Consider the following 57,671-nt stretch of genomic DNA (forward strand, 5'->3'; position numbering starts at 1 on the left):
GTCCGGCGAAGTCATCCGTGCAAAGTTGGTTTTCCGGGTCCTGTCCAGACTAAATTGTCGTTTGTTAACTGATTGAAATACAGTAGAATATGTTCATATTGTATTGTCTTTGTGTTGTTGTGGCTATTAAATGAAGTACAAAATTCTAATTTATGAGCAGACTTTTAATAAATAAAAAGTTAATGGATAAATGTAGTGGTAGTCTAAGATGAGAAATGGACTAATCTGAAAAAATGAATATTTTTCCTCTCTCTCTTTTCATTTATCCATGTAATTTCTTTTATGACATAAAAACTAGCAGCATTTTAAGATATTAAAAATCAAATAGATTGAATAATTACTCTTGTTGAATGAATTCGACGTAAATAAAGCTTTCTGGAATGATTTATCTATCTTTTTATGCTATTTTGCAGAGAAATGTTATTGTGTGATAGCTTAAGGTAATAAGGAAAGTAGATGTTAGAACTCCATTCAGGAGTCCATAGTGTGGTTTATTTTAAACCAATAAGTAGTTTCTTTTAAAGGTAGGAGATGTTCCTTTTAAACCAACGACATGTTTCATTATATCAAAACTTGTTTTCGATAGTAGGAAAAAATACATGTTTATAAAGAATTATGCTATATATATTCAATAAAAGGAATATATATAATGTAAATGTGACTTTCTTTTTTCTATTTAGCAATTCAATAGAATCTTAATTCTTCTGCATATATGAAAAATAGAACATAATTTGAAATAACTAAGATGAAATATTTCAATCTTTACCTGGCAAGTTTAGCTCGAAGTTCTTTTAGTCTTTTTGCAGCCTGTAGATTATCAACCTTTATATATCTCATAAATGCAGATGGACTCTTATGCCCGGATATGCGCATAAGTTCTCCGGCAGGAAAGCCGGATAAGTACATATTTGTGCAAAACGATCGTCGGCAAGTATGAGAAGAGATCATCTCCCATTTTTCATAGACTCTCTTTTCCCGTTCTTTCCCTTTCTTGCGAACAACTTCGATCTTCTGTTTTAGTTTTGCCCTTCGCCCTAATTCTTTAACCCTTTCGTTGAATATATATCTAGGAATTTTAGGTAAATCATAGTTGTACTTCTTGAGTATTTCCGGTACATAATCGATCATAGGAATTATGACAGCTTTATGCACTTTTCTCTGTTTGAGATTTATAATCTCATTATCTAAGTCAATATGTTCGGGACTTAATGTTGAGAGATCACTATATCGTAGTCCTGTAAAACACCCAGTAATAAAAACATCTCTAATCTCTTCCAATTGCTTATCATCTGACAAGTCTAACTCGTGTATTGTTGAAAGTTCCTTTTCACTTAAATAAATAGCATCAGTTTCTTCTTCTACGACCTTAAAATGCTTCAAGTCAATTGGAGGAATAACTCCTTTATCTATTTGATAATTAACAAATCCCTTTAACAAACGTATAATTTTTCCTGCAGAATTAGTGAGCAAGCCAACACTCCCATCGGGCTTTATAACCTTATAAAATAAATAGTCCATGAATTCATTATAAAATATAAGATTCAAGTTATGAAAAGTAATTGGTTGCGATGAATGTTCTTTGAAAGCGATCAGATGTTTGCGAAGTGTTCGGTAGTCCTTTATTTGATCTGCAGAAACAACTGGAGCTTTTTCTGTAATATATCTTTCTAATGCGTCAAAGATATCTACCCGATTAGGACGTAACTCATATTCTCTATTCTTTTTTAGTTCAAGTAAAACAAAATCTACGGTTGGACTTATTCCGTTTATCTTAGCATATGTAAGAATTTCTCCAAGCTTGGATGTTATTCTAATCAGGCAGGCATCAATTTCATCATAGTTTGGACAAGCGCGCTTAATCCATCTCTTTTTAGAATCCCAGTGTTCCGGTTTAATACTGTATCCAGTAGAGATAAGCGTACGCTTAGTTCGATTGTAGTTATATCGAACATAAAGGACAGTAGTCCCCTCTCGAGTGACGTACCTAGGTTTAATATATGGAGTATATTTTGCGATAGTAAAATCTGTATTGCTTTCGTATTGCAAAGTTACAAAAGCTATCCGAAATGAGCAATATCTCATCGTTAAAAGCTAGAACCTCCAAAAACATTGTACTATCTTAATAAAAGTGGATAAATATTGCTCAAAAAGGAAAAAAACTACTCAAAGCACACTGTAAGAGACTTATTTTGCACTTTAAAAACACTCAAAATATGAAAAAAGAATAGATTTTGTCCTTTCTTGAACACAGATTTTCCTAATATTTAGCATTAATTCCATTATTTTGTAGTGTTGCAAATAAAATGCTATGGAAAAACAAATGGATTTGTATGACTCCTGGGTCCTACCTGAAACACACAATTCTATATAAACTTTTCCTCTAGCATTTATAAATATTCGACAGTACTGATTTTAATATATTATTTAGGTATAGCGATAAGAAAGGTAAGATTGCATTTAAAAGGTAATAGTAAGAAGGTAAAAAGAGAAATAAAAGAAAACGTAGGGTTTGTTTTTCTTTATAGGTAAACAAGATTGTAGATGGGTAACCTTAAAATTGTAGATTAATTAGAAAATATTTATGAAGAAACTACTAACAGTAATGGCCTTTTCGGTCGGTTTATTCGCAAATGCTCAAACCGGCAACTTATTTAAACCAGTAAAAGAGATAGCGCTACGTACTCCATCGGTACCTATCGTTGTTTCAGATCCTCACTTCTCTATCTGGTCTCCTTATGATAAATTAATGGAAGGAAGTACAGAACACTGGACTACAGCTAAGAAGCCATTAGTAGGGGCTTTACGCGTAGATGGTAAAGTGTATCGTTTCCTAGGTAAAGATCAAGTAGCTCTAATACCTATTGCTCCCATGACAAATGTGGAACGTTGGGAGGCTGCATATACTAATAGTCAACCAGCAAATGGATGGCAAGAATTCCAGTTTGATGATAGTAGTTGGAAAAAAGGTAAAGCAGCTTTCGGTAGCCGTGATATGCCACGTGTTCGCACAGAATGGAAAGGAGATAATACAGATATTTATATCCGCCGTACATTTGAAATAAATGATTTGGATTTAACAGAGAATATTTTTCTTATTTATTCTCATGACGATGTATTCGAATTATATTTAAATGGAGAAAAACTGGTTGCTACAGATCTCGTATGGAAGAATAATGTAAACCTAAAACTTTCAGATGAAGCCAAGAAAAAACTTCGTAATGGCAAAAATGTGATTGCAGCGCATTGTCATAACACAACTGGAGGATCTTATGTGGATTTTGGTTTATATCGTGAAAAGAAAAATGCAGTAACATTTGAAAATGAGGCTGTACAGAAATCGGTAGATGTACTAGCCACTTCCAGTTACTATACATTCACCTGCGGACCTGTCGAATTAGATGTTGTATTTACAGCGCCTCAATTGATAGATGACTTGGATTTGTTGTCAACTCCGATTAACTACATCTCCTATCGCGTGCGTCCTCTTGATAAAAAAGAGCATGATGTACAATTCTATATAGAAACGACTCCGGTATTAGCAGTGAATGAGACTACTCAGCCTACTATTGCACGTACATTATCGAAAAATGGTATTAGTTATGTAGAAGCTGGCACCATCAACCAGCCGATATGTGATCGTAAAGGTGATTTGATTTGTGCTGACTGGGGATATGTATATCTTGGTAGTGTAAATGGAGCAGGAAAATCTATAAGTTTGGGTGACTATAGCGGAATGAAGGAAGCTTTTGTTAAAAATGGGACTTTAGCTTCAAGTAAGACCAAATGGATTACTCGTCGGGAAGAAAATACTCCTGCAATGGCTTATGTACATAATTTTGGAACTGTTACCAAAGATGGTAAAGATGGTTTCTTGATGATCGGTTATGATGACATTTATTCCATTGAATATATGTATGAGAAACGTATGGGATATTGGAAGCATGATGGTAAAGTAACGATTTTTGATGCTTTCGAAAAACTAAGAGACAACTATCAATCCATCATGGAGCGTTGTCGTGCACTTGATGAGCTTATTTATAGCGATGCAGAAAAAGCAGGTGGTAAAAAATATGCAGAAATATGCTCTGCAGCCTATCGTCAAGTTATTTCTGCTCACAAACTATTTACAGACAAAGAGGGCAATCTGATGTGGTTCTCTAAAGAGAATAACAGTAATGGTTGTATCAATACAGTCGACCTGACCTATCCGTCTGCTCCCCTGTTTTTGGTCTATAATCCTGATTTACAAAAGGCAATGATGACTAGTATCTTTGAATATAGTGCTAGCGGTCGCTGGGATAAACCTTTCGCAGCACATGACCTTGGCACTTATCCAATAGCTAATGGACAAGTTTATGGTGGTGACATGCCGATTGAAGAAAGTGGTAATATGGTGATTCTAACTGCAGCTATTTCGAAAATTGAAGGTAATGCAGATTATGCTAAGAAATATTGGGACATTCTAACGACATGGACTAATTATTTAGTAGAGTATGGACAGGACCCGGAAAACCAACTTTGCACGGATGACTTCGCCGGACATTGGGCTCATAATGCCAATCTTTCAGTGAAAGCCATCATGGGAGTGGCCGGATACAGCGAAATGGCTCGGATGCTCGGATTAAATGATGTAGCAGACAAATATGCGGCTATAGCCAAGAAAATGGCGGTGAAATGGGAAGAAATGGCAAATGAAGGTAGTCATTATCGCCTGGCTTTTGACCGTAAAGATACTTGGAGCCAAAAATACAATATGGTTTGGGATAAGTTGTGGAATCTGAATTTATTTCCTAATAATGTAATCGGAAAAGAAATAAACTATTACTTGACCAAGCAGAATCCTTACGGGCTTCCTCTGGACTCTCGTAAAGAATACACAAAATCCGACTGGATCATGTGGACAGCAGCTATGTCATCAGATAAGGAAACTTTCCAGAAATTCTCTGATCCTGTCTATAAATATATCAATGAAACAGTCTCTCGTGTACCTATCAGTGACTGGCACCATACAGACAGCGGACGATGGGTTGGCTTTAGAGCTCGTTCGGTGATTGGAGGATACTGGATGAAGGTATTAATGGATAAAGTTCAGAATAATCAATAATTTAAATCTAGTGTATTATGAAATGTAAAACTATGAAACATGGGAGCATAGGGTTACAGTGTATGATGTTGGCATTCGTTTTTGCAGTCTGTTTTACTGGCTGCAAAGATAGCAAAGACGAGACATCAGCACCTTATGATCCGAATCAGCCAGTAGAGGTAACTGATTTCACACCCAAGTCGGGAGGTGGAAAGAAAAAGATGATTATCTATGGCAGTAATTTTGGCACAGATCCTTCTCTTGTTTCCGTTAAGGTAGGTGGAAAGGATGCGATTGTTATCAGTGCTAAAGGTACTAGCATTTATTGTTCTACACCGGAGAGTTGTTTTGAAGGAACTGTAGAAGTGAAAGTTGGTGAGCAAGTTGTGATATTGCCTGAAAAATACCAGTATGAACCACAATTGGTGGTGACAGACTTATGTGGTGATGTAGATGAATTGGGTCAGGGCGATATTGTAGAGACTGGACCGTTTGATAATTGCGGAAAGATTGATTATCCTTTTTGGTTTTCTTTCGATCCTCAACATACTAATATCCTATACTTGTCTCAAAATGATAATGAAAGACCTTTAAGGATACTGGATTTGGAAAAGAAAATGATCTACTCTAAAAAATTGAATGACATTAAACGTGCAACTACTATTACATGGACTAATGATGGTGATATGGTATTGGCTACTCCTCAGACTGGTAATTCTAAGAATAGAAACAACATTATCTTAAAGCGTGGAAGTAGTGTGGACGGACTAGATTTCAAAGAGTCTAGTTGGGTAGCTTTGACGCGTGGTAATGCTTGCAATGGCTCTATGGTCCTTCCGCAAACGGGAGAACTTTACTTCAATTATCGTGCAGAGGGTAAAGTGTACAGATATAATTTTGAAGAGAACGGTTATAATAACAATCCGGAAGTTCCTAAAGGAGAAGGGCTGGATGATCTTTTGGCATTTAGCGTACCTAACCAAACCGTTGACTTTAGTATGGTTCCTCATCCAACAGGTAAATATGTGTATATCATAATGCATGAATCGCATTATATACTTCGCTCCAATTATGATGATGAAACAAAAAAATTAGTGACGCCGTACATTGTGTGTGGACAATCCGGTCAGGCGGATTATAAAGATCTTGTTGGTATCAATGCACGTATCAATAGGCCCGGTCAAGGTGTTTTTGTTCTTAATGAGGAGTACAAGGCTGCCAATAAAGCTGATTGGTATGACTTTTATTTTGCAGATAGAGAGAATCATTGTATCCGAGTGTTGACTCCGGATGGAGTGGTTTCTACATTTGCCGGACGTGGTTCCGCTTCCTCAACCAGTTATAAATGGGGTAAGCAAAATGGGGAGGTGCGTGAAAGAGCACGTTTTAATCAACCGACAGCTTTAGCCTACGATGAGGCTACAAAGACTTTCTATGTAGGTGATTGGGGAAATCATAAGATTCGGAAGATTGCTAGGGAACAAGCCTCTGACGATTTAAGCATAGAAGCATCCGATGATAATCAGAACCAAGGAAATCAATAAAAAGAAGAACGCATGAGAATAAAAGAATTTATTACGATTTGTTTGTTGTTAGTCTCAGTTTCTCTCTTTGCACAAGAAAAAACGATTGAGGTGACAGGAGTCGTGACAGACATGAATAAAGAACCATTGGTAGGTGTTAATGTGACAGTGAAGGACAAACCGGGTTTAGGTGCAATAACAGATATCAACGGACGCTACAAGATTAAAACTGAGGAATTTTCTCGTTTGGTATTCTCGTATATTGGTTTCGATACGCAAGAGGTATTGGTGAAACGTCAGAATCTGGTTAATATATCAATGAAAGAATCGGAAGCTAAGGAAATCGATGAGGTTGTAATCACGGGAACTGGTGCACAGAAAAAGTTGACCGTGACTGGTGCCGTGACGAATGTAGATGTCGAGGTTTTGAAATCTAACCCTACAGCCAATCTTTCTAACGCACTGGCGGGAAATGTGTCGGGTGTGCTTGCTATGCAGACTTCCGGACAACCGGGTGTGAACACTTCTGAATTCTGGATTCGAGGTATCTCCACTTTTGGTGCCAATAGTGCTGCATTGGTGCTGGTTGATGGTTTTGAACGTGATTTGGATGAAATTAACATTGAAGATATTGAGTCTTTTACTGTATTGAAAGATGCTTCTACCACAGCAATTTACGGTTCTCGCGGTGCAAATGGTGTGGTTTTGATTACTACTAAACGTGGTAAGGAAGGTAAGATCAAAATCAATGCTAAGGTGGAAAGTTCTTATAATTCGCGCACCATCACACCCGAATTTGCGGATGGCTATAGTTATGCTATGCTGATGAATGAAGCGCGGATTACGCGTAATCAGGAGAGAATGTATCAGGATGATGAAATGGAAATCTTGCGATTGGGGCTTGATCAGGATTTGTATCCGAATGTGGACTGGATGGATGTGCTGATGAAGGATGGAGCCATGACTTATCGTGCCAATCTGAATATGAGTGGTGGTGGTAGCACGGCACGTTACTTCGTATCTCTCAGTTATATTAATGAGGAAGGTATGTATAAGACGGATGAGGCTATGCGCAAGGATTATAATACCAATCCCAGTAGCCAGCGTTGGAACTATCGTCTGAATACAGATATAGACATTACTAAAAGTACACTTGTTAAAGTGGGAGTATCTGGTTCTTTGAAAAAACGTAATGCACCGGGACAAGGTGCTAACGTATGGACTTCCTTAATGGGACAGAGCCCGATCAGTATTCCCGTCATGTACTCTAACGGTTATATTCCCTCACACGGAACGGACGATAATCGCAATAATCCTTGGGTGCTTGCTACACAGAGTGGTTATAAGGAAATCTGGAACAATAAAATTCAAACCAATATTTCTTTGGAGCAAAAGTTGGATTTCATCACGAAAGGTCTACGTTTTGAGGGACGTTTCGGGTTTGATACGAGTAACCAGAGCGAAATAAACCGCATCAGAATGCCGGAAACTTGGCGTGCTCAAAGGGACCGTGATGATGACGGGAATCTGGTTTTTAAGCAACAAAATGCTGAGAAACCTATGGAACAGACTAGTTCTTCGAGTGGTGAGCGTCGTGAATTCTTAGAAGCATTTTTACAATATAATCGGGCGTTCAAAGCACATCATGTGGGTGCAATATTGAAATATACTCAGGACGCTTACCGGACTACAGTTGATATTGGTACAGATGTAAAAAATGGTGTTGCCAAACGACACATGGGATTGGCGGGACGTGTCAACTACAACTGGAACTATCGTTATTTCGTAGATTTCAATTTCGGCTACAACGGTTCGGAGAATTTTGCAGACGGACATCGCTTTGGCTTTTTCCCGGCCTTTTCTTTGGCTTGGAACATAGCGGAAGAGAAATTGATAAAAAAACATCTGAAATGGATGAATATGTTTAAGTTGCGTTATTCATATGGTAAGGTTGGTAGTGATAAACTTAAAATAGGCGATACTGTACATCGTTTCCCCTATTTATATACTATCAAAGATGATGGAAATGGCTGGACTTGGAGTGATTATGGCTCTCCGGACAATGTCTATACAGGAATGCACTATACGCAATTAGCCTCCAACAATGTTACTTGGGAAATTGCAACCAAGCACGATGCCGGTGTGGACCTTTCTCTATTTAATGATAAGTTAACAGCTACTGTAGATTATTTCCATGAACAGCGCGACGGAATCTATATGGAACGTCAATATTTACCTGGTATTGTGGGCGTGAATAGTAATCCGAAAGCTAATGTAGGAAGTGTTCTGTCGAAAGGCTTTGACGGTAACTTTGCTTACAAACAGAAGATAGGAAAGGTTAATCTGACTGTTCGCGGTAATTTCACTTACAGCAAAAACGAAATTTTGGAGAAAGATGAAATGAATGCGGTTTACCCTTATCAAAAGGAGGCAGGTTACCGGGTGAATCAGGCAAAGGGACTAATTGCTTTGGGACTGTTCAAAGATTACGATGATATACGCAATAGTCCTCAGCAGACAGCATGGGGAAAAGTACAACCGGGTGACATCAAATATAAAGATGTCAATGGAGATGGCGTTGTTAATGACGGAGACAAAGTGGCTATTGGTGCGACAACCAAACCAAATTTAATTTATGGATTTGGTGTCTCTGCACAATGGAAAGGGTTCGATTTCAATGCACACTTCCAAGGGGCAGGCAAGTCTTCGTTTTTCATTAATGGTCCTACAGTATACGCTTTTAGTGGCAGTCAATGGGGAAATGTTCTGACAAATTTGGTGAAAAACCGCTATGTTGATGCGGAGACGGCAGCTACATTGGGCATTCCTGCTAATGAGAATCCAAATGCTTCGTATCCTCGGCTTAGTTATGGAGGGAACGATAATAACTATAGAGCTTCTACTTTCTGGCTCAGAGATGGCTCTTATTTACGTTTGAAGACATTGGAGGTAGGTTATACATTGCCTAAATCAATCGTGAACAAAATACGGTTTAATAAAATACGCGTATTTTTTATCGGTACAAACCTCTTGACGTTTGCTAAATTTAAAGAATGGGATCCGGAAATGGGAAGTACTAATGGAGAGAAGTATCCACTTGCCAAGACATTTACTTTGGGATTGACTGTGAATATCTAATTAAATACATGAAAAATGAGAAAGATATATAAACTGTGTATTGGTATTGCGTTGAGTGCGATTATTGTTGCTTGTGCGGATAAACTCGACTCTGATAAATATTTTAAAGACCGTCGTTCTTTGGAGGATGTATTTACTGATAAAGAAAATACAGAAGAATGGTTGGCGCATGCTTACTCCTTTTTAAATGGTTACAATTTGGAAGTATCTATGATGTTGAATACCATCACTAATTTTGCCGATGATATCTATTTTGGAGGTAATAGTCTTGCTGTGTATAAGGAGTTCAAGACTGGTACTTACGATGAAAGCTATCGGCATTCGTGGAGTGAAAGTTATAAAGGTATTCGTCAAGCATCTATCTTTATCCAGCATATTGATATGAACACGAAATTTACCGAAGAGGAGAGGGCCGATCTGAAGGCGCAGGCACGTTTTGTGCGTGCTTACTATTATTGGTTATTGTTGCGTAAATATGGTCCTGTGCCTTTGTTACCTGATGAAGGACTGGATTATACTGCCAGTTATGATGATTTGGCCATCCAACGTAGTTCGTATGATGAATGCGTAGAGTATATCGAATCGGAGATGCTCTTGGCTGCCAAAGATTTGCCTCTGAACCGAGCTCTTAATCAGGGCGCGCGTCCTACACGCGGAGCGGCATTGGCGGCTCGTGCCAGAGCGTTGTTGTATTCGGCAAGCCCTATTAATAACCCACGTCCGGGGGAGGCAGATAAGTTTTCGGATATGGTAGACTATGATGGAAATTGTCTGATGTCTCAAGAATATAATGAATATAAGTGGGCAAAGGCAGCAGCTGCGGCCAGAGATGTAATGGAACTTCCCGGGGAAAATAACGGACGTCGTTATGAGCTTTATCATAAGAAGGCTACTGACATTGCCGAACCTGGATATCCTGCTACCATTGCTCCTTATCAGGATGGTGATTTCTCGACAAAAACATGGAATGAAGGTGGTTATAGTGATATATATCCTTACGAATCTTACCGGTCGGTTTTCAACGGTGCGTTAGCGATGTATCAGAATCCGGAGCTGATTTTCAGCCGTGGACGTAACCAAGGGGGGAACAGTTTGGTTGAAATGGTGAAACTTCAAATGCCGAGAACATTAGGTAATGGAAGCAATGCTTATGGTATGACAATAAAGATGTGTGATGCTTACTATATGTATGATGGCTCGGAGTTTAACCGCCAAACCTTTTTGGATACCTGTCAGGTTGGAAATCGTTTTGTGACTAAAAAGGAAGGAGAAGCAGGAACATATCCTCATTTAAAGAAGGGGGTGTGGAAAGAGTATGCATGGCGTGAACCGCGTTTCTATGCTTCCGTTTCGTTCAATGGTTGCGTGTGGCCTTTACTAAAAAATGCAGAGACAGTTGATTATAAAAATGACGTTGAGAAACAAGTTAACTATTATTACGGTATCAATACGGACGGTTTCTCCGGTACTGGTGTCTATTTACGATCCGGGATTGGTATCATGAAATATGTGCATCCGGATGATACGAATCGTAAGGAAATCAAAGCGAAAGCGGAGCCTGCTATTCGTTTTGCCGAAATCCTGTTGATTTATGCTGAAGCACTGAATGAATTGGAAGACGGCTCTTCATACGACATTTCGTCATGGGATGGATCTACTACTTATTCTGTCAGCCGTGATATTAATGAAATGAAAAAAGGTATCAGACAAGTACGTCGCCGTGCAGGTGTGCCTGATTATACAATGGTAGAATACCAAGACCGGGATGTATTCCGTAAGAAATTGAAACGTGAACGTCAGATTGAACTTATGGCCGAGGGGCAGCGCTATTTTGATTTACGTAGATGGAAAGATGCAGAAGTGGAAGAGTCCAAGAAAAATTACGGATGTAATTTCTATATGTCGGACACAGAGGAGCAGAGAGAACAATTTTATACTCCGATTGAAATTGCAGACTTACCTACTGCTTTCTCGCGTAAACTCTATTTCTGGCCTATCAGCCATGATGAGTTGAAACGTAATAAACGGTTGACGCAGAATCCGGGATGGACGTACAATGATTAATCTCCTAATAAGAATATGATATGAAAAAAATATATATATGCTTAAGTTTATTGGCTGTCATCGTCTTGGGAACCGCTTGCAATAATGAGTGGGAAGATGAACAGTATGAACAATATGTGTCTTTCAAAGCGCCTATTGCTTCAGGAGGTGATGGTGTTACTACCATTTATGTAAGATATAAGGACAATGGAAAGGTGACTTATCAGCTACCTATCATTGTCAGTGGCTCTACAGTGAATGGACAAGATAGAGATATACGTATAGCAGTGGATAAGGATACGCTGGAAACACTGAATATTGAGCGTTTTAGTCTTTATCGTCCGGAATTGTGGTATACGGAAATGGAGGAAGATAAATACGAATTCCCCGAAACAGTACATATTCCTGCCGGTTCGTGTGTAGAGCAATTGAATATAGATTTTAGTTTACAAGGTATTGATATGTTGGAGAAATGGGTTTTACCATTGACCATTGTTGATGATGGAGCCTCTGATTATCAGAGTCATCCGCGTAAGAACTATGCAAAAGCTTTGTTGAAAGTGGTTCCTTTTAACGATTATTCCGGTTCGTACACGGCTTCTTCCATGAAAGTGTACACCTATATAAATGGCAAGCCTGACAACAACGCGAGAACGACGAACAAGCGTACAGGATATGTGATAGATAACAATTCCGTATTCTTTTATGCAGGCCTGATTAATGAGGATATGGATAAAGACATACGTAAGAAGTATAAAATTAATGTACATTTTAAAGAGGATGGAACATTGGATATGGAGCCGGACGATCCAACAAACGAGATGGAATTCAAACTGATAGGAACACCTATCTACAGTAGTACATCGATTATGGACGCTACCCGTCCTTACTTGGAACGCCGTTATGTTCAAATTATGTTTGAATACGATTTTCAAGATTTTACCTATGGTGGAAGTGGTACGGAAGTTATTCCTATCAAGTATAGAGTAGAAGGAAGCATGACGCTTCAACGGAATATCAATACGCAGATTCCGGATGAAGATCAACAGATTGAATGGTAATCTTATAAATGAGTAGAGGTAGGGAAGATATTAGGAATAGTGTCTTCCCTATTTTGTTTATATATGGGGTTAGATTAGCTGTTCCTCATCTCTGTTTACCTGTTTTTTTCCTTTATTGATTTGTATTTTTCCCTTTCTCTTAAAAAACTTCTCTACTTTTGCTACATAAGTCAGTCACACGAAACCGACAAAAAGCATAGTTAATTAAATCAGAATAATTATGAACATCAAAAAACATTTGCCTTGGTTGGGAGCTTTATTACCCGTGGCCAGTATGCAGGCAGAGACAAAACCCAATGTGGTCGTCATCTATGTAGATGATATGGGAATCGGAGATATCGGTTGTTATGGAGGTAAGTTTGTTTCTACTCCGAATATTGATAAGATAGCGCAGGACGGATTGTTATTCAATCAGTATTATTCATCCGCACCGGTCAGCTCACCTTCACGTTGCGGATTGACAACAGGCAAATTCCCGATTGAAGTAGGAATTAATACCTTTTTAAATAATAAAGCCAGCAACAAGAATTGTGAACAGCGTAACTTTTTGAGTGACAAGAATCCTTCCATGGCACGTGCTTTCCAAAGTGCAGGTTATGCCACCGGACACATAGGTAAATGGCACATGGGAGGCGGGCGCGACGTACACAATGCACCTTCTATTAAAAATTATGGTTTTGACGAATATATATCGACGTATGAAAGTCCGGACCCGGAACCGGCAATCACTGCTACGAACTGGATATGGTCGGCCAAAGACAGTGTAAAACGCTGGAGACGTACCGAGTACTTTGTAAATAAGAGCATCGACTTTGTCAAACGTCATAAAGACCAGCCTTTCTTTTTGAATCTCTGGCCGGATGATATGCATACCCCTTGGGTACCGGAATTTAAGCAAAAGGATAATAAAAGCTGGAATACGGAAGAAGCCTTCATCCCTGTTCTTGCTGAAATGGACAAACAGATCGGACGTTTTATCAAAGCATTGGATGAGTTGGGATTGTCGGAAAATACAATCGTGATTTTCACTAGTGACAACGGACCGGCACCCAGTTTCCAATCCGCTCGTGCTGCCTATTTAAGAGGAACGAAGAACAGCCTTTATGAAGGTGGAATTCGTATGCCGTTCCTTATAAAATACCCCAAGAAAATAAAGGCTGGACAAGTGAATAATGAGAGCGTACTGTGTGCAGTCGATTTATATCCCTCTTTATGTGCGATAGCCGGAATTGAAACAGAGAAAGGTTATCAGGGAGACGGACAAAATTATGATAAAGTTCTTTTGGGCAAATCGAAAGCTAAACGTAAAACGGATTTGATGTGGGATTTCGGTAGAAACCAATTCTTTAAGAAACCGGGAAATGCAAACGACAGAAGTCCTCATCTGGCTATACGCAGTGGCAACTGGAAGCTATTGATAAATAGCGATGGAAGCGATGCACAGCTGTACGATATTGAAAAAGACAAATTCGAGAAGAACGATGTGGCGCAGTCGCATCCGGAAGTCGTAGCTAAGTTGAGCAAAAAAGTATGTAAATGGTTTGAGGAAAACAAAGACAAAGGAAAAGAGTAATACAGTGAAAAACAAATTATAAACCAATATTAAACTTATGAATTCTAAATTATTACTATTACCGACCGCCTTGATGGTTGCTGGCCATTCTGCAGCAGAGGCGAAAGGCAAGAAATCGGACAAACGTCCTAATATCTTGGTAATTCTTGCAGATGACCTTGGCTATTCCGATCTGGGATGCTATGGTAGCGAGATTCATACTCCTAATTTGGATAAACTGGCACAAGAAGGAGTACGCTTTAATCATTTCTATAATGCAAGTCGTAGTTGCCCGACTCGTGCTTCCCTGTTGACGGGACTTTACCAGCACCAAGCCGGAATCGGACGAATGACCTTTGATGCTCACTTGCCGGGCTATCGCGGAACACTCTCACGCAATGCCGTTACCATTGCCGAGGTGTTGAAAGAAGCAGGATATACCACCAGTATGGTTGGAAAATGGCATGTTGCAGAGACTCCACTCCGTAAAGACCAACGCGAATGGTTGGCACACCGTGTCTTCCATGATACATTCTCTGATTTATGTCATTATCCCGTCAATCGTGGGTTTGATTCTCACTATGGAGTAATTTATGGAGTGGTGGATTACTTTGATCCGTTCAGTCTGGTAGAAGGTGAAGTGCCTATAAAGGAAGTACCCAAAGGATATTATATAACCCAAGCTCTTTCTGACCGCGCTGTGCAGGAAGTGGAAGAATATGCAAAGGATGACAAACCATTTTTTATGTACTTGGCTTATACTGCACCGCATTGGCCGCTGCATGCACTTCCTGAAGATATTGAGAAATATAAGGATACTTATAAAGTAGGTTGGGAAGCTATCCGTAATGCCCGCTACGAACGTCAGAAGCAGTTGGGTATTTTCCCGGGAATGGATAACTTTTTGTCCGAACGTCAGTTTCATGACAAATGGGAAGACAATCCACATGCAGAATGGGATGCCCGTGCGATGGCCGTTCACGCTGCAATGATCGACCGTGTAGATCAGGGTATTGGACAAATTATCGAGGCTTTGAAAAAGACCGGACAGCTTGATAATACACTGATTCTTTTCTTGTCTGATAATGGTTGCAGTAACGAAGACTGCCAGAACATGTCTGGTGGAGAGAACGACCGTCCGGATATGACTCGTGATGGAAAGAAAATCATTTACCCGCGTAATAAACAAGTATTGCCTGGACCACAGACTACATACGCTTCATTGGGAGCCCGTTGGTCTAATGTAGCGAATACTCCATTCCGCTTTTGGAAAGCTAAATCTTATGAGGGAGGTATTTGTACTCCGATGATTGCTCACTGGCCGAAAGGAATTAAAAAGAACGTGGGTGGCATGACATCTGAAATAGGGCACGTGATGGACATCATGGCTACTTGTGTCGATTTAGCGGATGCTGAATATCCAACTACCTATAAAGGACATGATATTCTTCCAATGGAAGGAAAGAGCTTACTTCCTATCTTCAAAACCGGACATCGCAAGGGACACGACTATCTGGGCTTTGAACACTTCAACGAACGTGCTTTCCTTTCCAATGATGGCTGGAAATTGGTTCGCCCGAAAAATAACTCTCAATGGGAATTGTACAATCTGAATGAAGACCGGAGCGAGCAACACGATTTGGCTGCTAAATATCCGGAGAAAGTGGCAGAAATGTCAAAAGCCTACGAAGCATGGGCTAAGCGTTGCATGGTAGAACCTTACCCGGGACAGAAAAAGAAATAACTGTCATTCCATTTAAAACGGAATGAATAGAACATTGAATGAATAATGGGGATGAGGTTGTTCTTGATTAAGAATCATTCATCCTCATTGATATATCTAAAGATCTTATTCTTTTGGGAATAAAAATAAGTACAAATGAAAGTTCCATATAATAATTTGGATATGCAGATGCAGAAGAGTTTCTTAATAGTGTTTATTTTAATAGTGACAAATACAGCAAATCTTGCAGCAAAAAGTTCACCTTGGGATATAGCGGACAAAATAGTAGCAGAACTTAATCCGGTGACTTTTCCTGATAAGACATACAACATTGCTGATTTTGGTGCTGTAGCAGATGGGAGAATGCCTTGCAAAGGTGCTTTTGATAAGGCTATAACACAATGTAGTGATCAAGGCGGCGGTAGAATAATTGTACCTGCAGGAACTTATTATATGAATGGACCGCTGGTATTTAAGAGTAATGTCAATATCCATTTGGAAGATGGTGCTATATTGAATTTTAGTAGTAACCAGGAAGATTATTTGCCCGCGGTAATTACACGATGGGAAGGTACGGAATTGTTTAATTATTCTCCGCTGATTTACGCTTATCATGTACAGAATATCGCTTTGACTGGAAAAGGCACGATAAATGGCAATGGTTCCAAGAAATTTTCTGCCTGGGCTGATAATCAGAATATAGACAAGGAAATACTAAGACGAATGGGACGTGAAAACCTGCCTATTTACAGGCGTATATTTGGAGAGGGTTTCAGATTACGTCCAGGGTTTATCGAACCGTATGGTTGTGTAAATGTGCGTATTGAAGGTATCACAATCAAAGATTCACCGTTCTGGGTGATCCATCCGATATTTTGCAATAATGTTATTGTTCGTGATGTAACGGTTGACAGTCATAATCGGAATAACGATGGTTGTGATCCTGAATCATGCAGCAACGTTTTGATTGAAGGTTGTACTTTCTCCACGGGCGATGATGCTATTGCTATTAAGTCGGGACGGGATAATGATGCTTGGCGTATTGGACAGCCTACTGAAAATGTCGTCATTCGCAATTGCACCTTTTGGTCAAAAATAAACGGGGTATGTATCGGAAGCGAAATATCGGGAGGTGTACGTAATGTATTTATAGAAAATATTAGTATCCTTAAATCATCGAATGCCATCTATTTCAAATCGAATCTTGACAGAGGGGGATATATCGAAAATATTTATGTTCGCAACATACAGGCTGACTCGGTGCGCACAGCTTTGGTTCGCGTAGAACCGAATTATAAGGGAGAGCGATCGGGATTTCATCCTACCTTGTTCAACAAGATTACGGTCGAAAACGTAACTTGTGGGCAAACGAATGAGTGTGCTATATCCATGGCTGGATTCCCGGAACTACCTATAAGAAACATTACGTTGAAGAATATCACCGTAGATAAGGCTGTGTCGGACTATCGCTTGGAGCATGGTGAGAATATTATTTTCGAGAATGTGAGAGTAAATGGTGAAAAATTACCGGAAAAACCAGAAGCGAAAAAGATTAAGAAACTTCGTGTTTTATAAGATATACTGTCATTATTAAGTGCCAAACATACTTGTAATGGGATATTCTTTGAATTAAAAAAATATATAAGGCAACTGACTCGCAATGAGCTAGTTGCCTTTTTGAAAGTAAAAATTACTCTTGTTAGGATAGAAAAGTGAAAATTTTCAGAATGTTCTTGTTCGTATACTTACTCTTTTGTAGTAAGGAATATTATTCTATTTGTCCAATGGTAGAATACCTCATACTTCCTATCTGTCCATCTTTTCCCAGCGTTTCCGCTTGAATAATCAATGGAGTGGAATATTGATTATTATAGCATTCAATCACCGCTTTTCCATTTTCATCAGCTTGTACGGATGGATTCCAGTATAACGTCCGTCTTTTATCAACTTTGTCCATATACAGTTCCTTGGTCGGGTAGGCAGGAGAATAATATTCCAAAGGACGGGTATATCCCTGGATAACGGTTTGTCGGGTACCAAGTACGGCACTCTGACTTTTATTCAACACATCGCGTCTGGGTAGGGGAATCAGGTAGAAAACACTATATTTATCCAGTTTGCTTATATCGACTCCCGTGCTATCGGTCACCTCGGACATCTTTGTATTTTGGATAATGTCGTCATCGATACCTCCAGTGCCTTTGCTAATAATGATAGAGGCCAATCCATCCACCTCGGTCAACATCATTTGAGTTTCTGTTTCGGACAAAATGTGATTATCCATAATATAGCAGATCGGTTTCTGCCGATAAGTAAGCTTGTCATTGCTACGATCCCAATCGAATTGCGGACTCAACTTTTCCATTAATTCCGGAATAGTTGTGACAATCTTCCCATTGTCACGTAATAAATCTACAGAACGGCGTACGTCGTAATAAGCGTCGATGCTTTTCTCATTGATTTTAGTAGCCATATTACTTCCTTGCCGGCGTTTACTTTTTATTTCCACCTCATCCAATACATAAAGTCCTTCTACCTTTCGGATAGAATCCATGTATAGAGAATCAAAACTCTCGGCTTTCTGTTGCCAGTAGGCCAAGTCTTTCCATTCTGGATGAAGCTCCTTGTAGCCGTAAGCCCGCGGAGCGGGGGAGAAATTACGGTCGATCAGGATAGAAGCATCCTTATTACGTTCTTTACCGACTTTCCGGGTTTGGATCACTGCCTCCGTCGTTCCTTCAAAATCTTCCACCGGAATGCTGAAACGGCCGTTTTCATCGGTCACGGTTCCTCCGGTTATGAATTGATCGTCCTTCTTTACGATCACGCTAAGCGCAATATCTTTCAGTTTATTTTTGAGAATGGTTGATTTCACCTGCCCGTTCAGTGCTAATTGTGTTTCCGGCAATTGAAGCGGAGTGAAAGGAGCGGTAGAGATGGCCTGGCTCATGTCGTATTTACGCCATCCGTGCACCATCAATAAAACATCCAGTTCGGTTTGCTTCCGCGGAGACGGAGACGCAAAGTAATAACCGGGTTGATGGATATATCCTTTTAAATCGGAGGTTAATAGCAGGTCAGTGAAAATATTGTTGTCATACTCCAAATAATCCGACCGGACACCATCCCGGATGCTGACCGACAATTCTCCGGACACAGGTTCCCCCTTAGCATTCTTTATTTGCAATTCACAACGGATGGGAGCGTAGGGAGCATACACCTCTTTCAATTTTTTTGTCGATATTTGCAGGGGAGCACGCGGATTGGCAAAGACAAAACGTTCGCACAATGTATTGCCTGCCCGGTTGATGAGGCTGACTTGCAGTACGCCTGCCGGTAGCTTACGGGTGGGTAGAATAAACTCCTGCGGAGCATCCGACCGGCAACTAATCAATTGATGAACATACGGGCGTCCCTGATGACTGATAAATACAGCCAGTGTATCTTGAGGAGTAGCGGCATTACAGAAAACTCTCACCAAAAGGGCACCGGCATTACTGACAGTGCTCAAAACATACCCGTTAGGCAATGCCTGTGGAAGGGTAAATTCATATTTCTTTCCTTGAAAATCGACTTTAGCAATCGCAGGTTGAGCTGAAGGCGTATATTCAAAACGCCCCATTCCATCGTGCAAAGTCTCGAAAGAAGTGATTTCTGCCCCTTCTTTGGTATAGATCGTTCCCGATAATTCGATATTCCCTTCATTTTTACTCTCCGCCTTGAAAGCCACTTGCGAAGTCACCCCCTCCACTAATTGTCCTCCTTCAGGGAAAAAGCGTACATTTAACTTCTCCTCTGTTTCCGACGGACGGTTCTCCATCGACGAACTAAGTTCGTAAGTCGTGATACTACGTTCCAGCTTATCACTATTTGTCAGTTGATAAATAGGAAAAGTGCGCGAAAAGTACTGTGGTTCATTAAAAGCAAGCATCCAGCGGGTATAGGCACGTACCTCGTAATAGCCGGATAACATGGAAGGGGGAAGAATGAATTGTCCGTTTCCTTCTCCCTGTGTCAGTTTGATGATTTGTTTATCTGCTATATGCCCTGTCTGGTCTACCAACTCTACATATAGAGGACGACTGATCTGACTGAAAGTCTGTTGTTCAGCAAGAGTGACATAAGCCTTGAACCAGATCGTATCTCCGACGTAATAACTCGTATTGTCAAAATGCAAATACGCCTTCTCCCGTGGAAAGTTGTTGGCAAATGTTTGTGCCTGGTTCATGTATTGTTGGAATACAACCTTGGCGGGAGGTACTTCTCCTGACACATACGCGGTCAGGAGATTACATACAATGAGTATCAGTATGAATAGTTTGTTCTTCATGATAGCTTACTATTTTATCTTTTTCGGTCTGCTTGGAATCTTTTCGAAGATAGTCTTAATACGCTGCATATCCAGCTTGGGACGTCGGTCATAATAATAAATTCCATTTTTCTCTAAATCAATGTCGGTCAATTGCGTGTAGCAAAATCCTGTAACGTCCGGTGAGGAAGCTATTGTCTGTATCAACCCTTCCAGCCGTTCGTAGAATCCTTCTTCGTTGGTGAGCATACCTCCATACCCCCATGAGTTATCCCGTTTGGTAGATTCTGTCCAAAGTATACCTCCGAATTCTCCGATGAAAAAAGGCTGGTTGTTGTAAAATGCCATTCTGTTGTTAGGCTTCAAGTGCTGTGCAAAACGCATGGCATCAGATTCGTAGTTTCGGATGCTCCATATATCACTCATGAAATGCACATCTCCTGCAATACCGTTCACAGGACGTGAAGGGTCTATGGCTTTGGTCAGTTGATAGGTACCGATGCACAGGCGCATCATTGTACCCGTCAGGAGGGTTAATGCGTCTTCAAGCGGCTGATTGAAGGGAACCCAGGTGATGATTGACGGGTGGTTGCGATCCCGTGTGATAACTTCTGCCCATTCGCTAAGGAAGTTGCGTGATGCTACTTCGTTCTTGATATTCATCCCCCAGTTGGGAGATTCTCCCCAAGTTATAAATCCCAATTTGTCGGCCCAGTAATGGAATCTTTCTTCAAATACCTTCTGATGAAGACGTGCTCCGTTGAATCCGGCAGCTTTGCTTAATAGAATATCATTTTTCAGAGCTTCGTCGTTTGGAGCAGTCCAGAGTCCATCCGGATAATATCCCTGATTTAAGACGAGGCGTTGAAAGTAAGGTTCATTGTTTAAATAGATCATTCCATCTGCCGTATGCACCTTACGCATACCTATATAAGATTTTACCTCATCTACGGTTTCTCCGGTCGGACTTTTGATACTGTAGACAATATCATAAAGGTGTGGATCTTCGGGACTCCAGAGTTTCATGTTTTTAATGGGAAGGATGACAGGAGTTCCGTTGTTACATTTTACAGTTTTTTGAACCACCTTTTTCTGATTGTCATACAAGGTGATTTGAAGCGTCCTATCATTGGATGCCTGATAAAATTCGGGTGTGATGATTAACTGCTCTTCATCAATATCCGGAGTGGTTACGGCTGATTTCAGACCATAGTGAGAAACAGCTTCCATCCATACGGTTTGCCAAATACCTGTGACACGGGAGTAGAAACATCCATAAGGAGATATCCGGGTAGATTGCTTACCGATAGTTTGAAGCCCTGAACGGGCATCATCCGTGACATAAACAACTAGGTTGTGCTTTTGTCCCGCTTTGACGGCAGGAGTTACATCCATTGAAAAAGAAGAACTTCCTCCATAATGACTGCCTACATAATGCCCGTCAATGAAGACTTCTGCATAATAATCGACCGCTCCGAAGTGCAGTATGATTTTCTTTCCCTCCCAGTCGGAAGGTATGGATATGGGACGTTGGTACCACATCTGATTGATAAAATCGGTATAATTCACTCCTGACAGTTTACTTTCAGGACAGAAAGGGACGGTAATCGTATTACTGAATTGCTTGGCTGTTGTTAACCGCCGGCTTTTCCCCGAATTGGAGAAATCGAACTCGTATGACCATTCACCGTTGAGATTAATCCATTCGGATCTTTCAAATTGAGGTCTTGGATATTCCGGACGAGGAATATCATTGGCTGCGTTTAATGTAAAGGATAACAATAAGCCGGCCAAAATCAGATGTGCCTTTTTCATTATTTATTTTTTTTGTTTTGCGTTTTGTGCGCAAAGTGTATTAGTTTATACAAAGATAGGACATTTGACATACAAAAGAGGAAACATATTGTTCAATAAAAGAAAAAAGCTGTTCATTCTAAAAAACATTGGTGGTAACATTGAATCAAATGTTGAAAATAGAAGGGAACTATTGTCTTTTAAATAGGGAATTTTCTTTTCGGGTATCACATATACCTGATTTTGTTCTTTATTGATTAGCATTTTTCCTTCCTTTTCCTTAAACTTCTCTACTTTTGTTTTCCAGATAATTGATAATACTATGGTAAAGAAGAATTTCTTAATGACTGCCCCCTTACTGATGGCATCGTTTTGTTCGGCACAAGAGAAGCCGAATGTCGTACTGATTATGGTAGATGATATGGGTTATTCCGATATCGGCTGCTACGGTGGAGAAATACTGACCCCTAATATTGATGCGTTGGCATCCAAAGGAGTACGTTTCACACAATTCTACAACACTTCACGTTCTTGCCCCGCCCGGGCCAGTTTAATGACAGGACTATATCAACATCAGGCAGGTATCGGTCAGATGTCCGAAGACCCGTTTAAAAATCCCGGCCAGAAGAGTCCGAATGATTGGGGTGTACCCGGATACAAAGGATTCCTCAACCGCAATTGTGTCACAATAGCCGAAGTTCTGAAAGAAGGCGGCTACCATACCTATATGGCAGGTAAATGGCATTTGGGAATGCATGGAGAAGAAAAGTGGCCCTTACAACGGGGATTTGAACGCTTCTACGGAATTTTGGCAGGAGCTTGCAGCTATCTCCGTCCATCGGGAGGACGCGGCTTAACCCTTGACAATACAAAACTTCCGGAGCCGGAAGCACCTTATTATACAACAGATGCATTTACCGATTACGCGATCCGCTTTGTTGATGAGCAGAAAGACGACAAACCTTTCTTCCTATATCTGGCATTCAACGCTCCTCACTGGCCGTTGCAGGCAAAAGAAGAAGATATTCAAAAGTTCACGAAGATCTATCGTGAGAAAGGATGGGATGAAATTCGTGAAGCAAGACGGAAGCGGATGGCTAAGTTGGGAATTATCGACTCGAATACAGAGTTTGCCGAATGGGAAAATCGGAAATGGGACGAACTGACAGAGAAGGAAAAAGATGAAGTAGCCTACCGGATGGCCGTTTATGCAGCGCAGGTGCATTGTGTAGATTATAATGTAGGAAAACTGCTGGACTACCTGAAGAAGAACCGTAAGTTGGATAATACGCTTGTCATGTTCTTGTCCGATAACGGTGCTTGTGCCGAGCCATACGCTGAATTGGGAGGCGGGAAAGTGTCTGAAATCAACAATCCGGCTTGTAGCGTGTTCCCTTCTTACGGAAGAGCATGGGCACAGGTTTCCAATACTCCGTTCCGTAAATACAAATGCCGTTCTTATGAAGGAGGTATTTCTACCCCTCTCATCGTGTCGTGGAAAAGCAATCTGAAGAATAAGAAAGGTGAATGGTGCCGTGTTCCCGGTTATCTGCCGGACATTATGCCGACCATCCTGGAAGCAACAGGAGCCGCCTATCCGGAAACTTATCACGGCGGAAACAAAATATATCCATTGGTAGGCAGTAGCCTTTTTCCTGCTATTCAAAAGAAAGCAGATTCTATACATGAATATATGTATTGGGAACATCAGAACAATAGAGCGATCCGCTGGGGAAACTGGAAAGCAATCCGCGACGAAAAAGGAAAAGAGTGGGAATTGTACGATGTGGTTAAAGACCGTACCGAACGTAACAATCTGGCAGAACAGCACCCTGAAGTGCTTACCAAGTTAGTTGCCGAATGGGAGAAATGGGCGAATGCAAACTTTGTATTACCGAAACATCCGAAGAAATAAATAAAGGAGGAACACAAAATGAATAAATTACTAGTAAGTGCATCCGTAGCTTTGGGAGCTACCAGCCTGTCTTTCGCCCAGCAAACGGAAAAACCGAACTTCCTATTGTTCATAGCCGACGATTGTTCTCATTATGATTTGGGCTGTTATGGCAGTGTTGATTCGAAGACTCCGAATATCGACCACTTTGCCACACAGGGAGTACGCTTCACACAAGCCTATCAGGCCGTTCCGATGTCGTCGCCTACCCGGCACAATCTATATACCGGTTTGTGGCCTGTACGCAGCGGAGCTTACCCCAATCATACTTGTGCCAATGAAGGAACATTGAGCGTTGTACATCATCTGCAACCGTTGGGTTATAAAGTCGCATTGATCGGAAAATCGCATATTGCCCCGAAATCAGTATTTCCTTTCGACCTTTATGTACCTCCTTTGAAAGGTGGGGACTTGAATTTTGAAGCAATTCAGAAATTTATTTCCGATTGCAAGGCGAAAGGCGAACCTTTCTGTCTGTTTGTAGCCTCCAATCAACCGCATACTCCCTGGAATAAAGGCGATGCCTCTCAATTTAATGCGGACAAACTGACACTGCCTCCTATGTATGTAGATATTCCCCAGACTCGCGAGTTGTTTACCCATTATCTGGCAGAGATCAATTATATGGATCAGGAATTTGGCAACGTCCTTTCTATTTTAGATAAGGAAAAAATGACGGATAAATCTGTTGTCGTATATTTGAGTGAACAAGGCAACAGCCTGCCTTTTGCCAAATGGACTTGTTATGATGCGGGGGTACACTCTGCCTGTATCGTTCGTTGGCCGGGAGTGGTTAAGCCGGGAAGCGTAAGTGACGCATTGGTGGAATATGTAGATATTGTCCCAACTTTTGTCGACATAATAGGAGGAAAGCCGCAGGCAAAAGTAGATGGCGAAAGCTTTAAACCGGTATTGACAGGCAAGAAGAAAGCACACAAGAAATATTCTTTCTCCCTTCAGACCACGAGAGGCATCAATGCCGGATCGCCTTATTATGGCATCCGTTCGGTATACGACGGCCGATACAGATATATTGTCAATCTCACCCCGGAAGCTACTTTCCAGAATGTTGAAACAAAATCTCCTTTGTTTAAAGAGTGGAAAAGTCTGGCGGAAACGGATAGTCATGCAAAAGCGATGACGACTAAATACCAGCATCGTCCGGCTATCGAATTGTATGATGTGAAGAACGACCCGTATTGTATGAAAAATCTGGCGGAGGACGCGAAACAAGCTTCTACCATCAGCCGCTTGGATAAAGAGTTGAAACGCTGGATGAAGGATTGTGGAGACGAAGGACAACCTACCGAGATGCGTGCCTTCGAACACATGCCGGGAAAGAGAAAATAAGCCGTCACACATCAAAACGAATAAAACACAGAATGTAATTTATAAATCGTATATCATGAAAAAAGAATTTTTTGGTTTGCTTTGTGGATGTACTCTGCTTCCGGCATTTCTTCATGCGCAGACAGAGCGTCCTAATATTGTGATTGTATTGGCCGACGATTTGGGTTGGGGAGATGTAGGGTTTCATGGTAGTGAAATCAAGACTCCCTGTTTGGATGCTCTGGTGGGCGAAGGAGTGGAACTCGAACGCTTTTACACTTCTCCCATCAGTACGCCTACCCGTGCGGGGCTGATGACGGGACGTTACCCGAACCGGTTTGGTGTCCGTTCGGCTGTTATTCCGCCCTGGCGTGAGGACGGACTGGATGAGAATGAAGAAACGATGGCCGATATGCTGGCACGTAACGGATATAAGAACAGAGCCATTATTGGTAAGTGGCATCTGGGGCATACCAAGAAAGTGCACTATCCGATGAATAGGGGCTTTTCGCATTTCTATGGTCATCTGAACGGTGCGATAGATTATTTCGACCTGACGCGTGAAGGTGAACTGGACTGGCACAACGACTGGGAAACCTGCCACGACAAAGGATATTCTACCGAATTGATAACCAAAGAAGCCATCCGCTGTATCGATGCATACGAGAAAGAAGGTCCGTTTATGTTGTATGTGGCCTATAATGCACCTCATACACCTTTGCAGGCACAGGAAAAAGATATAAAACTCTATACTGACAATTTCGACAGCCTGACACCGAAAGAACAGAAGAAAGTGACTTATAGTGCAATGGTTTCCTGTATGGACAGGGGAATCGGTGCTATTGTAGATGCCTTGAAGAAGAAAGGAATTATGGACAACACTTTCTTTATCTTCTTTAGTGATAACGGCACTGCCGGTGTTCCGGGATCTTCATCAGGACCTTTGCGTGGACATAAATTCGACGAGTGGGATGGAGGGGTACATGCACCTGCTGTTCTTTATTGGAAGAAAGCAGAGAAACAATATAAGAACTTGAGCTCACAAGTGACAGGTTTTGTTGATCTTGTTCCCACATTGAAAGATTTGGTAGGAGATCACAGCCGTCCGAAACGTGAATATGACGGCATCAGCATCCTCCCTGTATTAAACGGTAAAAAGACCTGTATCGACCGCGATTTTTATCTGGGACACGGAGCAGTAGTCAATAAAGACTATAAACTGATAAGAAAAGGTATGAAACCGGGACTGGATTTGAAACAGGACTTTCTGGTTGATTATAAAACGGATCCTTACGAAAAGAAAAATGCCAGCGCAGGAAACGAGAAAATTGTGAAAGCTTTGTATGAGGTTGCCCTGAAATATGACACGATCACTCCTTGTATACCGGAAGTACCTTACGGTAAAGGTCGTGACGGATTCAAAGCTCCTAAAGAATGGAAAGTAGTACGTTGAATCTGTTAACCCTATGAATTGAAAATAATACAAGATGGAAAAATCAATGATTAGTTTATGCCTCTTAGGCGGATTGGCGATAGGGAATGGGTTTGCCCAAACTCCTTCAAAGCCTAATATATTATTAATCATAGCCGATGACTGCTCCTATTACGATATAGGCTGTTTCGGAGCGGTTAACAACAAGACTCCCCATATAGACGCATTGGCTCGACAGGGGATAAAGTTCAACAGTGCGTATAATTCTGTTTCGATGAGTACGCCTACCCGGCATTGTGTTTATACAGGTATGTATCCGATGCATCATGGCGGTTACGCCAACCATAGCTCGGTCAATGCCGATGTAAAATCTCTTCCCACTTATCTGGGAAATTTGGGTTATCGGGTTGGATTGGCCGGGAAGTGGCATATCAAACCTTTGGCTAACTTCCCATTCGAAGATGTACTGGGATTCCCCAAAGGATGTACAAGCCCAAACACTGACTATCATACCAAAGGTATCGAGAAGTTTATGGAACGTGATGCTTCCCAACCTTTTTGCCTTGTCTTGGCTTCTATTAATTCGCATGCTCCCTGGACAGGTGGTGACGCTTCCGTTTTCGACCGGAAGAAACTTCAGTTGCCGCCACAGTTTATCGACACGGAAGTAACACGTGAATACTATGCCAGATATTTGGCGGAAGTCGGCTTGCTCGATCAGCAGGTGGGTGACGCTATGCAGATTCTGAAAGAAAAGAATCTGCTGCAGAACACTCTTGTCATTTTCATATCCGAGCAGGGTACGCAATTTGCCGGAGCCAAATGGACCAATTGGAGTGCCGGTGTCAAGTCGGCGATGGTGGCTTCCTGGCCAGGTGTCATTAAACCCGGTACGGAGACTTCCGCTATTGTGCAATATGAAGACCTTCTTCCTACATTTATCGATGTTGCAGGCGGAAAGGTGCCTGACGTAATAGATGGAAAGAGTCTGGTAGATGTATTTCAAGGGAAAACAAAGACACACCATAAGTATGCTTATCATGTTCACAACAATGTTCCGGAAGGTCCGGCATATCCAATCCGTTCTATTTCAGACGGACGCTATCGTCTAATCTGGAACTTGACTCCGGAGGAAACATACGTAGAAAAGCATATTGAAAAGGCAGAATGGTATCTCTCGTGGAAAGCACAGGACACGGATCAGGCACATAAAATCATGAACCGCTATAAGAATCGTCCCGAGTTCGAACTATATGATATCAAGAAAGATCCGTTTGAAATGAATAATCTGGCGGATGTGAAGAAATATAGTAAGAAGAAGGCAGAACTGACGATGGAACTGCAAAAATGGATGAAACAGCAAAATGATACTGGAGCTGATAAAGACCGGCCGCGTGCTCCTAAGAATAGGCAGAAGAAAGCAGCCAATGTATAATATTCGTAATGCTACCGCTTGTTGCTTTCTGAAAGAGATTGGTTCTTAATCAAATTCCGTGCTACTTATTTATGTTCAATTACCTTATTCATGGCTATTCTGGAGTACTTTAAGATGCATATAGTTTGGATAATTTATTTGTTATTTCTAATATGCCGATATCCCTTTATCCATCGGCCTTTCAATGAGCTTTACTAGCACGGAATTTGATTAAGAACCAGAGATTTATCTTTTTTATTTCTCATTTCTCATAAAATCTGGATAATGAGTTTATAATCAGTAATATATAGTATGAGAAATGCTTTCTATACAGGCATTTCTCATACTTTTTACAGATATTTTAACGAAAAAACGGCTATTTCTCATTCATTTTTCAATGATTTCTCATACATCTGCCCTGTATTCATCCTGCATTTCTCATACATTTCTCATGATGATTGCATAGACGATGGTTGCTGATCTTATTTACATTGAAAACAGATGAAAGGTACTTATCATTCAAACAACCCTATGCCAGCATGTTTTTCATTCGTTATCGTCCAGTTATTGATAGAGCATCTCCATCGTTCCACTAGAGTGACGAGGGTTGTTCACTAGAGTGCATAGATTCGTTCACTGGAGTGAAAAGACTTGTCTACTGGAGTGGAACGATTGAGATGTCAGTCAGATAATCCGGGCATGTCGGTTGGAAAACATGAAGAGATAGGTTATATCATACACAAACTATAGCTTTAATACATTCAATATATGAATAAACTAATCACAATCTCTTCTGCACTTCTTACAGCTGCTGTTGTAAAAGCGCAAACGCCCAATATTGTATTTATATTGGCGGATGATTTGGGTTATGGAGACATCTCGGCCTTTAATCCCGAATCTAAAATCCATACTCCTAACATTGACAAACTGGCCGAGCACGGGATTGCCTTTACGGATGCCCATGCTTCTTCCGCTTTATCCACTCCTTCCAGATATTCTCTTCTGACTGGAAGGTATCCGTGGCGAACTAAGCTGAAACGAGGTGGTCTTGATGGCGATTCGCCTGCAATGATTGATCCTGAACGTCGCACAATCGCGCAAATGTTTTCAGCGAATGGCTATAATACCGCTTGTATCGGTAAATGGCACTTAGGTTGGGACTGGGGATATACGAACAATGGCAGAAGCATGAAAGATATAGATTTCTCGCTTCCGATCAAGAACGGACCCACCGACAGAGGATTTGATTACTATTTCGGCATACCCGCGTCATTGGATATTTCTCCCTATGTTTATGTGGAAAATAACAAAGCAACCTCTATCCCCGATCATGTGATAGAACCCCAGAAAAAGAATCTGGCATTATTGATGCACGGAGGAATGGCAGGAGCCGATTTCAAGCCGGAAGAATGTTTTCCCAACATCATTCGTCATAGCCTGAACTATATCAATGAGCAGAAAGACAGCAAGAAACCATTCTTTTTATATTTGCCTATTACTGCTCCTCACACCCCTATATTGCCTTCGAAAGAGTTTCAGGGTAAAACCAGTATCGGTCCTTATGGCGATTTCGTAGTCATGATAGACGACATGGTGCGCCAAATCGTAAAAACATTGAAGAAGAACAAGCAACTGGATAATACCATCATCGTCTTTGCTTCGGATAATGGGTGTGCCGGTTATATCGGCGTGAAAGATATGGAAAAGAAAGGACATTTTCCTAGTTACATCTACAGAGGCTACAAAAGCGATATTTACGAAGGTGGACACAGAATTCCCCTTATTGTCTCCTGGAAAGGAAAATATGGGAAAGAGACAAATAACTCTTTAGTCTCATTGATAGACTTTTATGCCACTTTTGCTCAAATGCTTAACCACAATTTGGAGACAGAAGAAGCTGTTGACAGTTACAGTATGTGGCCGATATTGAGTAAGAAAGGTGCTTCTGCGCGTAAAGACTTGGTGCACGAAGCGGGAGAGGGGTATTTGTCTTTGCGTACTTCCCAACTGAAATTGGTGTTCTACGGAGGTTCGGGTGGCTTTTCTTATCCTGTCAAACCTTCTGATGTGGCGAAGTTCCCTCCGATGCAATTGTTTGATATCGTGAAAGATCCTTCGGAAAAAGAAAACATTATCGGTGATAAGCGTTACGAAAATGAGGTGAAAGAAATGAAACGGGCTATGAAGCAATATGTAGAGAATGGCCGTTCTACTCCTGGTGAAAAAGTATCGAATGATACGAAGAATAGTTGGAATCAGGTAAAGATCTTCATGCAGGAAGAGGAGGGAATATAATATACTGTATACTTTTTTACTAGTAGGCATGGATTACACGGATCTTACGGAAAGAGAATAAACTTGTCCCTATTAATCCGTGTAATTCGTGCCTGAATGATGTTAGTCAGTGAGCAAAGGTGCTGGGAAGGTACGCATTGCTCCACTCAAACGCGGATAAGTTTCCCAGATGTCATCTTGAGTCGGATCATCTAAGTAGCGTGTATCTTTGGTCTTTTTAAGTAATTTGTCCATTTCTTTACGGAGATTATTTAGCTTTTCAGTGCATTTACCATTTCCAACTAAATTATGAAGGCAACCGGGATCGGTAGATACATTATACAATTCTTCATAAGGTCGTTTCCCTGCTGCTTTCAGAAAATAAGGATATATTTCTCTGTCATCTCTGTTGCTGACAATGAAGTCCCATGCCGGACATTGGTCTATGTCGTAATAAGCACTATGCATTGCTTCTAGTTTCCCTTTTTTATCAATAGCGCAAGGGTCACCTGCAGGCCATCTCTCCGGACGGAAGTTTCTGATATAAAGAAAATCTTTTGTTCTTAATGCACGGCTCGGATATCCCCAATTATTATATCGCGCAGAAGCATGACGTTCTCTTCCTGCAAAAACCATCGTTCTTCCTGTGTTTTTTCTCTTTTTCTGAAGATAGGGTAGTAGGCTGATACCTATCATTTGCCCTTTATTTGCTATACCGACTGCATCAAGGATCGTTGGGGCCAGATCGACACCACTTACAAATTCATCGCTGATACCTCCTTCGTTAATCTTACCTATCCAGCATATAGCCATTGGAATATGGATACCATATTCAAAACAAGTTGCTTTGGCTGCGGGGAAAGGCATTCCATTGTCTGCCATGACAATAATCAGGGTATTCTCTAATTCGCCCTCTTCTTTCAATGTGTCAAGGATACGGGATAATTGGCTGTCGTACCATTCTATTTCCGTTCCATAGTCTAATAAATCTCCTTTTATGGCCTCCTTATCGGGAAGAAAAGAAGGAACTTTTGCATCGGTCAGTTTTCTATTGGCTTTTTTCCAGCTATTCTTTTCATAAGGACGATGCGGCTCACGTGAACCGACCCAGAAATAGAAAGGCTGTTTCTCCTTTCTGGCGTGGAGAAATTCTTTAAAGTTTTGATAATAATCGGTATTGGACACTCCTTTGAAAGGAGGTTGAATGTGTCTTTTATTGTATTCCGGACCTGCAGGGTTATGCTTTCGTCCCGATATTTTCCAGTCGCCGGGGCCCCATCCTTTCCCTGTGCAGCCAACATGATAACCTGCTTCCGCCAAAATATCAGGAAAGCATTTATATTCGGCAGGGAAGGAGGAAGCATGAGTGCCTGCTTCTGCTATTTGCCAGGGATAAAGTCCGGTTAAGATAGAAGCTCGCGAAGGGCTGCTTCCAGGAGAAGTAACGAACGCATTGTTGAATAACCAGCCGTTACGGGCTATAAAATCAAATGCCGGTGTTTTAGCTATGGGTGAACCATAGGCCGATGCGTGCGGGTAAGACTGGTCGTCAGAAATGACAAATAGTATGTTGGGTCTGTTGGTTTCGGCTGCATTGAGTGACGGAATTACTAAGGGACCGACTAAGGTGGATAAGAAGATATGCTTGCTGTTCATAAAAATCTCCTTTAAATGAAACATTGCTCTCTGACTGATGACAATGGGAGAGCTTTCTTATTATAAATGAAAATACAGCACCTCGAATTTAAAAATTCAAAGGTGCTGTCTTGATATTCAACAAGGAAAAGAGTATTTATTTAATTTGCTATTTCCTATTTATTCAGAGAGTTACAGATCTGTTGGTTGATTTCTCTGACTTTAGCTTCATTCATCTTGATAACTTTACGGTCATAAGTCATCAGACCGTTGATTTCACCTTCTACGTCTGTTGTCTGGGTATATACGGCAGCAGAGAATCCTTTCTGGATCAATTCCAACAGGTGTTTGCCATATTTAATGTATTCGTTCGTTACTTCGTCCGATGTATTGAACTTCACATAACCCCAGTTTTTCTTGTCATTCACCCAAGTGTTTCCTTCTATTACCAGACCGATACCTCCGTATTCGCCCAACACTGTTGCACGTCTCGGATCGTAAAGGAACATGTTCGGACCCGGATAGTGGTGAAGGTCGAGAATATCGCCACAAGTGTAGTGATTACCACCACTGGCAGGATTCACTAGGCGGCTAGGATCGTATTCTTTAGTCCATGCTACGATTTCCGGAGTCTTGAATTGTCCCCATGCTTCATTGAAAGGAACCCATACGGCGATACTCGGATAAGAATACAGACAGTCGATGATTTCTCTCCACTCTTTGCGGTAGTTAGCTTCAGAAGCAGCAGAACGAATCACTTCCGTACCGTTGAAATAGTTGCGTGCCTGCCACTGTGGGCTAGGACCACCGTTCGGCATATCTTGCCATACGATCAATCCTAATTGGTCGCAATGAGTGTACCAGCGTGCAGGTTCTACTTTGACGTGCTTACGTACCATGTTGTAGCCGAAGTCTTTCGTCTTCTTCAAGTCATAAACCAATGCTTCGTCTGTTGGTGCAGTATACAAACCGTCAGGCCACCATCCCTGGTCGAGCGGACCGAACTGGAAATAGTCTTTGTTGTTCAATTGCAGGCGAGTGATGCCATTCTGACCTTTGCGGATAGAATATTTACGCATAGCCGTATAACTCTTTACCTGGTCTATTGCTTTTCCGTCCTTATACAGAGTCACTTCCATGTTGTAGAGGAAAGGAGAGTCTGGAGACCACAGTTTAGCATTAGCAGGCATTGCCAGTTCAACAGGTACTCCGTTCAACGCTGCGCCTTTGGCTACAAGGTTCTTGCCATCGAATACTTTTACTTCCACTTTGTCTGCTGAAGTTGTATTAGCGGCAACTTCTACCTTAACAGAATTATTGTCAATATCAGGAGTAGTTTTCAGATTAGTGATGTATTGTGTTGCTACCGGTTCCAACCACACTGTTTGCCAGATACCTGTAACCGGAGTGTACCAAATGCCATGAGGATTTGCTATTTGCTTTCCTCTGGGTTGTTCACCACGATCTGAAGGGTCCCATACTTTTACTACCAAGTCATTATTTCCTTTATTAAGTACAGAAGTAATATCGAAATAGAAAGGAGTAAATCCGCCTGTGTGTTCGCCTACTTTTACATCATTCACCCAAACTTCTGCTTTCCAGTCTACCGCACCGAAATGCAACAGGATTTGTTTACCACGCCAGGCAGAAGGAACGTCGAAAGTACGTTGGTACCACAGTTCTTCTTTCTCGTTTATCATTTTGCCTACGCCTGATAAAGACGATTCTACGGCAAAAGGAACAAGAATATCGCCTTGGTAAGCAGCAGGTGCAGGAGTACCTTTGGGAGTGATTGCATATTTCCAAAGCCCGTTCAGGTTTTTCCAGTCGTTGCGCTCCATGATAGGACGCGGATATTCCGGCAATACGTTTTTAGGGTCAAGCTGTTCTCCCCACGATGTTTTGATTTTGTCACCGGCAGGTTTCCATTGAGCAAAAGTCGAACCGCATAAAGCCAATGCAAGCAGCATTGTTAGAAAATTCTTTTTCATGTTCATGGTATAAAAATATAGTTAGTTATTAGATATAAATTCTATTAAAAGGATATTGCAAAGAAAGGGGAATTAAAAGAGAATAAAGGAAATTTGCCGTTCAAAAAACAATAAATTCTCTTCTTTTTGATCAAATTAAAGAGTTTTTGGTGGTATAAAAGGGGAATTGACTGATTTTTATTCTTTATTGAACCGTTATTTTTATATGATATTGGAAATAATGTACACCTTTGTAATGTAATATCAGGATACAAAAATATAATAGTCTTAAAAGTTTCTTTTATATGAGATTTTATATATTTTTGTATGACCGATGATTGTTAATCTATTCTTATTTGATATTTATGCAGGAACATAGACAAAAATACGTTTGGGACTTTTGGATAATATTCTTTATTATTATTTCTATATTTTATATGGGTTGTACAAGTGGAAAGCCATTTCAATATAGAGAGGAAGTTGCTAGGCAAATGTCACTCGCTTTGCAACAGAAAGATGTGTATAATCAAATGAAATTGAATGATATAGATTCTATCCGGAACTTCTTGAATACTAATTCGAACAGGATGACATGTGAAGAAAAGTTTCAGGTCAATGTAGATTTGTATAATGAATTTAAGTTATATTCTTTTGATTCGGCCTTTCATTATGCTACCCAGTTGTGTAGGATAGCTAATGATATAGACAGCTCCGCATATAGAGTAGATGCCAGAACCCGATTGGGATATATTTTAGCGCGAGGAGGCTTTTTTAAAGAAGCTATCGATTCGCTTTCCTCTATTCGAATTGATAAAGAAGTACTGCCTGCAAAGGTCTTATCAGACTATTATATTAGCTTTGGACGTGTTTACCACGATTTGGCAGATTATACTAAGGACAATGTGTTTTCATCCAGGTATAATCAAATAGGGAATGAACTTTTGATGGAAAGTTTGCCTTATCTTTCCGATTCGTCGACAATCTATTATGTAAGAGGAAAAGTAGCTCTGAAAGAAGATAAGTTAGCTAAATCAAAACAACTTTATCAACGAGCTTTGGAACTATGTGATACTACTGATGCGGAAACACTTTCTGTTCTTTTGTCCACGATGGCGTATGTCAACCGTAAATTGGGACTGAATGATGAGGCTATTCACTATTATGTGAAGGCGGCTGTAAATGATATCCGTAGTGCCACAAAAGAATCAGTGTCTATGAGAGGACTGGCGACTATGCTATACTACTATAAAAATGATGTGAATCTTGCTTCCGAATATATAAATGAGGCTTTTGAAGACGCAACTTTTTATGGAACGCGTCACAGGATTAACGTTATCGGAACATTGTTCCCTGTTTTTGTTGGGGAAAAACTGGGTATAGAGCAGGTTAAACGGCAGACTTTTCAAGATAGTTTTATTTTAAGTTCTGTTTTTGCGGTTGTATTAATAATAGCTATCATTTACATTTTGATGCAGATGAAGCATCTGCGGCGTTCTCGCCAATTATTGGAAAAGTTGAATTTGAAATTGTCAGAAGCAAACCGGATTAAGAACTCTTATATAGGACATTATCTGGATGCTACTTTTAAACTGGTCAACCAGCTCGATAATTTTGTATTAGTAGGACAGCAAAAACTGGATAGCAAACAGTATGATTCTCTTTCCTCGATGATTCATAATCTGAATTCGGATTTTAACAGGAAAAGTGCATTTGCCGATTTTGACCGGACATTTTTGTCTCTGTTCCCGACATTCGTCGAGAGCTTCAATTCATTGCTTCAACCAGATGATAAGTTTGTTCTGGAAAATAAAGGTGCATTAAATTCTACCTTGCGTATTTTTGCCTTGATCCGGTTGGGAATTACAGAATCTGAACAGATTTCGGAGATTTTGGGGTATTCTGTGAATACAGTTTATAATTATAGAGTTCGCACTCGAAATAAAGCAGTTGATCCTGCAAATTTTGAAAAAGATGTCAGAAAAATAGGTCTTTAGGGTTATATAAGGATGTGCGAATCCCTATATTTTCACCCTTGTTGTGAAATGATAAATAATTGATTAATAGTGCTATATGGGTTATAAAACCCTATATTTTTATTATACAGCGGGTGTAACCTTATACTTTTCGGTAGGTAATTTCTAATTTTGCCTATGCTTCGATTAACGAAGAATGTAAATGGCTTAAATCAACAAAGAACCGTGAAAAGTATGAAGAACTACAGCAGATTATTCTTATTACATCTAATTGCTTTATTTGGGGTTTCCATCCCGTCTCTGGCAATAGATACAAATTCCTCTTTAAAGCTGCAGAAAGGAAATTTCAAGATTCTACTATCCAAGAACGAAATGGAGCCAGTAAAATTGGCAGCAAAAACTTTATGCAAAGATTTTGAGAAGGTGATGCATTATAAACCTGAAATCTTTCAGAATACTGATGATACACAGCAAATCGATATTGTTATTATAAATGAGGCGGTGGATAACCCTTTGTTTCAGTCACGATTTATCCGTCCTTTGGATGGTTTTGAATCTCACAGGGTATATTGTAGCCCGGAAGAAAAGCGCATTTATCTTCATGGAAAGGATATGCGTGGAGCTATTTATGCCATTTATACTTTTAGCGAGTTATTTTTAGGAGTGCCGCCCTTATGGTATTTTTGCTCGTGGGAACCACAGTATAAGAAACAGGTAGAGATAAAATCGAGCTTTGACTATTTTAAGAAGTCACCACAAGTCAGGTATCGCGCATGGTTTCCTAATGATACAGATTTGTTCAAACCTTGGAGGCGGTTGTCAAAAGAGAATGATGAGCTGTGGCTTGAAACGATGCTTCGGTTAAAACTGAATACGGTAGAATTAGAGGCAACGGTTACTTATCCTGATTATAAACTGAATAGTCAGGCTGCTTTATTACGCAAATATGGACTTGTACTAACTTCTCACCATCATGTTGCTTGCAACAATAATTTAATGAATTGGGCAGGATATTGGCGAAAAGTACGTGGCGTCGAACCACCGGAGCTACTTTTGTCGAATGAGAAAGCTTTGATTGAGTTTTGGCAATATAGTATAGAGACGGTATGTCGCAACAAACAGGAAAACTTGTGGCAGATTGCTTTTCGTGGTGTAAATGACCAACCTTTTTGGGCCGCCTTCTCTGATGCGCCGAAAGATGATAAGGAACGTGCAGATATTATTAACCGTATGATCCGTATACAGCTGGCTATGATAAAAAAAGCAACCGGTGAAGAGGATCCTTTCGTGCGAATGACCTTTTATGATGAGCTTTCTGATTTGTTGGCTAAAGGTTATTTACAACCTCCAACTGGTAAAAATATGCTCTGGACTTTTGTTGCAGGACGGAGAGATCATTATCCTTATGATGATTTGGTCTCATTCGATACGACGAAACAAGTGAAGCTAGGTTATTATATGAATCTCCAATTTACTTCAACCGGCGCCCATCTGGCTCCTGCAGAAGGCCCTTGGAAAATGGAAGCCAATTATCGTTATGTGAATACCCGCGGTCCGCTAACTTTTTCGGTGGTTAATGCCGGTAATTTAAGGGAGTTTGTGATGGAAATGTCCGCTAATGCTCGTATGATGTGGGATATGCAAGCATATAATACAGATTCTTTCTTGATTGATTTTTGTTCTCAATATTTTGGACAAAAATATGCTGAAGAAGTAGCCAAGCTTTATCACGACTATTACTATGCTTATTGGCAGCAGAAACCGTCTGAATTTCCGGGAATGGAACGTCAGTTTATATTCCAGGATTTGCGTTATTCCCGTGTTTTCGATCAGATAGGTAAACGTTTTAGCGATTTTTCTCCGAATCCGCTCTATGACATAGGATTTGAACGGGTTCCCGGACGTTCATTCCGCATTGATGGCAATAACCAAGTTGATTCATTGATTGCAGGTATGAAAAAGACAGCTGTGCGTTTTGAGGAAGTCTCTCAACGTTGTGAGAATCTTTTAAAACGTTTGCCAAAGCAAGACCAACGTTTTTTTAGGGATAATTTGGCTGCTCCTTGTCATTATATGGCAGCATTGAGCCATTCATTATATCATTTTGTCTCTGCTTATAAAGAAAAAGAAAGTAGTAAGCGCGCAGAAAACCTGGATATTGCTATCCGGCGATTGGAAGAGGCGCGTGATGCACTATATGATACCCAAGAAGGAGTGTTCTCAACTTGGTATGCCGGCGACTCGGCAGATGGTAAATTTAATATTCCAGCCAAGCTTAAACTATTAAGAGAACTGCGTAACAAAATATAATAAGGCAAATCTTTATCATATTCTTTCTCTCCTTGGGAAAGAATATGATGAGGTCATTGATTGAATGATATATTTTAATAGGCGAAAGGCGTAATATATTAAAATGCTAATTCGCTTCATAATAAATTTGTTAATTAAATAGAATCACTATGAGACATCAAAGCATGAAACTAAAGTGGATGTGCCTGCTTTTTCTGTCCCTGTTGCTTTCTCCTCCTTTGCTTTGGGGACAAAATCACAGCATCAAAGGGCAAATAGTAGACGCAAAAAGTAATGAGCCTTTGATCGGTGTGAATATCACCGTTGAGGGAACTTCGAATGGAACCATTTCCGATGTGGATGGTCATTTTACATTAACGGCGACTCCCGATGCTGTGCTAAAGATTTCTTATATCGGATATAGGGAGATACTTTTAAAGGTAGCTGACTTGAAAAAGGATGCTATTATCTCTCTGGAAGAGGATAGTAAGCAATTGGAGGAAGTTGTAGTGGTGGGTTATGGAGTGCAGAAGAAAGTCACCAGCGTAGGTTCCATCACGCAAACCGGTGGTAACGAACTGATGAAAGGTGGTAGTGTAAACTCGGTATCCGAAGCGCTGCAAGGAAAGCTTAATGGAGTGGTAGCCATCAATTCGTCGGGCATGCCGGGCGACAATGAGGTTAAAATGTATATTCGTGGGAAAAGTACTTGGGACAATACCGATCCGTTGGTGTTAGTGGATGGCATCGAGCGTAACATGAATGATGTTGACATGAACGAAATCGAAAGTATCTCCGTGTTGAAAGATGCTTCGGCAACAGCTGTTTATGGTGTTCGTGGTGGTAATGGCGTTATCCTTATCACAACCAAGAGAGGTACTGATACGGCTCCGGTCATCAACTTTTCTGCCAATTACACTTTTAAATCACCGACCACAAGCATGAAGCTTGCTGATCACGTTACTGCCATGCAGGCCTATAACATGGCAATGGCCAACGATGCCAGTTGGGACAAGTTGATACCACAATCTACCATTGATGCATGGAGCAGAGCCTATGCAGAAGGCAACTATGGAGCTTACAACGATGTGTTTCCCTATGTTAACTGGTGGGATGAATTGATAACGGGCGGATTTACTCAAAACTATAATATCAACATACGTGGTGGAACCGACTATATGAAATATTTTGCTTCGGCGGGTTATCAGGGTGATGGAGATATTTACGACCTGAAAAAGAATGACGACTTTGATCCGCGGCATACCTACAAACGGTACAATTAGCGGTCGAATTTCGACTTCAACTTCACCAAGTCTACCAAGCTATCCATTAACATAGCCGGTAGCATGGGTTATCGTAACAAGTCGATTGATAACGACAGTCCCTTTAATCGTATTCTGACCGAATCCACTAGCGACCATCCGATTATGTATTCTGATGGCAATTGGGGTGATGATGAAGAAAAGAATCCGGTGGCCAACATGAATCTGGGAGGTGCCAAACTTCGTAAAACGTTTCAGGGGTGGTATGATGCATCTTTGGAGCAGAAACTGGATTTCATCACCAAAGGATTGAAAGTGGCTGCAAAAGTATCTTATTCGTCTTCGTCGACTACCAATACCGATGTTTATCGTGGAGGAGGCTCTGCCGATCAAGCCTTAAAATCCATTGTCCGGTATCACCGAGTCTATGATTATGCCAATCCGGTGGTCAATACCGATGGGACCATCACCTATCCGATGATAGAAGATAAAAGGCTTCCGACTTCCGAATCGGTGCCTCTGCCTCCCGGTGTGACTATGTGGGACGGATTGGATGCCTATACGCGTCGTTTCTATTATGAATTTTCTGTTGCTTATAATCGATCTTTCAACGATCATAATGTAAGTGCGCTTGCTTTGGTCAACCGTAAAATCTATGACGAAAGGTACACGGAGAACAATACCCAATATATGCGTTTCCCTAACTACAATGAAGACTGGGTGGGGCGTGTCACCTACAACTGGAAAGAGCGTTACCTTACGGAAATGAATATCTCGTATACTGGTTCCGAGAAGTTTGCCCGTGGAGAACGGTTTGGTTTGTTCCCTTCGTTCTCCTTGGGATGGCGGCTTTCGGAAGAACCGTTTATCAAGAAAAGTATAGGCAAGGTACTTACAAATGCCAAGTTCCGTTATTCGTGGGGTAAGGTAGGCTCCGATGCAGGTGCCAAGAGGTGGAACTATATACAGCAGTTTACTTCGGACGGCAACATCACGTTGGGTACAGATGCTTCCGGTCAGATTTGGGGGCCTTTGTATCATGAAGGAGATGTAGCCAACCTCAATTCCACGTGGGAGAAATCAACGAAACAAAATCTGGGTATTGAGATTGGATTGTGGAACAAGCTTGACATCACGCTCGATCTTTTTGACGAAAAACGTAAAGACATTCTGATGGAGCCTCAAACTACTTCTTTCATTACGGGAGCCAAGTTCAATGCATTAAACATTGGTTCCACCAAGAACCATGGATTTGAGTTAGAACTGCATTACAACGATAAAATAGGTTCCGATTTCCGTTATCATGTAGGTTTCACATTGGCCTCGAGCGAGAATAGGGTAGTATTTCGCGATGACCCTGTCAACGGTCCCAACCATTTGAAAGAGGCGGGAAAACCTATCGGGCATCAAAACCGCTACTTGGCGGTGGGTAATTATGAAACTATCGATGATGTATTTAATAATGCGCAGACCGGTTCCATCAATTCGGTAGCTCCCGGTCAGGTGGTGCCTGGCGACTTTATCTACATTGACTTCGATTCCAATGGAATTCTCAATGGTCAGGACAAAGTGGCAGTAGACGAGCTCAACTATCCGTTACACACGTATGGCTTGAATCTGGGCTTTGATTGGAAAGGGTTGAGTTTCAGTGCTATGTTTTATGCGCCTACCGGTGTTTATAAATTGGTAAATTCTGTTTATTCCGCTTCGTTTAAATCCGGGAAAATTAATGCGCAGCCTGATGTGATGAATGCGTGGACACCAGAAACAGCCAATACTAGCGGTGTGAGAGCACCCGCTTTGCACCTGACAAATGACGGTGCTTTTAATGGAACCGAAAGTACTTACCGCTATCAAAACTTCTCGTACTTGAGACTGAAAACCATGGAATTAGGATACAATCTGCCCAAGAAGTGGTTGAAAACGGTAGGGTTGAAGAGTTTGCAAGTTTACGTCACCGGAAACAATTTACTCACTTGGTGGGGCGGCGACGACCGTATTGACCCCGAGGGCGAACAAGCCAAATATCCTATCTTACGTTCGTTTACTTCGGGCGTGCGAGTTTCATTTTAATCTATTAAAACGATGAATTCAATGAAGAAAACATATAAATACGCAGTGGTTGGACTACTCTTCCTGTTTTTGGCAGGTTGCGAAGACTTTCTGGATAAGCGCGAAGACTCCGGTGGGCTGACGGAAGAGGCTGTATATAGCAGTTATGAGTCCATCCGTGGATTTTTGGATCAAGTATATCCTAAATTGGAAGCTTATAACACATTTGAAGGTGCAGATGATGGAAAGAATCAACGCACGTATGTAGGTGTAATGGCGGATGAAATGTCTGCGACATACAATAAAACCGTTTTTGCCAAGTTTTTTTCCGGCTCATGGCTAACTACCGATAAGGCCGCCAATGTGACAGAGATTGGAAATGGTAATAATACTCCTATTGGCAAAGCACTTCCCGCCATACGTATAGTGAACCGGGTCATTGCTAATATTGATAAAGTACCATTGACGGGAGAGCAACGTAATGAAATTTTAGGGCAGGCCTATTTCTATCGTGCTTGGTTCTATTTCAACGTTATCAAGCGCTATGGAGGCATGCCGATTCTTGATGTACTATTTGCCGGTGGTGATGATGACATTCCTCGTGTCACTTATCACGAAAGTAGCGCATGGATGGTGGGTGATATAGACCAAGCTATTTCTATGCTGCCCGATACATGGCCCGATAACCAGTATGGCCGTCCTACTAAATTAGCAGCTCTGGCATTCAAAGAGATGGCTTTGCTTTATGACGCCAGTCCATTGATGCAGAACGACCTGAACTCTGTTCAAATAAAAAGCTATGATCAGGAACGTGCAAAGGCTGCTGCAAAGGCTGCATGGGCAGCTATCACCTATATGAAGCAGAATGAAGCGAAAACAGGTGTACGACTGGCAACTGCCGATGAGTATATGAACCTGTTTTGGTTTCCCGATACGGAACTCAAGCGTGTAGAGACTATCTGGTGGCGACGCAGAATACCCAGTGATAGCGATCGTTCCAAGACCGCACGTGCTTTCTGGCTTTATGCTGATATGACGGGAGGAACCGGCTCGGAATCATTCGCTATTTCTTGTCCTACACTGAATGCGGTAAATATGTACGAGCGCAAAGGAGCGGATGGTATTTATTATCCGATTAATGATACCCGGTCGGGTTACAAATTCGACCCGGAACATGCTTTCATTGATCGTGATCCTCGTTTCTACAACAACATTCTTATTCCTGGTGATACTTGGGGGACCTATGCAAGTGGCAAGCCCTATTATATTCGTTTGTGGAGAGGTTGCACAGCCTACAATAACTATGGAAGTTCGAAACATACCAACGGACGACAATTATCAGGATTTATGTGCCGGAAGTTTTTATGGCCGGAAGCAAACTATCGCCATGATCAAACGTTAGGAACAACCAAACCGTTCCTGCAAAGGATTGCTCAAACCGTCTTTATCCGTGCTACGCAACTTTACCTTGATTTTGCCGAAGCCTCTTTTGAAGCTACCGGAAGTGCGACCGCTAAAGTAGAAGACTGTGGTATGTCGGCAGAAGAAGCCCTTAATACTATTCGTAATCGTATCGGTGTGACGGATATTCCTTCCGACATCGTGTCTGATCCCGAAAAGTTCCGCGAAGCCTATCGTCGGGAACGGGGAGTAGAACTGATGTTCGAGAACCACCGTTGGTGGGATGTTCGTCGTTGGATGATCATGCACACACTGTTTAACGAACCTTATCCGATAAAGGGAGTTTACTTCGATCCTGTAGGCAGTTATGAAGATTCAGCTGACGGAAAGTCTGGTACACGTCCGGCAAGTTTTACTTATACGGTGTTTGACATGGAGAAGGAAATTCGCGGATTCTCGAATATGCGCAACTATTGGTATCCGTTGCCGCAACACGATGTGGATGCACTTCACAATTTGCAGCAGAATCCCGGTTGGTAATAACACTTTAATATTTTGATATTTATGAGAAATAGTTATAATAGATTCTTAAAAGGATTGTTCGCAGCCATCTTCTTTCTGGGGATAACATCTGTTGCGAATGCCCAAAAAGAACAGCCGGATTCGGTAAGTGCCGTGAGCCGGGTCAATATGGATCACCTGAAGAAGTATCCTACCTTGCAACTGTCGAATGCGTTGCAAGGACAGGCTGCCGGACTGATAGCGATCCCTAATGTGGGAGGTATCGGTTATGATAACTCTACTTTCTATGTGCGAGGTCTGCACAACAATGGAACGAGCGAAGCTATCGTGATTATTGATGGTATCAAACGTCCGATTGACGACATCCTGCCCGAAGAAATCGAATCTATACAGATTTTAAAGGATGCCACTGCTAAAATTATGTATGGAGAGCAGGCTACGAATGGAGTGATACTCGTTCGTACTAAACGGGGAAAAGCCAACGAACGCGTGATTCGTGTAGGATTGGAGTACGGCATACAACCGGTTACCCGTATGCCGGAATTTCTTGATTCCTACAACTATGCTACGCTGTTCAATGAAGCTTGTGTAAACGATGGTATACAGCCTTTTTATTCGGCAACTGATCTTGAAGGTTATAAGAATTCGAAGGGGGTGAATGATTTGCGCTATCCTAATGTCGATTATTACAAAGAATTTCTACGTGACGCAAGTACATTCCGCAAGGCTACGATCGAATTGAACGGAGGTACAGAGAAAGCGACTTATGCCGTGACAGTAGGCTATACCGGCAGTTCAGGTTTGGAAAAAGTCAGTGATCGTTCGAATTTGAATCGTATCAACGCGCGAGGTAATTTGGATTTGCGCATTACCGACTTTCTGACTGCTTCGGCTGATGTAGCAGGGCGGATTGAGAAGAAAGATTGGGGGGCTGTGGATGGAGCCACGCTGTTTAGTGAAATCTCTACCCTTCGTCCCAACGAATATCCTTTCATGATTGCTCCGGAAGATATTAATGGTCGCGATGGAGTCACCACCGACGAATCGTCTTTGATATTCGGAACCAGTGTCCGCAAGACCAACAACCTGTATATGGATATGGCTTATGGAGGTAACACTTCGGAACGTTATGTGAATAGTCAGACCAATTTAGGATTGAAGTTTGACCTGAAATCATTGACTGAAGGTCTGACGGCAAATGCTTATATGACATTTGATAATTATAGTTACTTGCGTCAACAGTTACGTAATGCTTATCCTACTTATTCTATCGAACGCTACCTTGACGACGAAGGGGAGGAAGTGCTTCGATTCACGGAACGTAAGAAGTTGAATTTACCCAAAAAGCAATCTATCTCATCCAATGATACATATCGTAACTTTGGATGGCGTGCTAACGTAAACTATGAGCATTCATTCGATTTGCACGATGTATTGGCAGAAGCCGCTTTCCGTTATACTACTGAAGAGAAAACCGGTAATACACAAGATGTGAAAAATGGTACTTTTACCTTTCGTGGTAATTACGCTTACAATAAGCGTTATTTTGTGGAAGGCGTTCTTTCAGCTATGGGGTCGAACCGCTTTAGCGGCAGTAACCGCTACTTCTTTGCTTATGCCATTGGGGGGGCATGGATGATTTCTAAGGAAGACTTCATGAAAGATGTAAAGGCTGTTAACTCGTTAAAGTTGAAGATTAATTACGGACATTTGGGATATGCCGGCAATACGGGGCATTTCCTTTATCGTACCAACTGGAAGAATGGTGATAAATTCGAACACAAACCTAGTACCGGAGGTCCAACTACCGATTTGGTGCGTTATGGCAATCCGGACTTGAAATGGGAATATTCCAACGAATTGAATATAGGCGTAGAGGGAACCTTCTTCAACAACCGCCTCTCGGCTGACGTGAACTATTTCCGTGAAATGCGTAAGAATATCATAGGAAAGAACACCGTTAAATATGCTGCTGTAGTGGGAGACTTTATTCCTGCCGAAAACATCGGTGAAGTAATGAACCAAGGCATAGATGCGCAAGTAAGGTGGCAAGATAAAATAGGTGAGATTCATTACAATGTGGGGGTGAACCTTACTTTTACCAAAAACAAATTGCGTAAGAGCGATGAATTAGATAACATCGAAGACTATCGTAAGAGCGTGGGACGTTCCACCAGTACAATTTTTGGTTTGCAGGCAGAAGGATTGTTTGGTAAAGACGTGCAGTTGGCTGGGCATCCGTTGCAAAGCTATGGTGCCTATCAGGCCGGTGATATCGCTTATGCCGATTTGAATGGTGACAATATGATTAATGATAATGACGTAACCGATTTGGGACAAAGTTTCCCCACTACCACGATGGGTATTGATCTTTCGTTGAATTACAAAGGTTTTGGCCTTTACATACTGGGTACAGCTACGACAGGCGTCACGAATATACTTTCCAGTTCGTACTATTGGAACAACGGACTGGATGGATATTCCGTATTGGCGCTCGACCGTTATCATCCGGTAAACAATCCTACCGGGACCCAGCCCAGACTGACTACCACCTCCGGAGCAAACAACTCCCGCAATTCCTCTTTCTGGTCGGAAAACGGGTCGTTCTTCCGTCTGAAGAATGTGGAGTTGAGCTATACGCTTGCCAATAAAACGGGCAAGTTTATAGGAAAAGATTTCAAATTCTTTGTGAGGGGAACCGATTTGTTTGTACTTTCGGGCATCAAAGACTTAGATCCCGAACGTATGTTGTCCGGCTTGACCAACTATCCGACTTACCGAACCATTACGGGCGGAATATCCATTAACTTCTAAATGAAAGAAATGATGAAAAGATTTAGATACATAATAGTCCTTGCATGGGTTACAGGCATCGTAAGTGCCTGTACCAATCTCGATACCAAGATGAACAATCAATGGTCGGTGGATGATACATGGACCAACGCTGAAAAGGCACAAGGTGTGCTACTCTCGGTTTATCAGGATGTTTTGACCGTCCCTGATGCATGGGATGGCAACTTTCTGGATGCGGCAACAGACAATGCCATGACACGTGTTTACGACTCTAATGTTTATCGTGCCGGACAGGGCGGCTTTAGCCGTACAAACAATCCTTTGGAAAATTGGAATGCTTGTTATGACCAGTTGCAACGCATCCACACTTTCCTCGATAATGGGCTTACGGATGAGGTACATTACAGTATTTCCAGTGATGAAATTGACCAGGCTTACAAAAAACGTTTGCGTGGAGAAGCTATTTTCCTTAGAGCATGGTGCAGTTTCAATCTGTTGAGAATGTATGGTGGAAAGACCGATAACGGACAAGTGTTGGGCTATCCTATCGTAACACATTATATTACTCCGGAAGAAGCGGCGCATCCGGAAAGTTTTTCGCGCGATAGTTATGAAGATTGCGTCAAGCAAATTTGCAACGATTGCGACGAAGCAATGTTGTTGCTTCCGTTGACTTATTCCGGAGGGGATGCCATATTGGGCGATCAGGCATTTGGTCGTGCTTCGGGATTATCTGCCGCAGCATTGAAGGTACGAACATTACTCTATGCCGCCAGCCCTGCTTATCAGCCTGATAACATTGTACGATTGAACGGTATGGGTGATTATACGGTGGTAGACGAAGTGGCTTACCAAGCCAAATGGGAACGTGTAACCAATTATGCCAATGAGGTGTTGGCAATGAGTGGAATGACGAACTACTCGGCATTAGTTCCGAAAGACCTGTACGATGGAGGGGATGCTCAATCAGCCGAATTCCTTTTTCGTACATTTGTGGGACGTAATCATGGTTTGGAGCAACGGCATTATCCGCCTTTCTATTTTGGGAATGCGCAGACTACGCCTTCGCAGAATCTAGCTGATGCTTTCCCGGCAAAAAATGGATTTCCCATAACCGATTCGCGATCGTTGTATGACGAAACCGATCCTTATGATTGCCAGCGTGACAACCGCTTCAATGTGAATCTTTACTATCAAGGACGTCAGTTTGGGGCCAACAGTTCGTATATTGATGTTACTCCGGGGGGAAAAGACTCCGGATACATGAACGTGAATGCTACCCGTACGGGGTATTACTTGGCAAAGTTTATGAATACGGTTGCCGACTTTTTGAAACCTCTCGAAGAACAAGATTCCCGTCACTACAATCCGATGTTACGCAAAGCAGAGGTATGGCTCAATTTCGCCGAAGCATCCAATGAAGCTTTCGGACCGAAAGTTGTGGGACCCGGATGCACCAAGTCTGCCTACGACGTGATAAAGATCATTCGGGAGAAGTCGGGCGGAATTACTGATGTGACTTATTTGGATGAAATGGCTGCTTCGAAAGAAACGTTCCGTACATTGATACAAAACGAACGCCGAATTGAATTTGCGTTCGAAAATCAACGCTTTTGGGACTTGCGCCGTTGGTTGTTACCTCTCAATGAGCCTATTTATGGAATGCGTGTTACTCGTGACGGTTCAGGAGACGATGTATTCGAGGTGGTGAAGGTAGAAGAACGCCCATTAAACGATGTTCGTTATTATTACATGCCATTGCCTTATTTAGAGGTACAGAAAAATCCGAATCTTATCAATAATAAAGGATGGTGATTGTGTTTAACTATAATAAGAAGAAAGTATGAAATTTACAAAACTTTTACTGTCCGCACTCCTGCTATTAGTTGGGATTACGGCATGTTATGACGACTATACCCATGACTATGAAGGAGCTGATATGGGCTTTGCTGTAGCAAAACCGCTGCGAACTGTGATTAGCGACCGTGATATGAACATTTATATCGGAGTGGCTATTGGTGGGAAACGTGAAATAGACATGAATGATTGGGCTAAATTTACTATTGATCCCTCCTTGCTTGAAGGAACGGGGAAAGTGTTGTTACCTGCCAATTACTATACGCTGGCCGACCCGGAATATTTCCGGGTGCGTAAATCGAACTCTCCGGTAGCTGATGTAGGGATCACTTTTACCAATCTTTTCTATGAGGATTCGCGTTGTTTGACGGATTACTATGCACTTCCTTTTCGAATGACAGAGAACTCAATGAATGCTATACGCGAAGGAGCAGAGACTTGTGTTGCCGTTATTAAATACATCAGTACTTATGCCGGTACTTATTACCGCATGGGAAACGTAACCGAAGTTGATGCTGGAGGAAATCCTGTCGGCGAACCTGTAAGTTATGGTAATACCAAAGATATTATCAAATGTAGTACTACCACTTTTAAGACTACGGCTCCGAGTGTAGTAGTGTGTCCGGGTGTAGGCAATAAGTTGGAAGCAGTAGGTAGTTTGACATTGACGATGGATGCCAACAAGAATGTGACAGTGGAAGGAGTGAGCGGCAAAGCGGTAATCACCAATGCAACGGGTACCTATCAGGCTGAAGGAGACTACGATTATGTGGCGAAAGTAGGTACGCGTGCTCCGCAATTCGATCTGGAATATACGTATGAGAACGGTGGCAAATATTATCATGTGGTGGAGAAATTGGTGTTGCGTCAAGATCCGCTTTATGATTTGCGTGTAGAGACTTGGTAATTATAGAAAAGGAGTAAAAATGAGAAAGATATATCTGAAAGGAGTGGATTGATTTGAAGCTGCTCAGACAAAATAAAGTTTTAATACGATAAAATAGAAACTCATGAATCACTGTTTTCGTTGTTTTAGCATAGTTCTGTTCTTCTTTTTGGGCTGTATGAGCTATCTTTTTGGTCAGGAACAGACGTTATCCACTGTAGATACAGGGTATGAACTTTGGATGAATTATAAACCTCTTCCCGAATCTGGCTTAAAACAATCTGCCATTCGGTATGGTAGTCACATTAGGCTGCCCGGAAGCCGGTACGATGAAGTCATAAGAGAAGAACTGGAGCGTGCTTTGAAGGCGTTACTGACAGTTACACCAATATTTGTTCAGGATAATGCGGTGGAAATTCAAATGAGTTTCTGTAAAGATAAAGGGCTGGGAGAGGAAGGATATATCATCCGCAGTGGTAAAAAGAGGATAACACTTCAAGCCTATTCCGATGCAGGATTTCTTTATGGTACGTTCCACTTGATTCGATTGATACAATGTGGATATCCGCTTGAACAGTTAAATATCAAAGAAATTCCTGCATTGGAATTCCGTATGATCAATCATTGGGTAGGTCTGGGTGGAACGGTAGAACGCGGCTATGCTGGAAAAGGATTGTGGGCATGGGATGATTTGCCAAAGAAAATCGAACCTCGATATACCGACTACGCCCGCGCGGAAGCATCCATCGGCATCAACGCCGTGATTCTGAATAATGTTAATGCCGATCCGCGCATCTTAGGACATGACTATTTAGAGAAGGTTGCTGCGTTAGCTGATATCTTCCGCAAGTATCACATCAAGGTGTATCTTGCACCCAATTTTGCTGCTCCCGTAAAACCTTCTACGACCAAAGACGTGGGGAAACAATGGGGAGGTGTCGGAATTGGACATCTGGATACAGCCGATCCTCTCAATCCCGAAGTGCAAAAGTGGTGGATGGATAAGGTCAACGAAATTTACAGTCTGATACCTGACTTTGGAGGTTTCCTTGTAAAAGCCAACTCTGAAGGCATGGCAGGTCCGCAAGATTATCATCGTAGCCATGTGGATGGCGCCAATATGTTAGCCCGTGCACTCAAACCTCATGGAGGCATTGTGCTTTGGCGCACCTTTGTCTACAATCCGGAGATTGATAAAGATAGAATGAAACGTTCTTATAAGGAGTTTCAGCCTTTGGACGGACAGTTCGACGAAAACGTAGTGTTGCAAACCAAAAACGGAACGCTTGACTTTCAGCCTAGCGAACCGGCTCAACCGTTGTTCGGAGCCATGCGCCATACTCCTTTGTTCCCTGAACTCCAGGTTACGCAAGAGTACTTGGGGCGTTCTGTTAGCTTGGTGTATCTGTTGCCCATGTGGAGGAAAACTTTCCTCGATTTCGATACATATTGTAACGGAAAGGGAAGTACTGTGTCGAATATTATCGCCGGAAAGACATTCCCGTCGCGTATGCTTGGCATGGCAGGAGTAGGCAATATCGGTCGTTCGCGCAATTGGACTGCTCATCACTTTGCCCAAGCCAACTGGTATGCTTTCGGGCGTCTGGCATGGAATCCGGAAGAATCGACCGAAAGTATTACATCCGATTGGATAAAGTCTACATGGAATTGTGACGAAGCAACGCTGGAAGTCATCCGGCAAATGATGATGCCCACATGGGAGAGCTTTGTTTGTGCTCATGCCCCTTACAGTTTGGGATTTACTGTGAAGCGGGAAGACCATTATACGGCGGGGTTCGAACAGCGTGCAAACAAAGAGTGGCATGTGAGCAAAGAGTCTATCGGCACTGATCGTACCACAAAAGGAACGAACTATGTGTCTCAATATTTTAAATACAACAAGGATATATTCAACAGTTTGTCACAGTGTCCCGAACTTTACTTGCTTTGTTTCCACAACGTGCCGTGGTCGCATAAAATGAAATCCGGGAAGTCATTACGTGAAGAGTTCAAATCTAATTTGAAACGAGGCATTGAGCAGGTTGATGTGAACATCGGGCTATGGAAATCTATCCGGAATAAGATTGACCCGGTTAGATATGAAGAAGTATTGGAGAGCCTATATAAAGAGCAAAGAGATACAAAGGTCTTTTACCAGGCGGCTTTGAATTTCTTTAGTCAATATTGGTAATTGCTCTGTGTATAACTATTGATCGTGGTCAATAGGCTCATCGTGTGTTTGTAACTGGACTATTTGTCATTTTTTGTCCTTTATTGAACAGCTATTTTCGTAGTTTGTCAAATGAATTGTCGAACTTTGGGCGTGAACGATTAAAGAATTTATTATATGAATACAAAAGTTTTAGTTTCAATCTCTGCGATTTCCAGTATGGTTAATGTTATTCCAATGCTGGCACAAACACCCAAACCCAATGTTGTTATCATCATGACCGACCAACAGCGAGCTGATTTGTGTGGTCGCGAAGGTTTTCCGATGGCTGTCACTCCTTTTGCCGATTCGCTGGCATTGAGTAATGTCTGGTTTGATAAGGCGTATACGGTAGCTCCTGCTAGTATGCCTGCGCGTTGTTCCATGTTTACAGGACGTTATCCGACTGCTACGCATGTCCGTACGAACCACAACACTCTCGATATGTATTATAAGAAAGATATGCTCGAAGTGTTTAAAGAACAAGGATATAAGACGGCATTAGTGGGAAAGAACCATGCGCATGTGAAAGGGAAAGATTTTGATTATTGTGAGGAATATTTTCATTGGGGAAAGAATCAGCGTGATACGCAGGAAGATAAGGACTTTGCATTTTTTCTGAATAATAAAGCGAGAGGTCAATATTTGGAAGCCACCCCTTTCCCGGCAGAAGCGCAGAATCCGGTGAAAATGGTTACCAAAGCTTTGGCTTGGGCGGAGCAGCAAAAAGATTCCGCATTCTTTATGTGGGTTTCAATGCCTGAACCGCATAATCCATATCAGATATCAGAGCCTTATTTCTCAATGTTTTCTCCGGAAAAGATACCGGCAACTTTGACTAGCCGGAACGATTTATCTAAAAAAGGAAATAAGTATGAGATTTTGGCGGAATTGGAAGATACAGCCTGCCCGAACCTGGCAAAAGATCTTCCTCGTTTGCGTGGGAATTATTTAGGAATGCTTCGTCTGATTGATGACCAGACCAAACGTCTGATTGAAGGATTCAAAGCAGCCGGGCTTTATGAAAATACTATTTTTGTAATCCTGTCAGACCATGGGGATTATTGTGGGGAGTATGGCTTGATTCGTAAAGGTGCAGGAGTGCCTGAATGTTTGACCCGTATTCCGATGATTTGGGCAGGATATAACATTCATCCGCAAAAATCTCCAATGGATGCGCATGTTTCTATTGCTGATGTATTTCCTACTATTTGTACAGCAATTGGTGCAGATATACCTCTGGGAGTGCAAGGACGCAGTTTATGGCCGATGTTGACGGGTAAATCGTACCCAAAGAAAGAATTCTCGAGTGTAATTGTACAACAGGGATTCGGTGGTGAAGATTTCACCCGGGATGAACCGTTGACATTTGCTAAAGAAGGGGCTTTGCAACCCAATAAAATAGCTCACTTTGACGAACTGAATACCTGGACACAAAGCGGAACTGAACGTATGGTTCGCAAAGATGACTGGAAACTAGTACTCGACAATTATGGTCGTGGTGAACTGTATAATTTGAAAGCCGATCCTTCCGAGATTAATAATCTTTATAATAAAAAGAAATATGCTTCCAAACAAATGGAATTGCTGGAAGAATTGATGACTTGGGAACTGCGTGTACAAGACCCATTGCCGGTGCCAAGAAATCGTTACCATTTTAAGCGGAATCCATATAACTATCATTTTGAAGATAAAAAGAAATAGAACTGAATAACTAGAACTACTGTATCAATGAGAATCTTTTCGCTATTAATATTATTGGTAGTGGCATCTGCCCTGCAATCACAAGTGGTTGTGAATGAGAATGTAAAACATAGTAAATATGCTTTCCCATTAGTCGCATCGAAAATAAAGGCGACCGTGTGTTATGATGCCAATGATTACCCGGTTGTAAAGAAGGTTGCCGAACTGTTTGTGTCTGATATTGAAAATGTCACAGGACAGAGATTAAAATTGGCAGATGAATGGAAGAAAGGAAGAACAGTGGTTATTGTCGGTACTATTGAAAAGAATCAGGCAATTCGTCAGCTAGCCTCCAATGGGAAAATAGATATATCTCCTTTGGAAGGAGCATGGGAACGTTATCTGATTCAGACAGTTAATCATCCTTTTCCAGGAGTAGATAAAGCGCTGATTGTAGCCGGGAGTGACAGGCGAGGAGCTTCTTACGGTTTGTTTTCTCTTTCGGAAATGGCAGGTGTGTCTCCCTGGTATTGGTGGGCGGATGTCCCTGTGAAGAAACATAAAACACTTTATGTAGATGCTCCCACCACTGTTTCTAAGACCCCTTCCGTGAAATATAGAGGTGTTTTTCTGAATGATGAAGATTGGGGACTGAAACCTTGGGCCGCTAAGACTTTTGAGAAAGAGCGTGGCAATATAGGTCCCCGTACTTATGCCAAAATATGCGAATTGTTGTTACGGTTGAAAGCCAATCATCTGGCTCCTGCCATGCATCCGGTGTCGACCGCATTTTATAAGATACCTGAAAATAAGTTGGTGGCAGATACTTTTGCTATTGTAATGGGGTCCAGTCATTGCGAACCATTATTGTTAAATACAGCTAGTGAATGGAATTCAAAAACGATGGGGCCTTGGGATTATGGTAAAAATAAGGATAAAATTAATGAAGTTCTAGGAAACCGTGTAAAGGAAAACTGTGCTTATGAGAATGTATATACATTGGCTTTGAGAGGATTGCATGATGCGGCAATGGGAGGAGGTGATGTCCCCATGAAAGAAAAGGTCAAAATGCTGGAGAGTGCGTTGAAAGACCAGCGTAATTTGATTGCAGAACATATTGATCGACCGGTTGAAACAATTCCACAGGCATTTACTCCATACAAGGAGGTGTTGGAAATCTATTCGAATGGATTGGAATTGCCGGATGATGTAACCATTATTTGGCCGGATGATAACTTCGGCTACATGAAGCGCTTAAGTGGCCCGCATGAACAGAAGCGCTCCGGGCGTGCAGGTGTTTACTACCATATCTCTTATCTGGGAGTTCCCCATAGCTATTTGTGGTACAGCACTACTCCCCCGGCTCTGATGTATGAGGAACTCCGAAAGGCTTATGATACGACGGCAGACCGTATCTGGCTGGCTAATTGCGGTGATTTAAAAGGAGCCGAAATGCAAGTCTCTTTATTCCTTGATATGGCTTATGATATAGATAGCTTTAATGCGAATAATGTGGTTACCTATCCCGCCCGTTGGTTGGCAAAGATGTTTGGGGAACAGTATTATAGCGTATTTGAAGATATCACTTCTTCGCATATCAATTTGGCCTTTTCCCGGAAACCGGAATATATGGGTTGGGGATATTGGAATAATTATTGGGGCGGGGGAGAGAAACGTACGGATACGGAGTTCTCTTTTGCCAATTATAATGAAGCAGAAAATCGTCTGAACGAATATAGCCGCATTGGGAAGAAAGCGGAAAATCTTTTGGCATCTTTGGATAAAGACAGTCAGCCGGCTTTTTATCAGTTATTATACTACCCGGTGAAAGGTGCCGAACTGATGAACCACATGACTATAAAAGGACAATATTATCGGCAGTATGTTCGTCAGCAGCGTGCCGCCGCCAATTTGATAAAGGAGAAGGTAAAGAATTACCATGATAGTCTGCAAATCATAACTGAAGGGTATAATTCTTTGTTGAACGGGAAATGGAAATATATGATGTCTTTGAAACAGAATTATGAAGGTTCCAGTTCTTACTTTATGCTTCCGTTGATGGAAGAAAGTTATACATCGGTTGGTGCTCCTAAATTAGCTCTTCAGGCAGAAAGTGAAATTTTGGATAAAGGTGGGATAAGCTATCATAGTTTGCCTGTTTATAACACTTTTTCCCGTAAAAGCCATTGGATCGATGTGTATAATCAAGGAAGTGGAGATTTGAGTTGGACTGCAAAGCCGTCGGACGATTGGATTATAGTGTCTCAAAAAGCTGGGAAAACTCTGACAGAGGACCGAATCAGGGTATCTGTTGATTGGGAGAAAGTTCCGGTTGGAGAGAGTATTAAAGGTGCTGTGGAGTTTAGTTCTAATGATCAAAAAGAATGTGTATTGGTTTCTGTTTTTAATCCGGCGTCTCCTGCGCGTGATGAGATGCAAGGAGTATATATGGAAGAGAATGGGTATGTCTCTATTCCGGCTGCAGGGTTTCATCGTAAGTTTGAGAGTAATGACATAAAAATGAATATTCTTCCCGGGGTTGGGGTTGAAGGGCATGCTTTGCAATTAGGGAATCCTATATCTCCCTTACAGATGTATCGTGCTGGTGATGTACCTAGAGTGGAATATGATTTTTATACGTTTAATGCCGGGATTTATGATGTGTATACCTATGTTTTACCTACATTCCCTTTGCATGCAGAGCGAGACTATAAATTACCGGAACATACTAATTCGGACACAAAGTATAGTGTCCGTATAGATGATGGTTCTATTTCTACTCCATCTACTTCTGCTATTGAGTATTCTCAAGTTTGGTATGATAGTGTACTGAAGAATTGTAGAGTGAATAAATCTACTTTGTATGTGAAGAAGCCGGGCAAACACACCCTACAGATACGTTGTGGTGATCCCGGAGTCGTCATTCAAAAAATAGTCATCGACATGGGAGGATTAAAACGTTCATACCTTGGACCTGAAAGTACAAAATGTAATTAGTCTAATTGATTGGAGAACCAGATGGCTTTGCCATGGGTTCTCTTTCTTTTTGTGGTATTCCCAGTATAGGCATCCCATCTTTGTCCCACTCTATTTTCTGCAAGCGGGGAGTACGTGAGTCCATTGCACCCGGAGCATCATTCGGTATCTGACGGGCATGATAAAACATATAACATTCCTTTCCATCCGGTGAAGAGACGAAAGAACTGCCGCCGGGGCCAAAAACTTCATTCTCCGGTTCCTGCTGAAATACGGGTGTCGGATGTTTCTTCCAGGAAGCAGGGTCCAACAGGTTGGCATTGGCGTCTGCTGTTAGTAATCCTACACAATAATAGGGAGTCCAGCTACCGCTGGCGGAATAAAAAATGCATACTTTATCTTTATTCTTCGGCTGAAAGAAATGAGGTGCTTCGTTCACATGGATCGGATAGGCTGTTTTGCTGCCATCGGGATTAACCCATTGACACTCCCATTCATATTCAGGTTTGGAAATCAGGACTCTGTCAGAAGAAAGAGTCCACGGATTTTCCATCGAAGCGATGTAAATACATTGTGTCTCGCTGTCAATTCTTCGTTTTTGCCATCCGCACCAAATCATGTAACGCTGTCCGTTGTGTTCGAAAGTACTCGCATGAATTGCCCAGTTATTATCTTTGTCGGTCGGTATGCGCCCTTTCATGACAAACTTACCTTCTGTAGGAATATCAGCCTCGTTTTCAATCACATAAATCTGGTGATTGTCCATGTTGCCATCGTCTGCTGCGAAGTAAATATACCATTTGTTGTTGATGCGATGCATTTCGGGGGCCCATAAGTGATGGGAATTGCTTGGATCGGTTGGTATCCATACCGGCTTTCTAAGACTGTCATTCAAATTTGTAATATCACTGGTCTCCCAGAGCATGATTCTGCTTTCAGAGCCTTGCGTATAATAATATTTCCCTTCATAAAAAACAGCCCATGGCTCTGCTCCTCTTTCACGTAGCGGATTTGTATAAGTCGCTCCTGTTACGGCTTCCTTTTCCGGCTCTGTTTTCTTCTTGGGTTGACAGGATGCACAAATAATTATTAAAAGTACGGTTAGGAATAACAATCTGCTTCTCATGGTATTTTTTACTTAATAATAATATTGCAAAGAAAGCATAAAATCTTGATAAATCATCTTTTTTTTGCAGATTGGTTAGTATTTATCCTTAATTGGTTCGTATTTATTGAATTTTCTAGTTGTTTTTTCTCATCTTTGCAGCACGAACTTTAAAATTGATATTGTATGAAACTGAAGCACCTTATCCTTCTTAGTATTATTTGCTGTTCCCAGTCTGTATTTGGACAAAAAGCCAATCAACAACCGAAGACGAGTGGCAATCCTGTATTCCCGGGATGGTATGCCGATCCGGAAGGAGTTGTATTTGGGGATGAATACTGGATTTATCCTACGTATTCGGCGCCTTATGACGAACAGACTTTCATGGATGCCTTCTCGTCTAAAGACCTGGTGAACTGGACAAAGCAC

Annotated in this window: 29 protein-coding genes and 1 pseudogene (1 of these 30 cut by a window edge); 24 read left to right on the forward strand and 6 right to left on the reverse strand. The window is 41.5% G+C overall.

Annotated elements, in window-relative coordinates:
• Positions 1-762: 762 nt before the first annotated feature.
• Positions 763-2,046, reverse strand: coding sequence for a site-specific integrase (locus DW862_RS13955; protein WP_117685409.1), 1,284 nt, complete (start codon positions 2,044-2,046; stop codon positions 763-765).
• 535 nt (positions 2,047-2,581) lie between these two features.
• Here DW862_RS13955 and DW862_RS13960 point away from each other — a divergent pair.
• The 8 genes from DW862_RS13960 (at position 2,582) to DW862_RS13995 (ending at position 17,698) form a co-directional block, all read left to right on the forward strand.
• Complete coding sequence (locus DW862_RS13960) at positions 2,582-5,104, forward strand: glutaminase family protein (RefSeq protein ID WP_120068848.1); 2,523 nt, start codon at positions 2,582-2,584, stop codon at positions 5,102-5,104.
• A 17-nt stretch (positions 5,105-5,121) separates the two neighbouring features.
• A complete protein-coding gene (locus DW862_RS13965; protein WP_008024180.1) occupies positions 5,122-6,627 on the forward strand; it encodes an IPT/TIG domain-containing protein in 1,506 nt (501 codons plus the stop codon).
• A gap of 12 nt (positions 6,628-6,639) precedes the next feature.
• Positions 6,640-9,744: a TonB-dependent receptor gene (locus DW862_RS13970; protein ID WP_074638155.1), complete on the forward strand. Its 3,105-nt coding sequence runs from the start codon at positions 6,640-6,642 to the stop codon at positions 9,742-9,744.
• Positions 9,745-9,759: 15 nt separating this feature from the next.
• A complete protein-coding gene (locus DW862_RS13975; RefSeq protein WP_120068852.1) occupies positions 9,760-11,808 on the forward strand; it encodes a RagB/SusD family nutrient uptake outer membrane protein in 2,049 nt (682 codons plus the stop codon).
• A 20-nt stretch (positions 11,809-11,828) separates the two neighbouring features.
• Positions 11,829-12,848, forward strand: a complete 1,020-nt coding sequence (locus DW862_RS13980; protein WP_008024185.1) for a DUF4973 domain-containing protein — start codon at positions 11,829-11,831, stop codon at positions 12,846-12,848.
• A 220-nt stretch (positions 12,849-13,068) separates the two neighbouring features.
• Positions 13,069-14,421, forward strand: a complete 1,353-nt coding sequence (locus DW862_RS13985) for a sulfatase (RefSeq protein WP_117811486.1) — start codon at positions 13,069-13,071, stop codon at positions 14,419-14,421.
• 37 nt (positions 14,422-14,458) lie between these two features.
• Complete coding sequence (locus tag DW862_RS13990; protein WP_004322425.1) at positions 14,459-16,144, forward strand: arylsulfatase; 1,686 nt, start codon at positions 14,459-14,461, stop codon at positions 16,142-16,144.
• A gap of 135 nt (positions 16,145-16,279) precedes the next feature.
• A complete protein-coding gene (locus DW862_RS13995; protein WP_008024188.1) occupies positions 16,280-17,698 on the forward strand; it encodes a glycoside hydrolase family 28 protein in 1,419 nt (472 codons plus the stop codon).
• A gap of 193 nt (positions 17,699-17,891) precedes the next feature.
• Here DW862_RS13995 and DW862_RS14000 read toward each other — a convergent pair whose 3' ends face one another.
• Both DW862_RS14000 and DW862_RS14005 read right to left on the reverse strand, forming a co-directional pair.
• Positions 17,892-20,453 carry a hypothetical protein gene (locus DW862_RS14000; RefSeq protein ID WP_074638160.1) on the reverse strand — a complete coding sequence of 854 codons (2,562 nt, stop codon included), beginning with the start codon at positions 20,451-20,453 and terminating at the stop codon, positions 17,892-17,894.
• A 9-nt stretch (positions 20,454-20,462) separates the two neighbouring features.
• Positions 20,463-22,247 (reverse strand): glycoside hydrolase family 2 protein, encoded by a 1,785-nt coding sequence (locus DW862_RS14005; protein WP_049701675.1) that lies wholly within the window; start codon positions 22,245-22,247, stop codon positions 20,463-20,465.
• Positions 22,248-22,548: 301 nt separating this feature from the next.
• On the opposite strand from DW862_RS14005, the gene DW862_RS14015 reads away from it, so the two are divergent.
• The 5 genes from DW862_RS14015 to DW862_RS14035 all read left to right on the forward strand — a co-directional run bounded on the left by DW862_RS14015 (position 22,549) and on the right by DW862_RS14035 (position 30,650).
• On the forward strand, positions 22,549-24,141 hold the full coding sequence (locus tag DW862_RS14015; protein ID WP_162487422.1) for an arylsulfatase: 1,593 nt from the start codon (positions 22,549-22,551) through the stop codon (positions 24,139-24,141).
• Positions 24,142-24,159: 18 nt separating this feature from the next.
• Positions 24,160-25,530, forward strand: a complete 1,371-nt coding sequence (locus tag DW862_RS14020) for a sulfatase (RefSeq protein WP_117685114.1) — start codon at positions 24,160-24,162, stop codon at positions 25,528-25,530.
• A 55-nt stretch (positions 25,531-25,585) separates the two neighbouring features.
• Positions 25,586-26,962, forward strand: a complete 1,377-nt coding sequence (locus DW862_RS14025; RefSeq protein WP_004310841.1) for an arylsulfatase — start codon at positions 25,586-25,588, stop codon at positions 26,960-26,962.
• 34 nt (positions 26,963-26,996) lie between these two features.
• Complete coding sequence (locus DW862_RS14030) at positions 26,997-28,376, forward strand: sulfatase (RefSeq protein ID WP_120068855.1); 1,380 nt, start codon at positions 26,997-26,999, stop codon at positions 28,374-28,376.
• 747 nt (positions 28,377-29,123) lie between these two features.
• On the forward strand, positions 29,124-30,650 hold the full coding sequence (locus tag DW862_RS14035) for a sulfatase-like hydrolase/transferase (protein ID WP_120068859.1): 1,527 nt from the start codon (positions 29,124-29,126) through the stop codon (positions 30,648-30,650).
• Positions 30,651-30,752: 102 nt separating this feature from the next.
• Here the strand turns inward: DW862_RS14035 and DW862_RS14040 are convergent, their stop codons facing one another.
• Together DW862_RS14040 and DW862_RS14045 are read right to left on the reverse strand one after the other, a co-directional pair.
• The gene (locus tag DW862_RS14040; RefSeq protein ID WP_120068862.1) at positions 30,753-32,309 is read right to left on the reverse strand and encodes a sulfatase; all 1,557 of its coding nucleotides are present in this window, start codon (positions 32,307-32,309) and stop codon (positions 30,753-30,755) included.
• 131 nt (positions 32,310-32,440) lie between these two features.
• Positions 32,441-34,255, reverse strand: a complete 1,815-nt coding sequence (locus DW862_RS14045; protein WP_118407920.1) for a glycoside hydrolase family 2 protein — start codon at positions 34,253-34,255, stop codon at positions 32,441-32,443.
• A gap of 509 nt (positions 34,256-34,764) precedes the next feature.
• Between DW862_RS14045 and DW862_RS14050 the strand changes: the two genes are divergently transcribed.
• The 10 genes and pseudogenes from DW862_RS14050 to DW862_RS14095 all read left to right on the forward strand — a co-directional run bounded on the left by DW862_RS14050 (position 34,765) and on the right by DW862_RS14095 (position 56,158).
• Positions 34,765-36,228, forward strand: a complete 1,464-nt coding sequence (locus tag DW862_RS14050; RefSeq protein ID WP_225450213.1) for a DUF6377 domain-containing protein — start codon at positions 34,765-34,767, stop codon at positions 36,226-36,228.
• Positions 36,229-36,579: 351 nt separating this feature from the next.
• Entirely contained in the window at positions 36,580-38,517 is a 1,938-nt protein-coding gene (locus DW862_RS14055) for a glycosyl hydrolase 115 family protein (protein ID WP_306462967.1), read from the forward strand.
• Positions 38,518-38,666: 149 nt separating this feature from the next.
• A pseudogene (locus DW862_RS14060) lies at positions 38,667-41,831 on the forward strand (SusC/RagA family TonB-linked outer membrane protein).
• 21 nt (positions 41,832-41,852) lie between these two features.
• Complete coding sequence (locus tag DW862_RS14065; RefSeq protein WP_120068869.1) at positions 41,853-43,751, forward strand: RagB/SusD family nutrient uptake outer membrane protein; 1,899 nt, start codon at positions 41,853-41,855, stop codon at positions 43,749-43,751.
• A gap of 24 nt (positions 43,752-43,775) precedes the next feature.
• Positions 43,776-46,547: a SusC/RagA family TonB-linked outer membrane protein gene (locus DW862_RS14070; RefSeq protein WP_032852725.1), complete on the forward strand. Its 2,772-nt coding sequence runs from the start codon at positions 43,776-43,778 to the stop codon at positions 46,545-46,547.
• Between the two features lie 12 nt (positions 46,548-46,559).
• The gene (locus tag DW862_RS14075) at positions 46,560-48,341 is read left to right on the forward strand and encodes a RagB/SusD family nutrient uptake outer membrane protein (RefSeq protein ID WP_120068897.1); all 1,782 of its coding nucleotides are present in this window, start codon (positions 46,560-46,562) and stop codon (positions 48,339-48,341) included.
• A gap of 28 nt (positions 48,342-48,369) precedes the next feature.
• Positions 48,370-49,290 (forward strand): DUF1735 domain-containing protein, encoded by a 921-nt coding sequence (locus DW862_RS14080; RefSeq protein ID WP_120068873.1) that lies wholly within the window; start codon positions 48,370-48,372, stop codon positions 49,288-49,290.
• A 103-nt stretch (positions 49,291-49,393) separates the two neighbouring features.
• Positions 49,394-51,460, forward strand: coding sequence for an alpha-glucuronidase family glycosyl hydrolase (locus tag DW862_RS14085; RefSeq protein ID WP_120068876.1), 2,067 nt, complete (start codon positions 49,394-49,396; stop codon positions 51,458-51,460).
• A 156-nt stretch (positions 51,461-51,616) separates the two neighbouring features.
• Positions 51,617-53,182 carry a sulfatase gene (locus DW862_RS14090; RefSeq protein ID WP_053095300.1) on the forward strand — a complete coding sequence of 522 codons (1,566 nt, stop codon included), beginning with the start codon at positions 51,617-51,619 and terminating at the stop codon, positions 53,180-53,182.
• A 27-nt stretch (positions 53,183-53,209) separates the two neighbouring features.
• The gene (locus DW862_RS14095) at positions 53,210-56,158 is read left to right on the forward strand and encodes a glycosyl hydrolase 115 family protein (RefSeq protein ID WP_120068879.1); all 2,949 of its coding nucleotides are present in this window, start codon (positions 53,210-53,212) and stop codon (positions 56,156-56,158) included.
• 1 nt (position 56,159) lies between these two features.
• Here DW862_RS14095 and DW862_RS14100 read toward each other — a convergent pair whose 3' ends face one another.
• Positions 56,160-57,263, reverse strand: a complete 1,104-nt coding sequence (locus DW862_RS14100; protein ID WP_120068882.1) for a family 43 glycosylhydrolase — start codon at positions 57,261-57,263, stop codon at positions 56,160-56,162.
• 165 nt (positions 57,264-57,428) lie between these two features.
• Here DW862_RS14100 and DW862_RS14105 point away from each other — a divergent pair, with 165 nt between their 5' ends.
• Positions 57,429-57,671, forward strand: partial view of a glycoside hydrolase family 43 protein gene (locus tag DW862_RS14105; RefSeq protein ID WP_015532181.1) — the start only. 747 nt of this gene lie beyond the right edge of the window; the window shows 243 of its 990 coding nt (coding positions 1-243); its start codon is at positions 57,429-57,431; the stop codon falls past the right edge of the window.

It is taken from the genome of Bacteroides sp. AM37-9 (genome assembly GCF_003603455.1).
Lineage (GTDB): Bacteria > Bacteroidota > Bacteroidia > Bacteroidales > Bacteroidaceae > Bacteroides > Bacteroides xylanisolvens.

Coding starts and splice junctions, on each gene's coding strand:
- DW862_RS13960 (WP_120068848.1), top strand. CDS start 2,582: ATGAAGAAACTACTAACAGTAATGGCCTTTTCGGTCGGTTTATTCGCA.
- DW862_RS13965 (WP_008024180.1), top strand. CDS start 5,122: ATGAAATGTAAAACTATGAAACATGGGAGCATAGGGTTACAGTGTATG.
- DW862_RS13970 (WP_074638155.1), top strand. CDS start 6,640: ATGAGAATAAAAGAATTTATTACGATTTGTTTGTTGTTAGTCTCAGTT.
- DW862_RS13975 (WP_120068852.1), top strand. CDS start 9,760: ATGAGAAAGATATATAAACTGTGTATTGGTATTGCGTTGAGTGCGATT.
- DW862_RS13980 (WP_008024185.1), top strand. CDS start 11,829: ATGAAAAAAATATATATATGCTTAAGTTTATTGGCTGTCATCGTCTTG.
- DW862_RS13985 (WP_117811486.1), top strand. CDS start 13,069: ATGAACATCAAAAAACATTTGCCTTGGTTGGGAGCTTTATTACCCGTG.
- DW862_RS13990 (WP_004322425.1), top strand. CDS start 14,459: ATGAATTCTAAATTATTACTATTACCGACCGCCTTGATGGTTGCTGGC.
- DW862_RS13995 (WP_008024188.1), top strand. CDS start 16,280: ATGAAAGTTCCATATAATAATTTGGATATGCAGATGCAGAAGAGTTTC.
- DW862_RS14000 (WP_074638160.1), bottom strand. CDS start 20,453: ATGAAGAACAAACTATTCATACTGATACTCATTGTATGTAATCTCCTG.
- DW862_RS14005 (WP_049701675.1), bottom strand. CDS start 22,247: ATGAAAAAGGCACATCTGATTTTGGCCGGCTTATTGTTATCCTTTACA.
- DW862_RS14015 (WP_162487422.1), top strand. CDS start 22,549: ATGGTAAAGAAGAATTTCTTAATGACTGCCCCCTTACTGATGGCATCG.
- DW862_RS14020 (WP_117685114.1), top strand. CDS start 24,160: ATGAATAAATTACTAGTAAGTGCATCCGTAGCTTTGGGAGCTACCAGC.
- DW862_RS14025 (WP_004310841.1), top strand. CDS start 25,586: ATGAAAAAAGAATTTTTTGGTTTGCTTTGTGGATGTACTCTGCTTCCG.
- DW862_RS14030 (WP_120068855.1), top strand. CDS start 26,997: ATGGAAAAATCAATGATTAGTTTATGCCTCTTAGGCGGATTGGCGATA.
- DW862_RS14035 (WP_120068859.1), top strand. CDS start 29,124: ATGAATAAACTAATCACAATCTCTTCTGCACTTCTTACAGCTGCTGTT.
- DW862_RS14040 (WP_120068862.1), bottom strand. CDS start 32,309: ATGTTTCATTTAAAGGAGATTTTTATGAACAGCAAGCATATCTTCTTA.
- DW862_RS14045 (WP_118407920.1), bottom strand. CDS start 34,255: ATGAAAAAGAATTTTCTAACAATGCTGCTTGCATTGGCTTTATGCGGT.
- DW862_RS14050 (WP_225450213.1), top strand. CDS start 34,765: ATGAAATTGAATGATATAGATTCTATCCGGAACTTCTTGAATACTAAT.
- DW862_RS14055 (WP_306462967.1), top strand. CDS start 36,580: ATGGAGCCAGTAAAATTGGCAGCAAAAACTTTATGCAAAGATTTTGAG.
- DW862_RS14065 (WP_120068869.1), top strand. CDS start 41,853: ATGAAGAAAACATATAAATACGCAGTGGTTGGACTACTCTTCCTGTTT.
- DW862_RS14070 (WP_032852725.1), top strand. CDS start 43,776: ATGAGAAATAGTTATAATAGATTCTTAAAAGGATTGTTCGCAGCCATC.
- DW862_RS14075 (WP_120068897.1), top strand. CDS start 46,560: ATGAAAAGATTTAGATACATAATAGTCCTTGCATGGGTTACAGGCATC.
- DW862_RS14080 (WP_120068873.1), top strand. CDS start 48,370: ATGAAATTTACAAAACTTTTACTGTCCGCACTCCTGCTATTAGTTGGG.
- DW862_RS14085 (WP_120068876.1), top strand. CDS start 49,394: ATGAATCACTGTTTTCGTTGTTTTAGCATAGTTCTGTTCTTCTTTTTG.
- DW862_RS14090 (WP_053095300.1), top strand. CDS start 51,617: ATGAATACAAAAGTTTTAGTTTCAATCTCTGCGATTTCCAGTATGGTT.
- DW862_RS14095 (WP_120068879.1), top strand. CDS start 53,210: ATGAGAATCTTTTCGCTATTAATATTATTGGTAGTGGCATCTGCCCTG.
- DW862_RS14100 (WP_120068882.1), bottom strand. CDS start 57,263: ATGAGAAGCAGATTGTTATTCCTAACCGTACTTTTAATAATTATTTGT.